A 55373-nucleotide genomic window follows, 5' to 3' on the forward strand; every position below is an offset into this window, starting at 1 on the left:
TGGGTTACCAGATCGGTTTCCCCTGGTCGCTGGGTGTGGGCATCAACTTCAGCTACACCACGCCGAACATCCTGCTCGATGACGTGAACCCGTTCACGTTCCCGAACGTCGGTGGCGGCATCATCACGCCGAACCTGTTCCCGGGTGTGTCGATCTCGGCTGACCTGGGCAACGGTCCGGGCATCCAGGAAGTCGCGACCTTCTCGGTGGACGTGTCCGGCCCCGCCGGCGGTGTGGCGGTCTCGAACGCCCATGGCACCGTCACCGGCGCGGCCGGCGGCGTGCTGCTGCGGCCCTTCGCACGCCTGATCGCCAAGACGGGTGACTCGGTGACCACCTACGGCGAACCCTGGAACATGAATTAGGCCTGAAAAGGGTATGAGTAGGAGCGCGCAGCCCGTCTGCTGAGCGCCAACGACGTACTTTGGGGCGGCGTTGACAGACCGAATCGGTCAGTCAACGCCGCCCCGTCGTATTGCCGGGCATTGACAGTGAAGAGCAAGCCCGGGAGTGGGGAAATTGACGGCGTTCGGTCGTGTGTCGATGGCAGTGCTGGTCGTGGTCTCGTCGTTGTTCCTGGCAACGGGCACAGCGAGGGCCGGTGTGGATAATGAGCTGAGCCTGGTCGACGGCCAGGACCGCACGTTGACGGTGCAGCAGTGCGACACCTTTCTCAACGGGGTGTTTCCACTCGACCGTAACCGGCTGACGCGCGAGTGGTTCCACTCGGGCAAGGCCAGGTACAACTGCGCCGGCCAGGGTTGCGATGAGTTCGCCGGGGCGTTGGAGCTGGGCTACCAGATCGGGTTCCCGTGGTCTCTGGGTGTGGGTATCAACTTCAGCTACCAGACGCCGAACATCTTGCTGGACAACGTATCTCCGGCGACCCTGGCCGGTGTTGGCTGGGGCGGGATCATCACGCCGAACCTGTTCCCGGGCGTGACGATCTCCGCGGATCTGGGCAACGGTCCGGGGATTCAGGAAGTCGCGACCTTCTCGGTGAATGTGGCGGGTCCCTCGGGTGCCGTCGCGGTGTCGAACGCGCACGGCACCGTCACCGGTGCGGCCGGCGGCGTGCTGCTGCGGCCCTTCGCGCGGCTGGTCTCCGAGACCGGTGACTCGGTGACGACATACGGCGAACCCTGGAACATGAACTGACCCAAGCGAGTTCGCGCCGACGTACGGGTTAGCCCCCGGCCACCGGCCGGGGAGCCTTGCCGTATCCGCTACTTCTTGTCGAGCAGGTCGCGGATCTGCTTCAGCAGTTCCACTTCCTCCTTGATCGCCTCCTCCTTGGCGGCCCGGAACTTGCTGTACGGCAGCACGACCACGAAGTAGATGACGGCAGCGACCAGGACGAAGTTGATCGTCGCGCTCAGGACGGCATTCCAGTCCATGTAGTTGTCGCCGAGTAGGTGGACGCGCAGGATCCCGTACGAGTGATCGCCGCCGGCGCCGATGCTGGAGATCAGCGGCTGGATCACCTGGTCGGTGAACGCCTTCACCAGCGTGGTGAACGCGGCACCGATGACCACCGCGACCGCCAGATCGACGATGTTCCCCTGCGCGAGGAAATCTTTGAAGCCCTTCAGCATGACTGCCCTCCCTGTGATGCGGCTTGTACCCACGAACGGTAAGACTGACCTGGGCTTCGCGCAGTGGTCGGCGGCCTCACGATCGCAACAGATGCGATCCGGTGACGAAATCGAAATCGGCCGACGGGCAAATTTCCCGTCAGTGCAGGGTGACGGTGATGGCCCGGTGCAGAGCCGCCCCGGCGACGGCGTTGGCGCTGTGCCGCGGCAGGGCGACGAGTACGACGCGTTCGTCGGCACTCGTCGGTGATTTGCGGCGTTCGGACACCAGCACCACCCGGGCATCGGTGGCGACCACCTCGGCCGACGATTGATCCTCTGCCGCGCCGGTGTTCTCCGGTCCGGCCAACACGTCGACGACGTCGCCCGCGCGCAGCAGGTCCGGGAGCGCGGCGTCGGCCAGATGCAGTGGCACCATGCGCGCGTCGGGTCCGGCGGTCGCCACCGTGAGTCGGGAACCGAGTAGCCGGACATCGGTGATGACCTCGCCGCGTCGCGCGGGGGCGGCCAGAGTCGAGCCGACGGCGGCGCTCGATTCGCGCAGCGCGCCATCGGGAATGCCTGGCGCGGAACGGGATTCGATGACGACGTCGTCGGCTGTCAAGGCCGAGCCGGGGGACAGGTCGTGCTTGGCCACGACGACGGCGACCTGTCCGTCCTCAGGGTCGGGGCGAAATTCGATGACGGCCGCGAGGACCACCAGCATTCCTGCGGCGACGCGGCGCGCGGCGGTGGTCCTGGCCCAATCGGGCCGCAGCTTCTGTGTCAGTCGGCCGAGCAACGGCGCGTCGAGCGAATCCCCCATGCCGTAACGGTAGGGATTCCGCGCGGGAAACACAGGCCGGAAGGCTTCCGGCCTGTGGATAACTCAGCTGGACGCGGCGGCGGCCGGTGCGGCCGACGTTGTGCTGCTCGACGAGGACGAGGAGGACGAGTCAGACGAGCTCGAGCTCGACTCGCTCTTGGCCGGTGCGGCTGCGGTGCTCGAGCTCTTCGAATCGCGGTTGTCGGTGCGGTAGAAGCCGCTGCCCTTGAACACCACGCCGACGGAGCCGAACAGCTTGCGCAGCCGGCCGTGGCACTTGGGGCATTCGGTCAGCGCGTCATCGCTGAATGCCTGCACCGCGTCGAACCGGTTGTCGCACTCGGTACACGCGTAGGAATAGGTCGGCACGTAAACCTCCGAGGTCGTCAAACTTGTTAGCACTCTACCGGCTTAAGTGCCAAAACAGCTATTCGGTCCCGGGCATTCCCTGGCGGCACGCCCGCTGGCCTGGTGACAGGGGCAATCGCGTCCGGGGCGGCGGCGGGACACATAGCATTGTGCGCATGACTGGCAACATCACCAAGGGCAGCGGCTGCGACAACCCGGACTGCACCTGCGAGAACTGCAACTGTGGATCGGGCTGTACCTGCGGCAAGGACTGATTTTCTCCCGCAGTTTTAAATTCCCAGCGTGACGAGCCCGGCCCGTGGGGTCAGGGCATGCGTCATCGCGATGTCGTGCGGTTCGGCGGGTAGCGCCGGCAGCAGGTCGTCGTCGTACACCACCGCCACGAGCCGTGCGTCCGGCGCGGCCAACGACAGCGAACGGTCGTAGAAGCCGGCGCCGCGGCCGAGCCGCACGCCCGCGCGGTCGACCCCGAGCGCGGGCACCAGGATCACACCGGCCTGCCGGATCGCGTCGGGCGGCAGATGCGGCGTTGCCGGTTCGAGCAGCCCGTAGGACGCTTCCGTGAGGTGCCCGGAGCGGTACCAGCCCCAGCTCAGTGGGGCGTCGGGGCGGGTCACCGGCAACAGCACCCGGGCGCCGGCATCGACCAGGGCGTCCAGCATCGCGGGCGAGCCCGGTTCGGTGCCGATCGGCACATACGCGCACACCACGACGCCGGGGGACACCAATTCGGACGCCCATCGCGCGAGGGCTTCGGCGTCCGCCAGCCGCTGCTCTGGGGTCAGCGCGCGACGTCGTCGAAGGATTGTGCTGCGCAGCTCGCGCTTTCCGACCTCGGGGCTCACGGTTACCACCGTGACACATTTGCTCGCGTGGTGTTGTACACCTGTCCAGGTAATGGCCACTTCGACGTTGCCGCCGACCGCGCAAAGTCCAACCTTGGTAGGGCAGATCAAGGCATTGCCGTTATCGTGTGAACAATGACGACACAGACTTCAGTGCCGATGCCGCGCACCGCGGTGGTCCCGGCGGCTGGTCTGGGCACGCGTTTCCTGCCTGCCACCAAGACCGTGCCCAAGGAGTTGCTGCCGGTCGTCGACACCCCCGGTATCGAGCTCGTTGCTGCGGAAGCTGCCGACGCCGGCGGCGAGCGACTGGTCATCGTGACGTCGGAGGGTAAGGACGGCGTCGTTGCGCATTTCGTCGAGGACCTCATCCTCGAAGGAACCCTCGAGGCCCGCGGCAAGCACGTGATGCTCGAGAAGGTGCGGCGCGCGCCCGCCTTGATCAAGGTGGAGTCGGTCGTGCAGGCCGAGCCGCTGGGTCTCGGTCACGCCGTCAGCTGCGTCGAGCCGGTGCTGCTGCCCGACGAGGACGCCATCGCGGTCCTGCTGCCCGACGACCTGGTGCTGCCGACCGGTGTGCTGGAGACCATGGCGAAGGTGCGCGCCAAGCGCGGTGGCTCGGTGTTGTGTGCCATCGAGGTGCCCGAGGACGAGATCAGCGCCTACGGCGTCTTCGACGTCGAGACGGTGCCCGACGCCGCCAACCCGAATGTGCTGCGCGTCAAGGGCATGGTGGAGAAGCCGAAGGCCGAGGACGCCCCGTCGCCGTTTGCCGCGGCCGGCCGGTACATCTTGGACCGCGCCATTTTCGACGCGCTGCGGCGTGTGCAGAAGGGTGTCGGCGGCGAGATCCAGTTGACGGATGCCATCGCGCTCCTCATCGAGGACGGCCACCCCGTGCATGTGGTGGTGCACCGCGGGTCCCGACACGACCTGGGAAATCCGGGCGGCTACCTTAAAGCTGCGGTTGACTTTGCGTTGGAACGCGACGACTACGGCCCGGAATTGCGGCGTTGGTTGGTCGAGCGATTGGGTCTTGCCGAGCGCTGAGCGCCTGACACCGGCGGTACGGTTGGCCCGCACGTGCGCGAGCATGTGGTCAGCCACGGTGTACGACGTAGGCAGAAAGGCGAGCTGTGCGTTCGGTTGAGGACCAGCAGGCCCGGGTTGCGGCTGCGGCGGTGGCGCCGCGCCCGGTGCGGGTGGCGATAGCCGAAGCGCAGGGCCTGATGTGCGCCGAAGAGGTGGTCACCGAACGCCCGCTGCCCGGTTTCGATCAAGCCGCCATCGACGGCTACGCCGTGCGCAGCGTCGACGTGATGGGCGCGGATTCCGGCGGCGACGCCGACGTCACCCTGCCCGTGGTCTCGACCATCGCCGCCGGTGAACGCACTCCCACCCGACTGCAGCCGCGTCAGGCCGCACGGGTGCAGACCGGTGCGCCGATGCCCACACTGGCCGATGCCGTGCTGCCGCTGCGCTGGACCGACGGCGGCGATGCGCGGGTCCGAGTCCTGCGCGGTGTGCGGTCCGGCGCCTACGTCCGTCGTACCGGGGACGACGTGCAGCCCGGCGACGTCGCGGTGCGTGCCGGCACGATCATCGGGCCGGCCCAGGTCGGACTGCTTGCGGCGGTGGGCCGCGAACGCGTGCTGGTCCACCCGCGGCCCCGGCTGACGATCATTTCCGTCGGCGGTGAGCTCGTCGACATCTCCCGGACACCCGGCAACGGCCAGGTCTATGACGTCAACTCCTACGCGCTGGCGGCTGCCGGCCGTGACGCCGGCGCCGAGGTGAACCGCGTCGGCATCGTGGATGCCGATCCCAAGACCCTGCGCGATGTGGTCGAGGGCCAGCTGAGCCGGTCGGAAGCCGTGGTGATCGCGGGCGCTGTCGGCGGCGCGGCGGCCGAGGGCGTGCGCGCGGTGCTCGCCGAGCTGGGGGAGATGGAGGTCGCGCGAATCGCGATGCATCCCGGATCGGTGCAGGGTTTCGGCACGCTCGGGCGCGACGGCGTCCCGGTCTTCCTGCTGCCGGCGAACCCGGTGAGTGCGCTGGTGGTCTTCGAGGTGATGGTCCGTCCGTTGATCCGGATGTCGCTGGGCAAGCGGCAGCCGATGCGGCGTGTGGTGCCCGCCCGGACGTTGTCGCCCATCTCATCGGTGGTGGGGCGCAAGGGATTTCTGCGCGGCCAGTTGATGCGTGATCAGGACACCGGCGAATATCTGGTGCAGGCGCTGGGCGGAGCGCCCGGCGCGTCGCATCTGCTGGCCACCCTTGCCGAGGCGAACTGCCTGGTGATCGTGCCCACCGAGGCAGAGCAGATTCGCACGGGCGAATCGGTCGATGTGGCCTTTCTTGCACAGCGCGGCTGATTCGTGAACCTGTTGCGTTCGAGTGCGATGCATCCGGGCTGGCCGCTGTCGGTCGGCCCGATCCGCGTGCAGGCCGGGGTGGTGCGGTTGCGTCCGGTGCGGTTGCGCGACGGTCCGGTGTGGAGCCGGATGCGGCTGACGGACCGCGCCCACCTGGAGCCTTGGGAGCCGGTCGGTGAGGTGGATTGGACTGCGCGCCATGCTGTTTCGTCATGGCCGGCGCTGTGCTCGGGATTGCGGTCGGAGGCCCGGCGCGGGCGCATGCTGCCGTACGTCATCGAGTTGGACGGTGAGTTCTGTGGTCAGCTGACCATCGGCAACGTGACGCACGGAGCGCTGCGGTCGGCGTGGATCGGCTACTGGGTGGCCCGTCAGTTCACCAGCGGCGGCATCGCGACGGCCGCGCTGGCGCTGGGCGTCGACCATGCCTTCGGTCCGGTCGGACTGCACCGGATCGAGGCGACCGTCCGCCCGGAGAATGGTCCGAGCCGGTCGGTGCTGGCGCGGGTGGGGTTCCGCGAGGAGGGCCTGCTGCAGCGGTATCTGGAAGTCGACGGGGCCTGGCGGGACCACCTGCTGGTTGCGGTGACCGTGGAGGAGATGACGCAGTCGGCGTCATCGGCGCTGGTCAGAGATGGTCGCGCCACCTGGGTCTGAGTGATTTGTGCACGGTTTTCCGCGGCAGGCGCGGGAAATCGTGCACAAATCGCAAATAGGACTGTGTTGCAGATGTGACATCTGTGACTGATGTGCTTGTAAGTAGCGAATTACAGGTGTGTAATTGACCTTGGCGCGTCGGCTTCGGATGCGCTGGTCACGGACCTAATCTGATGGGGAAAGGAGCCGGCGACATGCCAAGCATCCCCCAATCCCTACTGTGGATATCCCTCGTCGTGTTGTGGTTGTTCGTGTTGGTGCCGATGTTGATCAGCAAGCGCGAGAACGTCCGCCGGACGAGCGATGTCGCATTGGCGACCCGCGTGCTCAACACGAACGGCAACAGCCGGCTGCGACGCCGCAGTGGACCTGCTGCGGGGCACTACAGCGACCCGCACTGGAAGCAGGACGACGACCTCAGCGCGTTCGAAGAGGACTTCGCGCGCAGTGATGCGACCACCGATTCGATCCCGGTCGCCGACCCTGAGGCTGATGCGCCGCGTTCGGTGGTGCTCGCGGACCAGGTCGTCGTCGAGGAATCGGAGTACCTCGACGTCGAGGTCGTCGAGATGGACTCCGGTGCGTTGCCGATCGGCGCCTCCGGGCGCATGAAAGCCGTTCCCGAGCCCGAAACCCACGAGCAGCCAACGCTTTTCGACGATGTTGCGACGCCCACCATGGCGATCCGGACCGTCTCCGAGGCCGACTTCGCGCCGGAGGAAGCGCTCACCGACGAGATCGCGGCGGCCGAGCCCGAGGCCGAGGCAGAGCCGGAGGCAGAGCCGACCACCGACGTGCACGAGGCGATCGCGGCTGACGAGGAGCCGGCCGAGGAAACGACCGAGCCCGCGGCCGAAGCCGAGGACGGCACCGACCACGACTACGAGTACGTCGACGACACCTCGGGCGTCGAGGCGGCATCCGAGGCCGAGCCGAAGCTGGCCGATTCGATGTCCAAGGCGCGCCGCGTCCGCTACGAATCGAAGGCCGCCGTCGCGGCCGCCGAACGCAAGTACCGCTTCCGCAGCCGCATGCTGTCCGGCATGGCGCTGGCGATCCTGTTCACCGGCATCGCCGCCTTCTCGCTGTCGTCGAGCCTGTGGTGGGTCTGCGGCACCGTCAGCGTCATCTCGGTGCTGTACCTCGCGTACCTGCGCCGGCAGACCCGTATCGAGGAGCAGCTGCGGCGCCGTCGTGCCCAGCGGATGATGCGGTCCCGGCATGGCGTGGAGAACACGCAGGACGAGGAGTTCGATGTCGTCCCTTCTAGGCTGCGGCGGCCAGGCGCCGTAGTGCTGGACATCGACGACGAGGATCCGATCTTCGAGCACCTGGAATATGCCCGGATGGCACGCGACTATGACCTGCCCCGAGCGGCGGGACAGTAACCGGTTTTCATGTGACGGACTGGTACTGGTAGCCTTTGCTTCCGGTACAAGGGGCTATAGCGCAGTTGGTAGCGCGTCTCGTTCGCATCGAGAAGGTCAGGGGTTCGATTCCCCTTAGCTCCACAGGGATTGAGCTGATCTGTCAGGTCAGTGCGAGCGCTCCGTCGGGGGAGCGTATGCGGCGGTCGGGGATTTCGAGGGGGAATCTGCGTGGTCGACGATCAAGCCGGCGCCGACGAGGCTGCGCTGAATCCACGGACGTCCCGTCGCCGGCTGGTTGGCGCGCTCATCGTCGCGGCGGTGGCTGCCGGCGTCGCCGTTGCCGGCACGCAGACACGCTGGTTCGGGCTCAGTCCAGATCCCCGCGAGACTGTCGCCATAGACCGCTGTGAGGGCGCCGTACGGCACGATTTGGCGGTTCCTGAGCAGGCCCACTTCGACGGCGTCAAGGCGCGGGTGGACAGCGTCACCGAAGATGACCACATTCGTCTCGGATTCGACGCCGCAAAAGTCGTTGCCATGTGGGGGGTATCGGGTTCGGTGACCTCGCCGGGACGGTCGGGCCAGCCGGCCACGATGGAGTTCACTTGTCGCGCAGCATTTTACGATGACCGACCGGTCGCTGCCGCTGTCAACTACGGGAGCGCGGACCTCCCCGGTCAGCTCGGGAAGCGCAGCTGACAGAGTCGACCGCGGGCACGCGATTGGCGTCGGGACCGGTCGAAAACCCGGGTAGTGTCGGTTATCGACAAGAATGCCCTTGGGGAAGGTTGTTCGTATGGCGGGGAACGCGGTAGCGGTCGATCTCGGCGAATTGGACCGGTTCATCGGCCAACTTGCGGCGTTCTCGGCCGAGATCGACGCGAAGGTCGACAGCCTGGAGAGCCACATCGGCAACCTGCACGCGCAATGGCATGGCACTGCAGCCGAGGCGCATGCAAAGGCTCACGCCGAATGGACGCAAGGCGCCCAATTGATGTCCGACGGTATACGTCGCCTCCGAGAGGCTTCAGCCGGCGCACACAGTGCATTCACCACGACAGTGCAAGCCAACAAGGCGTTGTTCTCATGAGTGGGGAGCTGCGCGTCAACCCGGCGGATTTGACACTGACGGCGCAGGCCGCCGATACCACTGCCGATGAGATGTTCGAGCGGTATCACGCGATGGCTGCCGAAGTTGTCGGTCTGCTCGACGGCAGGTGGAAAGGCGCGGCCGCTGATGCGTGCCGGTCCGCGTGGGACGAATGGAGTGACGGATTCCGCCTCGTTCTCATGGGTCTTCGTGATGAGGCCGACGTCTTGCGCGCCGGCGCCAATGAGTACACGGCTGCCGACTCCCGCGGCGCGGCCGGTGTGTCGTCGGCCGGCCAGGCCATCTGACCTGCGGTGCTTCAGCGACTCGCCACAGCCGGCTGTGACAAACCGTTGAGCGAGGACAGTTCCCGACTGAATCCTGTTGCGGTGTCAGAGTCCGTCTGGGTGACGTTGTTGGCCGCCGAAACGATCTTGTTTCCATTGGCGGTCAAGTCGTCGATGAAGCTGTTCATCTGATTGTGCAGCTTGTTCGCATATTCAACGAGTCGAGGTCCAGCCGCAAATCCGGGGTTACCACTTGCCGCTGCTTCTTGTGAAGTGAAGTAATTGTTCGTTTGTGCCTTTGCCGTGCCGGCCAATTCACCGAGGCGCTGACCGCTTGCCTTCACTTCGCCGGGTTCGATGTTGATGTCGTCGCTCATCGCATTCCTTATGCTGCCGAGTGGTGGGGCTACCAGGTCCTCTTGGGCTGCACGATCTCGATCTTCTGCTGGCCGTACCCCTGCTCGAATTCGGGAAGGCGGCCATTGAGTGGGTAGTTTTTGGCTGAATCCGAGTGTTGCGTATACAGAACTTCGCCGTCCGGCAGGACTCCGGTCACCACGGCGGCGTGGTGTGTTTCACCGGCGTGGTGACCTTGGCCGTCCTGCGTCATCGTGTAGTAGACGACGTCGCCGGGTCTGGCTTGGTCGGGCGAGACGACTTGACCGCCATGACCGAGGAAGAAGTCGCGATTGTTCTGTGCTGCTGCCCACGTCGGGGTGTGTGTCATGCCGGGAGGCAGAATGTCCTTGTGCCCCATGGTGCCGTCGCTCCAACCGTCGCGATCGAAATGGCGAGGCAGGAACCATGATTCCTTCTGCTTCATGCCGCCGCCGTAACTGAGCGAATCCGAGACGAAATTCGTGCAGTTGTCCGAGAACGAGTCGAGGTCGGCGTTGTTGTAATTCGCGATCGCGTATCGCACCGTACCGACGGAACTGTAGCCACGGTCCGGTCGGTCCATTTGCTTCTTGACATCGTCCGGAATGCAGTTCAAGTCATACAGTTCGACAGGACACGCGCGCTGGAGGTCATACTGCTCCTGCGGAGTGAGCTGATTCCACCATTGTTTGACTTCGTCCGGCGACAACCCATCCGGTAGCGTGTCTCGGATTTCTTCCAAGGCCTTCAATGTATTGCCGGCCTGGATTCCTTGCGCCTTGCCGACATCGCTCGGGTCGTTGTCATTACTGACATCGGATAGCGCACCCGCGCAGAGCCCGTCAGCTTGGGTGGCTGCTTCGACGGCATCGGCAATCAATCGGTGTGCTTCGGCCAATACCGCCGTTTTCGTTGCGAATTCGTCTTCTGACATCGACGGCGGTGCGGTGATGTCACCCGTTTCCGGATTGACGACGAACCCGGCGCCTTCTGCCATCCGCACGCCGTTTTCGAGTTCATTCTGGGCGATGGTGACGGCGTGGCTGAGCGTGTCCAGCGGATCGACGGTGGCCCTTGCGAGGATGGAAGCTGTTTCAGCACGGACCGCCAGTGCGGTCAGCGCGTCCTTTGCGAGTGCGCCGACATGATCCGGCCAATGTTCGTCGAGTGGTTGAACTCCGTTGCGGTGTATGTCCTGATTGACGCGCTCGCATTGAGAAGCGGCGCTGCGCATGTCATGGGCGGCTGTTGTCCACAGCGCAGGTTGCGCATGGCGCAATTGCGCAAAATTCACCATCGCTGATCCCACTTCCCCCAGTGCAGGCGGGACGAAGTCCACGCCTCAATCGATGCTAAGCCAGCCGGCGGGGCACTCCCGACGCCAAAAGCGCGCCGAACAATCGCGCGAGACGCTGACGGCTCCGCGAATCCGTTCTCTCACGACGAGACACATTCGTGCGCATGTTTCACCGAATTGTCCAGCTCCCAGAGGGGCGCGGGGCTGGGCGTGCACGCCAGTTCCGTTTCGGGCCTTGCAGTTTCGCTGCCGGACGTTGACCCCTCTTCCGGCAGTGCCGACCCTGAGAACCATGACCTCGGGAAAGGTGCGCCGAATCGTGAACTTTCGGCATCGGGCCGTCGGCGGCGCCACGACCATGTTCTCGCCGCTCATCGCGGCGGGACGGCTGAACGTGTCCGCGGCAATCGACGCCCGAAGGCGCGGGTATGACGGGTGGACCGGTGCGGTCAACACCGACTACGACCCGTTGGACCCTGTCGTTGCCGCACAACCCTATGCGGCCTACGACGCCTTACACCGCAGCGGTCGCGTCCACTACAACCCTCGGCGCGCGACCTGGATTCTGCACAGGCTCGACGATGTCCGCGCAGCCCTGCGCGACACCGATCAGGTGACGAGCAGTCATGGCGTGACCCGCGTGCGGATGGTCGCCGATCTCGTTGTGGTCACCGATGGCGAGCAGCACAGCCGCCTCAGAAAACAAGTCCAGCCGGCGTTCACCAAAGGCGCTCTGGACAGCTGGCGCAGCATCATCGGCCAGATGGCGGCCGAACTCGTCGACGACATGATCACTGCGGGCGAGTGCGATGCCGTACAGCGGCTGACGATCCCGATGCCGCTTCGGGTGATCGCCGCCATTCTTGGTGTGCCCGAAAGCGATATCGCCGACTTTCGCCGGTGGTCTGACGACGCCACCCAGATCATCAACTTCACTCCCACGGCCAAAGGCGTCGCGAACGCAGCGCGGTCGCTGCGAGCCGCATTCGCGCTACGTCGCTATTTCATGCGCCATCTCGCGGACGGTCATCTCAAGGACTCGGATACCGTCCTGGGGCGCCTGGTGGCACACAGCACCGACGGCGCGTTGACCGACAGCCAGTTGTTCTACATCGCGATCCTGCTGCTGATCGCCGGGAACGAGACCACGACCAACCTTCTCGGCGGCATGCTGCACACCTACGCCCACGACCCCGAGCAATACCAGCGGATCTGCGCCGACCCCGGCCTCATCCCGCAGGCCATCGAAGAACACGTCCGGTACACCAGTCCCATTCAGAATCTCTACCGCTACACCCGCGCTGACTATCAGGTCGGCGATGTCACCATCCCTTCGGGCTCTCGTGTGCTGCTGTCATTCGGTGCGGCCAACCGCGACCCACTCGCCTTCGACGAGCCCAACAACTTCCGAGTGGACCGAAACCCCCGTTCTCACGTCGGTTTTGGCTACGGCCCGCACTTGTGCCTCGGAGCGCCGCTCGCACGCATGGAGGCGCAGGCCGTCCTTCGTGAACTGGTCGACCGCGTGTCCGGAATCTCGATGGCCGGGACGACGACATGGTCGACCAACAGCTCGCTGCGCGGTCCCACCCGCCTACCGGTCGTTCTCCACCCGAAGCGTGCGTCATGACCGGTGGACGCACGCGATCCGGACGGTGCGCACTGGCCGCGGGCTCGGCGCTCATCGTGTCCGGTATCGCGCACCTCGTGTGGCCGCAGGCATTCGAATCGGTCAACCGGATGGCCTTCGCCGACCACATCCAACGGCACGTGCTGATCAACGGCACCATCGAGGCCGGCCTGGGATTGTTGTTGCTGACGGCCCGAACCCGTCGGGCCGCCGTGGTCGCCACAGCCGGCTATCTGACCTATTTCAACACCAGCCTGCTGTACCGGCAGAAGTTCGATTCGACTTAGCCTCAGGATATTTGGGTCGCTCCGGGCGTCGGCGATTCGCCGAGACCCAGTGTCAGCGAGGGGCCCGCAAACCGCTTCACCAATTCGTATTCGGTTTGCTTGTCCTTGAGCGGCCAATACCACAGTGCGAACGTGATGCGGATCAGCCATTGTGCGGCCAGCGGATCATGGCGTCCGATCATCTCTTCGGCCAGTTTGGCGACGAGCGGTGATGCGGTGACGGCCCCTGCGTCGTGATCGGGCCGGATGTCTCCCATGATCAGCTTTCCCAACGGCTCGGCACGCATACATTCCAACGCGACGGCAATGGCCGTGACGGTGCGTTCGGTGCCTTCCATGCCCGCGATGGCCTGCCGGATGGAGCTGACGATACGGTCGGCGAAAAGCGCTATGAGGCGCTCGAGGATGGCCGCCTTTCCGCCGGCCCGGCGGTAGATGGTCGCGGGCGAACAATGCAGCTTTGCGGCCAGTGCATCGATCGTGAACGCTTCGAATCCGTTGCGCGAGACGAGTTCCGACGCGGCCGACAGGATGCGGTCCAGTGCCTCGGTGTTGCGGTCAGCTCCGAGTACCCAGTCCTGTCGTGACATATGGGCGAGTCTCCATCACGGCGGATACAAAGGTGATCAGTTCTCGCAACTTCCGACGAATCCGACGTCTCGTCGCGCTTCTCCAGTGAGCGCTGAGGGAACTCCATACGATGGTCACTGTCGTGTCACTACCCGGACGAAGGAGCTTTCCCGTCATGAGTGAGAACGAACTCAGCAAGTCCCCGACACCCGATCCGGCTGAGGACAACGCCTTCTTTCCCTCGGCGTATTCGTTGAGTCAATACACCTCGGACAGAACAGATTTCGGTGGCGTCAAACATGCCGGCGCCTATGCCGGCGGGCGGTGGAAAATCCTGATGATCGCCACCGACGAGCGGTATCTGCTGATGGACAACGGCACCATGTTCTCCACCGGCAACCACCCCGTGGAGATGCTGCTGCCGCTGCATCACCTGATGGCCGCGGGCTTCGACGTCGACGTCGCCACCATCACCGGAAACCCGGCGAAGCTGGAGCTGTGGGCGATGCCGGGCAAGGACGACGCCGTGCAGCAGACCTACGCCGACCTCAAGCCCAAACTCAAGGAGCCGCTGAGCCTTCGTGAGGTGATCGCCGACAGGCTCGGGCCCGATTCCGACTATCTGGCGGTATTCATCCCGGGTGGCCACGGCGCCGAGGTCGGTATCCCGTTCAGCCCCGAGGTCGGTCAGGTGCTCAACTGGGCACTCGAGAACGACAAGTTCGTCATCACGCTGTGTCACGGGCCTGCCAGCCTGCTGGCGGCCGCGATCGGCACGACGGAGTCGCCGTTCAAGGGCTACAGCATCTGCGTTTTTCCCGATGCGCTCGACAAGGGGCCCAACAAGGAGATGGGCTACATACCCGGCGGGCTGCGGCTCTTCATCGGGGAGGCGCTGGAGGGTCAGGGTCTCAAGGTTGTCAATGACCAGATGACCGGTCAGGTCCATCAGGACCGGCGCCTGCTCACCGGCGATAGTCCGCTGGCTTCGAACAACCTCGGTCTGCTCGCCGCGGACGCACTCACTGAAGCGGTGTCGGCGTAACGGCTGGTCGGTCGGCAGGCGTCAGGTCGGTGCGTGCTCGCGCAGTACCGCCAACCGTTCGCGGTACTCCGTCTCGGTGATCTCACCGTGCGCGTATCGCGCGGCGAGTATCTGTCGAGCGTCGGGTTCGGCAGGGCCGGAGTAGCCGAACCGCCGGTCTCCACCAGCGACACGGACCAGCGCGACGATGCCGCCGAGCACCAGTGCCCAGAACAGGAACATCCCGATTGCCATGCCGGCGTAACCCCATCCGCCCATGTCGTTGCCGTACCAGAACATCATGATGTGCTGCTCCTTCCGCTGCTGTGAACCATCGTCCCGCCGCGGACCAGCCTGCCGCTGGTGTCAAAAGGACAGCGATGGTGGGACTTTCGGCACCGGCGGCCGGCCCGGACGCGCCATCAGGCCATCGTCAGGGCCAAGACGACTCCGAAAACCACGGCGGGCGGCGTCATCCCGGCCACAAAGCGAAGTCCGAACCGGCGACCGCCGGCGGTGAACGCCAGCACGGTCTTCACGATCAGGTTCGAGCCCAGTGCGGCCGCCACCGCGAGCAGCGCGGTATCGACGGAGATATCGCCCTTGGCGGCCAGGCTGGCGGCGGCCACCGCCCCGGCGTGCGCGTCGGCCAGGCCCGCGGCGAACGCGGCAAGCACGGTGCCGCCGGAGCCGAGCACATCAGCGCCCCAACGCCCGACAAGCAGTGCCAGGGTGAGTACCGCGGCGAGGACCAACGCCGGGCGCAGCGCGAAGGGACGGCTTGCGGCTTTCGCGCCGGCGTCCGGCTCTGATGACGGGTTGTCCTCAGCGAGAGCGGCTCCGCGGTACACGACGGCGGCGATCACCACCAGCACCGCCGCGCCGGCCGCCACGGGCGGCCACAGGCGCTGGAGCACTTGGGCATCCACCACTGCGATCACGATGAGCAGTTGGACGAAGGTGGCCAGGCTGGCCAGCAGGGCGCTGGCCAGGGGCGCGCGCACGCTCGGTGTCGTGCGGCTGAGCCGCGCCATGGACGCCGTTGTCGCGGTCGCCGAGACGAACCCACCGGCGATGCCGGTGATCAGCAGTCCACGTTCCGGGCCGAGCGCTCGAACGCCGATGTAGCCCACCCATCCGATGCCGGTGAGCAGTACGACGAGGAGCCAGACCTTCTCCGGATTGAGGACGCCGTACGGTCCGAGGCCACGATCCGGCAGCAGCGGCAGGATCACGAATGCGACGACCAGAAACTTGATCGCGTCTTCCAACTCGACCTCGGTCATGATGTCGCGGGCGAATCGGTGGATGCGGTTCTTCGAGACGAGCAGCCCTGCGACGACGACCGCGAGGGCCACCGCGAGTGCCGGCCGGGAGTAGGCAAGGGCGCCAAGGAGATACGCGACGAGCGCCGCCGTCGCGGTGGTGGTCCCGGGGTCTTCCGCACTGGTTCGGAAGTAGGCCAGCGCGATCAGCGCGCCGACGCCGAGAAATCCGACGACGATGACCCATTGGCCGAAACCCGCCGCGACCGCACCGGCCAAAGACAGCAGCGCGAACGAGCGCGAGCCGGCAGGCAGTTTGCGCGCGTGGCTACGTTCGCGCTCCAGGCCGAGCAGCAGCCCGATGGCGAGCGCTACGAGGAAGGGTTCGATCTGCTGCCAGCTCACGTCGGCTCCTCGGGTTAACGCGCCGACGGGAACTGTGGCGTGCGCTTCTCGCGCAATGCGGTGTAGCCCTCGACCACATCCGGCCCGAGGAACGTCAGCATCTCGTAGGCCGCGGACTGATCGAAGATCGGGCCGGCGTTGCGGAGCCAGTTGTTGAGCGCGCGCTTGGTCAACCGGATCGCCTGCTGGGCGCCGGTGGCCAGTACGTCGGCCACCCGGAGCGCCTCGTCCAGAACCTGTTCGCGGGGAAGGGCTTTGGCGACCATGCCGATGCGCTCGGCCTCGACGCCGTCGATCATCTCGCCCGTCATCAGGTAGTACTTCGCCTTCGCGGTTCCGGCGAGCAACGGCCAGATGATCGCAGCGTGATCGCCCGCGGCCACCCCGAGCTTGACGTGGCCGTCGCCGATCCGGGCGTCCTCGGCGATGATCGCCACATCGGCCAGCAGCGCGGCCACGGCGCCCGCGCCGACCGCGACGCCGTTGATGGCCGACACGATCGGTTTATCGCAATTGATCATGTTGTAGACCAGGTCGCTCATCTCGCCGAGCATGTGCGAGACGCGGTCGTAGTCGCCGGCCATGCGTTCGACCATGGCCAGATCACCACCGGCGCTGAATGCCTTTCCGGCGCCGGTGATCACGGCCACCCGGGTTTCCGGATCGGCGGCGACGTCCTTCCAGATGCTGGCCAGCTCGGCGTGCATGCCCTCGTCGGCGGCGTTGTACTTCTCCGGCCGGTTGAGGGTGATCAGCAGGACGCCGTTGTCGCGGCGCGCCAGGGACAGCTGCTGGTAGTCGGTGAATGCCATCGCGCGAAGCCTTTCTGCCGCGTGCGGGTGCATGAACTGCTGCGCCCGACGGCAACCCACGTTACGGTCTCTCGACCGCCGCCGGGGTCAGCCCACGCGGACGTCGGCCTCGGGCGGCTGGGCGGCGCGGGACCAGGCCAGTGGGTTCAGGTTGCGGTACGGATCGCCGGCCCGGACTTCCTGCAGGTCGGCCAAGATCTGTTCCAGCGCTTCCTGAGTCGTCGCCTTGACCGTCTCGACCCACCGGGCGTGGTCGGTCGTGCCGGTCGGCGCGGCGGTCTTGATCGGCTCGCCGAATTCCAGGTACATGCGCTGCGGGCGGGGGATCAGCGTCGGGCCGATGCCGCGAACCAGCGGCATCGCCATGTCGGACCGTCCGCCCAGCCGCTCGCCGATGGACTGGCTCAGCCGGCCGAGGGTGCTGTCGCGCTCGAAGAGGGGCTCGTAGACGTCGTCACTGCCGACCAGTCCGACCGGCACGATCGGATAGCCGCTCTCGATGGCCACTCGGGCGAAACCGCTTCGCCCGTCCCATTTCAGCTGGTACTCCTCGCCCTTGAACTTCGGCATCTCGCGTCCGCCGCCCGGGAAGACCAGCACGGTCTCGTTGTGCCGCATCAGTTCTCGCGCGGTGTCGGGATGGCCGACCACGCCGCCGTACGCGGCGACCAGATCACCGCCGAAGCCCTTGGCCTGTGCCAGGCCCCGCTCCGCGAGCGGGCGCACCTGCACGCCGAGCTCGCGGCGGGTGTAGTACGGCATCAGCAGAATCTCGGCGAAGCCGAACGCGGTGTGGTTGCCCACCAGCAGGAAACGGCCGTCGCGCGGCAGCCGGTCAAGGCCGGTGACGTATGGCCGATACAGGTCGATCAGTGGCTCGAGGGCATCGCCTGTGGCGTCCAACACATTTCGCAATGTGCGGACGCGTTGCGGCGGGTCCATGATGGCAGTGATCTCGTCGTCGGTGACGGTCGGCCGGCCCTGTGGCGGTCCGAATCCCATCGGTGCTCCCGTCGGTGTCGTGGTATTGACACCAAGGTACCGAGAGATTTAATAGATCAGCTAATAAAAATCTGTGAACTTCGTATGGCGGAGCGCTCCTTCGGTGTCGTGGCACCCCAGATGCCGTAGGGCTCGTTGGCTTCCATGGCATGGCCGAGGCAGTCGCGCAGTACCGGGCAGTGGTGGCAGATCTGTTTGGCGTGCTCTTCGTGGGCGACCCGCCGGGCGCCGCGATCGTCGTCGCCGGTGTAGAAGACCTCGGCCGGCAGTCCGCGGCAGCGGGCGTGCAACTGCCAGTCCCAGGCCGCGGTGGTGGCGGCACCCCGGCTGTGGGACCCGGGACGCGGCCGGTGCCGGGTGGTGCGAGACGGTGATACGAATGATTCTGTGTGGCAAGGGGATACCCGCGCCAAGGTCATCGACCGTACTTTCGGTTGAACTTCTCGACACGGCCCGCGGTGTCCAGGATCTGCCGCTTGCCGGTCCATACCGGGTGTGAGTCCGAGGTGACGTCGACGACGATCAGCGGGTACGTGCGGACGCCGTCGGCAGTCTGCCATTCGATGGTGCGCGAACTGGTGGCGGTGGATCGGGTCAGGAACGTGCGACCGGTGGTGGCGTCCCGGAAGACGACGGGGTGGTAGTCGGGGTGAATGCCGGCCTTCATGGAAACCCTCCGTCAACTAGATGAAAATTGTTTTCATTAAGACGTCGCCGACGATACCCGACGCCCGCAGCCTTGTCGAAAATCGTTTTCACTGATGCGGGGTGTCAACGGCCCCACGCGGCATGCCGTCCGCCGGTAACGTTTTCCCCGTGCCGGAATCGACCACAGATGAGCTCGCCTCGTTGGGGTTCTTCGCCAAGTGCCGTCGAGAGGACCTTGACCGGCTCGCACCCCTCCTGCGTCCGCTGACCGCCGAAGCCGGCGAGGTGCTGCTGACGCAGGGCGAGCCGGCGTCGTCGTTCATGCTGATCAGCTCCGGCAGTGTCCAGGTGACGCACACCGCGGCGGACGGCGAGCTCATCGTCCACCACATCGGTGCCGGCCTGATCGTCGGTGAGATCGCGCTCCTGCGGGGTGGTACCCGCAACGCGACCGTGCTCGTCACCGAACGGCTCACCGGATGGGTCGGCGGACACGACGCCCTGCTCGCCATGCTCGACGTGCCCTGTATGGCAGAGCGCCTCGTGCGGACCGCCCGGCAGCGGCTCGCCGAGTTCATCACGCCGCTGCCGGTGACGCTGCGCGACGGCAGCCGCATGTACCTGCGGCCCGTGTTGCCGGGCGACAACCCGCGCGTGCGCAAGGGGCCGGTCCATTTCTCGACCGAGACCATCTACCGCAGATTCCAGACCGCGTACGAACCCAGCCCGGCGCTGATGGCCTATCTGTTCGAGGTCGACTACGTGGACCATTTCGTGTGGGTGCTCACCGACGGCGCGGACGGACCCGACGGGCCCATGGTCGCTGACGCCAGATTCGTTCGGCTGCACGAGAATCCGACGGTCGCCGAGGTGGCTTTCATGGTGGGCGACGATTACCAGGGCAAGGGCATCGGCACCTTCCTGATGGATGCACTGGTGCCGGCCGCCCGAGGCTCGGGCATCGAGCGGTTCGCGGCGCGAGTGCTCTCCGACAACTTTCCGATGCGCAAGATTCTCGAGCACTACGGCGCCACCTGGGAGCGCGACGACCGCAACATGATCGTCACTGAGTTCGATGTGCCGGCGCCGAAGCAATTGGCGTTGTCGCACAAGCAGTATCGCGACATCTACACGCTGGCGCAGCACGTGATCAAGGCGGTCGGCTGATGGCGGATTCGCTGTACACCCGGCGCCCGCTGCTGAACAAGGACACCGCGGTGTGCATCTCGCTGGCTGCCCGGCCCAGCAACATCGGCACGCGCTTCCACAACTACCTCTACAACGAACTGGGCCTGGATTTCGTCTACAAGGCCTTCACCACGACCGACATCACTGCGGCGATCGGTGGCGTCCGGGCCCTGGGCATCCGCGGCTGCTCGGTGTCCATGCCGTTCAAAGAGGACGTCATCGCGCTCGTCGACGAGCTGGAAGAGTCGGCGCGCGTGATCAATTCGGTCAACACGATCGTCAACGACGCGGGCCGGCTCACGGCCTGCAACACCGACTACCTGGCCATCGCCCGGCTCATCGACGAGCACGGCCTGGATTCCGCCGCGTCGCTGCTCATCCGCGGCAGCGGCGGCATGGCCAGCGCGGTGGCGGCGGCGTTCCGGGACAAGGGATTCGAGGCGGGCACCATCGTCGCCCGCAACGCGGAGACCGGCGGCCGGCTGGCCGACCGGTTGGGCTACCGCTACGCGGCGGATGCGTCAGGCGGCGCGGACATCGTCGTCAACGTCACCCCGATCGGGATGGCGGGTGGCGCCGAAGCCGACGACCTGTCCTTCACGCCCGATGTTGTCACCAAGGCGCACACCGTGTTCGACGTGGTGGCCCTGCCGTCGGAGACTCCGCTGGTGCGTGCGGCGCGCGCGGCCGGGATCCCGGTGATCACCGGTGCCGAGGTCATCGCGCTGCAGGCCGCCGAACAGTTCGAGCGGTACACCGGGGTGCGGCCGACCGCCGAGCAGGTGGCTGCGGCATCGGCGTTCTCCCGCGCCTGACGTCGGGCGGTTCAGGGCACGGTGATCTTCATCGTCTTGTCGATCGACGACGTCGCGTCCATCAGCGGCCCGATCGTCTCCTTGGTGCCGCTGGCATTGATCTGCAGCACGATCACGCCGTCCTTGGTCGGGATGGCCGCGGTCTTCTGGGCCATCAGCCGGTCCTTGCCGTCCTGGTTGTACATGCCGCCGACCTGACACGCCTTGAAACCGGCGAGCATGGCCTCGCAGTTGGTGCCGGCGTCCTGCCAGTTGTGCAGGTTCTGCAGCTCGCCGGGTGCGTACTGCAACACCTCGTCGGCATTGGCGCCGGGCAACTTCGAGATCAGCACGATGATGGTCGGCGGGTCGGCCTTCATCGCCGGGTCGTCGAATTTGCTTGCGCTCCAAGCCCATTTCGGCGTCAGCGGACCGGCATCCACCCAGCCCTGGGGGAGCGGCATGGTCAGTGTCGGGGCACCGGGATCGCCGGGATGCAGCTGCTGCTCGGTGATGTTCTTCTCGTGCAGGTAGTCCCGGATGGTCTTCTTCGGAACCGCCGGTGCGCTCGGTGCCGCAGAAGTCGGAGCTGCCGCCGCGCTGCTGCTCGAGGCACTGCTGGACGTCGACGACGGCGCCGGCTTCGAGTCCGAGTTGCAGGCACTCGCGCCCAGCGCAGTCACAGTCACGGCCAGCGCGACGCCGGCAACCCTCATCGGCAACATTTCCGTCTCCTGTCGTCGGTTGCAGACTACGGGGCGGACGAAGCCGGTGGCACAAGCTTCCGGTGCAACGCCGTGTCCGCAAAAGTCGCATCGGCGTGGCGCCGGACATCGGCCGGGGTCGGTGCGTTCGCCGTGCTATCAACAGCAAATGCGCGCACTCGCGTGGTCGGCGGCGGTTCTGCTGTGTGCCGCGTGCGGGTCGACGACCCCGCCCACGCGGCCGACCACCCCGGCGGCCGCGAAACCCGCCGACCCGGCGGCGATCGGCCGGATGCGCCAACACCTGCCCGGGGACCTGCAGGGCTACGAGTTCGGTGCGTTGCCGGCACCCGCCGCGCCGACGACCTTCTGGGGCATGTCCGCCGGGTCGGCTGCCAACCCGGCGGACTGCGCGGCGCTGGTGGCCGCACCGGCCGACGGCGTTCGCGGCTGGTCGGCATCGGGACCCGGCGGCATCGTGTACGTGACCGCGGCGCCGGCCGTCGCCCCGGCGCCCGAGCTCGTCGGCAACTGCCACGCCTGGACATTGAGCACCGGCCGTGCCCGCGCGGCCGTCGACGTCGTCGACGCGCCCAAGGTCGACGGCGCCCGCACGCTGGGCCTCACGGCGCATATCACCACCAGTGTCGAGAACGGGGCGCAAACCCATTCGCAGGCAACGACTCTGATCGCGTACGTCGACACGCTGGCGGTTTCGGTCACCATGGTGACCGACCCGGGGGCCGTCGCGCCGCCGTTGCCCGGCGAGCTCCCGGCGACGTTGTTGGACGCGGCGGTGCGGTCGGTGCGGGGCATCCCGGCCGACGACGGGTTGGCCCGGTAGATTCGCCACAATGCGCAGAACGGTGCTCGCGGTGCTCTCCGCCGGTCTGGTGGCGGCATGCACGTCCCACTCCCAGGTGGTGGTCGCTGACCCCGACATCACCAAAATCCTTGATCTGAAGGGCACTTTCGGGCCGGACTACCAGGTCAAGACGGTCGCGCCGACAGGCATCGACCCGCGCGCGTTCGCCCCGCAGACGCTGCCGCCAGGCCTGAAATTCGAGCCGCCCGACTGCGCGAAATTCGCCTCCGGCATGGCCGTCTCCCCTGGTGCGAAGGGCAACATGACCGCCGTCACCGCCGAAGGGCAGGGCAACCGGTTCGTCATCCTGGCGGTGGAGACCTCCGAGCCGATCGCGGCGGCCGATCCGGGCGACGGCTGCAAGAAGGTCGCGTTCTCCGGCGCCGGGGTGCGGGGCCTGGTCGAAGAGGTGCCGGCGCCGCCCATCGATCAGGTGAAGACGCTGGGCACCCACCGCATTCTCGAGACGGTGGCGGGCGGCAAACCCGCTGCCGGTCAGCTGTACAACTACGTCGCCGGTTTCGGCAGGTTCCTGGTGATCGTCACCGCCAACTCGCTCGTCATCCCGGACAAGCCTGTCGTGCCGGTGAATACGCAGAAGGCGACGGAGCTGTTGACCAAGTCGGTCGCCACGGTCCGCGGGCAGTAACTACCGCACGTTCCGCGGCCGGAACTGGATGCTGATGCGCGGCCCGGTGGGACGGGCGGTCTTGGGCACCGCGTGCTCCCAGGTGCGCTGGCAGGACCCGCCCATCACCAGCAGGTCGCCGTGGACCTGTGGCAGCCGGACACTGGTGCGCTTGCCGTCGGCGCCCGCGTTGCGCGGGCGCAGCGCGAAAACCCTTGTCGCGCCGAGACTCAGTACCGCGACCATGGTGTCCTCGGTGCGGCTGCGGCCGATGGTGTCGCCGTGCCAGGCCACGCTGTCGTTGCCGTCGCGGTACAGGCACAGGCCCACGCTGGTGAACGGCTCGCCGAGTTCGTGGGCGTAGGCGTCGTTGAGCCGCACCCGCAGCCGCGCCAGCCCGGGATGCGGCGCCCGTTCCTGCGCGAGGTCGTGGAAGCTGACCAGACGCGGTACGTCGAGAACCTTGTCGTACATCTGGCGTTGCTCGGCGCGCCAGGGGATGGCGGTCAGCAGCTCGTCGAAAAGTGTGTCGGCGCCCGTCAGCCAGCCGGCGCGGACGTCGACCCAGGCGCCGTCGCCGAGCCAGCGCCGTTCGGCATGGTCGAACAGCGAACCCTGAACCGCCAAGGACACCCCGCGATCCTATCGCACAGGCGTTCGATGTGTCCTAGCGCCACGAGGGCAGCACGATCTCCATGTTCCAGGTGGACGGGGAGATCGGGAGACCCGTCAGGATCGGGTACATCCAGGCGAAGTTGGTGATCACCAACGCCACGTAGAAGCACACGACCAGCAGCCCGAGTGTTCGTCGTTCCGGTTCCGTCGATCTCGGATACAGGATGTCGCCGAGGATCAGCGTGATCAGGATGATCAGGAACGGCGCCATGGGCGTCGCGTAGAAGAAGTACATCTGCCGGTCGATATCGGCGAACCACGGCAGGTATCCCGCGGCGTAGCCGGTGAGCGCGGCGGCGTACCGCCAGTCGCGTTTGACGAACGTCCGCCACACCGCCCAGCCCAGCACCGGCACGGCGATGAACCACATCGCCGGCGTGCCGGCCAGCATGACGGCCTTGACGCACGACTGCGCGCCGCAGCCCGGCACGTTGTTGTTGTCGATGGCGTACAGCACCGGCCGCAGCGACATCGGCCACGTCCACGGCTTGGATTCCCACGGGTGGTGATTGCCCGCGGCGTTGGTCAGCCCGGAATGGAAGCGGTAGACGTCGTGCGTGTAGTACCAGAGCGAGCGCAGCGTCGCGAACGGTCCGTCGCCGATGTTCCGGCCTTCCATGTGCCGGTCGATCGCGGTTTCCGACGCGAACCACGGCGCGTACGACGCCAGGTACACGCCGACCGGGATCAGCGTCAACGCCCACATCCCCGGCGCGACATCGCGGCGCAGCGTCCCCAGCCAGGGCCGCTGCACGCGGTACGCGCGCCGCGCCGCGACGTCGAACGCGACCGTCAGCAGGCCGAAGAACACCATGTAATAGAGGCCCGACCACTTCACCGCCAGGGCGAGCCCCAGCAGCACGCCGGCGCCGAACCGCCACCACCGCACGCCGAGCCGCGGGCCCCACGGCGTCTCGTTGATCCGGCCTTCGGTCATCGCGACGTGCATCCGGGCGCGCACCTGGTCGCGGTCGACGATGAGCGCGCCGAACGCCGCCACGATGAACACGGCCTGATAGACGTCGAGCAGCGCCGTGCGGGCCGAGACGAAGCTGACGCCGTCGGCGATGATCAGCAGCCCGGCGATACCGCCCAGCAGCGTCGAGCGCGTCATGCGCCGCACGATCCGCGCCACCAGCAGCACCAGGATGACGCCGCACACCGCGCCGGAGAACCGCCAGCCGACGCCGTTGTACCCGAAGATCCATTCGCCGATGGCCATCAGCTGTTTGGCGACGGGCGGGTGCACGACCAGGCCATAGCCGGGGTTGTCCTCGACGCCGTTGTTGTGCAGCACCTGCCAGGCCTGCGGCGCGTAGTGCTTCTCGTCGAAGATCGGGGTGCCCGCGTCGGTCGGCGAGCCGAGGTTCAGGAACCGGGTGATGACGGCCAGCGCGGTGATCACCGCGGTCATGGTCCAGCCGCGCAGCCGGTCGGTAGGGCCGAAATCGGCGGCAGGCGTCAGCGGCGCCGGACTGATCACGGGGACCTCGCGCTCGGCGTCGGCGGCGTCGAGGGCGGGGGCGGTCACGTCAGCGAGCTTAGGCTGTCCGGTGTGACATCAGCACTTGGTCCGCTCGTTGACGCTGGTCGGCTGCTGCTCGCGGCCACTCCATTGGGCCAGCCCGGCGACGCTTCGGCCCGCCTCATCGAGGCGCTCGGCACCGCGGACGTGATCGCCGCCGAGGACACCCGACGGGTGCGTGCCCTGGCCGCGTCGCTGGATGTCCGGCCCGTCGGGCGCGTCGTCAGTTTCTTCGACCAGAACGAGGCGTCGCGGGTGGCGGGGCTCGTCGAATCGATTGCCGCGGGGGAGACCGTGCTGGTCGTCAGTGACGCCGGTATGCCGTTGATCAGCGATCCCGGCTACCGGTTGGTGGCGGCGTGCGCCGAGGCCGGGCTGCCGGTGTCGTGTCTGCCGGGCCCGTCGGCGGTGACGACCGCGCTGGCGGTCTCCGGGCTGGCGTCGGACCGGTTCTGCTTCGAAGGCTTCGCACCGCGCAAGGGCCGGGCGGCGTGGCTGGCCGGCTTCGCGACCGAGCGGCGGACGTCTGTCTTCTTCGAGTCACCGCGCCGGCTGGCCGAGACCCTGGCCGAGGCCGTGACGGTGTTGGGCCCGGACCGGCGCGCGGTCGTGTGCCGTGAGCTGACCAAGACCCACGAGGAGATTCGCCGGGGCACCCTCGCGGAACTGGCCGAATGGGCCGCCGACGGCGTGCTCGGTGAGATCACCGTGGTGCTCGCGGGGGCGACGCCGGTGGCGGACATCGACAGTTTGGTCGCGCTGGTACAGGAATTGGTCGACGACGGCGCGCGCGTCAAAGACGCCTGCGCGCAAGTGATCGCCGAGAACCCCGGATCGCCGTCTCGCCGCGAGCTCTACGACGCGGTCCTGAAATCTCGTGAGACATAAAACTATTGAAAAAGGCTCTGCTGACGTTTTCTGTGGGTCGACTGTCCAGCCGGTGCGGGCCTGGGATGCGCCACGCGGGCGATTGCCTGCGATGCTTCGCAGGCGATTACGAAATTCGCCGCTAATCTCCGCGTGAACCGACCCGACTCGCTTAGGTCGCGCTAAAGTCTCGGATCCCAGTCACCAGGTGACTGGGATCCGAGACCTAAGAGAGTCGGGTCGCTAGATCAGTGTCGATCGACCCAATTTTGCGTAGGGTACCGCCCGCTTGCAGCGGACTTCTCGCGAGATAGAGAGAGACTGACGGTGGCGGCGGCTTTGTGGAGGCACTCTTCCCATTCGCGGTCCGGGTCCGAGTCGGCGGTGATGCCGCCGCCCACGCCCAGGACCGCGGCACCGTCGGTGTCGAATTCCACGGTGCGGATCGCGACGTTCAGTTCGGTTCCGGCCAGTGGCGACGCCAAACCGACCGTCCCGCAATAGATTCCGCGGTCGTAGGGTTCCCATTCGGCGAGCAGTTCGCGGGCGCGGCACTTCGGGGTGCCGGTCACCGAGGCGGGTGGGAAGGTGGCGTCCAGCACCGCCGCCATCGGGGTATCGACGGGCACCTGCGCGGCCACCGTCGACACGAGATGCCAGACGCCCGGCGCGGGTTCGACTGCCAGCAGTTGCGGTACCCGGACCGACCCGGTCGTCGCGACGCGGCTCAGATCATTGCGCACGAGGTCGACGATCATGATGTTCTCGGCGACGTCCTTGGCCGACGACGCCAGCTCCGACGGCGGATGATCAAGGGGGAGCGTGCCTTTGATGGGGCTGGAGGTGACGATCTCGCCGCGCCGGCTCAGAAACAGCTCGGGGGACAGCGATGCGACAGCGCCCCACTCGCCCGCGATGAACGCGGCCCGGGCGGGCGCGGTCCGCGCCACCGCGTCGACGAAGAAGTCGACGGGCGCGCCGGACAGCCGTCCGGTGAAGCGGGTACAGACGCAGGCCTGGTACACCTCGCCGGCCGTGATCGCGTCCAGGCAGGACAGCACGCCGGCGCGGTGGCTGGCGCGGTCCGGCGCACGCCAGTCGATGGCATACGGCGCGGGCGCCGCCGGTTTCAGGTTCGCCAGCCAGTCGGGAAGCGTTGCCCCGGAGAGGCTTTCGTACCACCAGTGCCCGTCGGCGTCCTGCCGCAGCACCGAGTCCGACCAGCCCCCGGCGGCCGCCGGGATCCGGTGACCCCCGTCCGGGTACGACAAGTAGCCGAACCAGCCGCCGCCGATCGCCTCACCGGAACCCGTTGGCGCGTCGAAGACTTCGGTGGCGGTCACCGGTTCGATGGCGACGCTCGGTGCGATGACGGCCGTCGCGCCGAACCAGTCGCCCAGCAGCGCGGCGGGCGGTGGCAGGCCGCGCTGGGCGGCGGCGTCGGCGACAGCCTTCAACACCCCCGGGGCGTCGCCCAGGTCGGCCAACCGCTCGACTCGCACGCCCCACAGCTTCGCCTATGACCGCGAGCAGTCCCCCAGCGGGGGTGCCCCCAGCAAAACTGTCGATCTGCTGCGGAAAAGGACAGTTTTGCGACAGCTCGCGGGACTACTCGTGGGACACGGATCAGCGCTGGATCTCCCGCTCCACCAGCACCCCACCGAGCTTGTCGGGGTTGCGGATGGCGTAGAAGTGGCTGATCTTGCCGTCCTCGATCTCGATCAGGATGACGCTGTCGAGCTTCTCGCCGAGGTAGAGCACCATCGCCGGGGCGTTGTTGTACGTCGCGAGGTCGAAGCGGGCCTCGGGGAAGTCGCCGATTCCGCGCATGAGGCCGAGCAGCAGTCGCCCGACCCGGTCCGGGCCGTACACCGGCCGCCGGGCGGCACTGACCTTGCCGTCGCTGTCCGCGGTCCACGTGACGTTCGGGGCCAGCAGCGTCATCAGGCCGTCCAGATCGCCGGTCGCGGCCGCCGTCAGGAACTGGGTGGTCACCTCGGCGGACTTGGCGGTGTCGGGCGTGTACCGCTTGCGCCGGGCCTGGACATGCTCGCGGGCCCGGTGGGCGACCTGGCGCACCGCCGCGGTGGATTTGCCTACGGCGCCGGCGATTTCGTCGTAGTCGAACCCGAACACCTCGCGCAGCACGAACACGGCCCGTTCATCGGGGCCCAGCGATTCCAGGACCACCAGCATCGCCATCGAAACCGACTCGGCGAGAACGACATCCGATGACGCGTCGCGCTCGTCGAGCAGCAGGGGCTCGGGTAGCCACGGGCCGACATACTCCTCCCGGCGCCGCGCGCCGGCCCGCAAGGCATTCAACGCCTGCCGGGTGACCAGCTGCGCCAGGTACGACTTGGTGTCGCGCACGGTGTCGAGATCGACGTCGGCCCAGCGTAGGTAGCTGTCCTGCAGCACGTCGTCGGATTCCGTTGCCGAACCCAGGATTTCGTAGGCGATGGTGAAGAGCAACGGCCGCAGGTGGGTGAACCGCTCGGCGTGTTCACCCCCTGCTGCCCCGGTGGTGCCGGTCATGCGTTGACTGCCTCCGCCAGCTGTTCGGCACGCTTGCCGCCCGTCATCAGGAAGACCGAGCTGGGCTTGCGGGCGGTCCGGCGGATGCCCCACAGCGTGCCCTTGCAGATGGCTTCCTTCAGCTTCGCCGCAACGCGTCCGCCGATGTAGTAGCGGGTCGGCGAATCGTCCTTGTGGGCGATCTGGATGGTCGCCGTGTGGCGGCCCAGGCTGACGCACGATCCGACGAAGACGGGGTCGAGTGGCTTGGGCTCGGTGCCGGCGATGCGGCTCAGCACTGTAGCCACGGCCGTCGCGGTGAGCGGGCTCGAGGCCTGGCAGCTCATCCGCAGCGGCTGTCCCGACGGCGCGGCGGCGTCACCGGTGGCCACGATCCGCGGATCATCGATGCTGGTGAGGCTTTCGTCGGTGAGCAGCCGGCCCATTTCGTCGGTGCGCAGTCCGCTGGCGGCCGCCAGTTGCGGGGTGCCGAAGCCGGCAGTCCACACCGTCACGGCGCTGCTGATGAAGCGCCCGTCGGCGAGGGTCACCCGGTTGGCGGTGACGGAGCTGACGTCGCCTTCGATGACCGTCACGCCCAGCTTGGCCAGGGCCTTGGCCACCGAGCGGCGGGCGGGGGCGCTCATCGACGGCGCCAGCTTGCTGCCGACCAGCACGACGTTGCGGCCCGCCTCGGCGAACTCGGAAGCGGCCTCGATGCCGGTCAGTCCGGCGCCGACGACCACCATCTGCGCCGACAGCGGCACGTCCTGCAACCGGGCCACCAGTCGCTCGGCCTGTTCGAATTCAGCGAGGGGGTAAGCGAATTCAGCGGCCCCGGGCACCGACGCCGGGACGGTGCCGGTGCTGCCGACGGCGTAGATCAGGTAGTCGTAGTCGAGCCTGTCGCCGGACGCCAGCTCGACGGCGCGGGCCGCGGCGTCGATACGGGTGGCGGTGTCGACCACCAGGCGCACGTCGTCGGCGAGGAGCGTGTCGTAGCCGACGGTGGCGTTGTAGTTCCCGGCCGCGTGCTGGTGCAGGCGGATGCGCTCGACGAACTTGGGCCGCGGGTTCACCAGGGTGACGGCCACATCGTCGCGCATAAGAACGTGATTGGCCGCCAGCGCGCCGGCGTAGCCGCCGCCGATGACGACGACGCGGTTGGGGTTCTGGTTTCCGGTCATCACTGCATCTCCTTCGGGTTGGTTATGCCCTCAAGACACCGGCGGCGCCGAAAGTGTGACAAACGTACCCACAGATGTGGCCCAGATCACTCGACTCTAGTGCGGACCCTGCGACCGGCAGGGATCAATGCCCAGGTCAGACGACTCCGAGGGCCGACATCGCGTCGGCGACCCGGATGAACCCGGCGATGTTGGCCCCGGCCATGTAGTTGCCCGGCTGGCCGTACTCGTCGGCGGTGCTCAGGCAGCGGTCGTGGATGCGGCCCATGATCTCGGCCAGCCGCTGCTCGGTCTCCTCGAACGTCCAGGAGTCGCGCGACGCGTTCTGCTGCATCTCCAGCGCGCTGGTGGCGACGCCGCCGGCGTTGGCGGCCTTGCCGGGCGCGAAGGCGACCTTGGCCTCGGCGAACAACTTGACCGCTTCCGGGGTGCACGGCATGTTGGCGCCCTCGGCGACGACCTGGCAGCCGGACGCGATCAGTGCCTTCGCGTCGTCGCCGTCCAACTCGTTCTGCGTGGCGCACGGCAGCGCGATGTCGCACGGCAACTGCCAGATCGATTCGTTCTCGACGAACCGCGCAGCGCCGCCGCGCATTTCGGCGTACTCGGAGATTCGGCCGCGGCGCACTTCCTTGAGCTCCTTGAGCAGCTCGAGGTCGACGCCCTTCTCGTCCACGATGTACCCGCTGGAGTCCGAACAGCCGACGACGGTGCCGCCCAGCGCCTGCACCTTCTCGATGGCGTAGATCGCGACGTTGCCGGACCCGGACACCACGACCTGCTTGCCGTCGAAGGATTGCCCAGTGCTGCGCAGGATTTCGTCGACGAAGAACACCGTGCCGTAGCCGGTGGCCTCGGTGCGGACCTGCGAGCCACCCCACGTGAGGCCCTTGCCGGTCAGGACGCCGGACTCGTAGCGGTTGGTGATGCGCTTGTACTGGCCGAACAGGTAGCCGATCTCACGGCCGCCGACGCCGATGTCGCCGGCGGGGACGTCGGTGTACTCGCCGATGTGCCGGTACAGCTCGGTCATGAACGACTGACAGAAGCGCATCACTTCGTTCTTGGAGCGGCCCTTCGGGTCGAAGTCCGACCCGCCCTTGCCGCCGCCGATGGGCAGGCCGGTCAGCGAGTTCTTGAAAATCTGCTCGAAACCAAGGAATTTCACGATGCCCAGGTACACCGACGGGTGAAACCGCAGGCCGCCCTTGAACGGGCCCAGCGCAGAGTTGAACTCGACGCGGAAGCCACGGTTGATCTGTTCGGCGCCGGTGTCGTCGATCCACGGCACGCGGAAGATGATCTGCCGCTCGGGCTCGAACAGCCGTCGGATGATGGCGGTGTCGGAGTACTCGGGGTGCTTGTCGACGACCGGGCCCAGGCTCGTCAGAACCTCGTAGACGGCTTGGTGGAATTCGATCTCGCCGGCGTTGCGGCGGGTGACTTCCTCGTAGACGTCGTGCAGCCGCTCGTGTAAGCCGTCCTGCGCCATATCTTTTCGTTACTCCTTGGTCTCCGCCTGATAGCGGGGAAATACGCCTTCGGGTGTCGGTAGCACCGTGCCCGGTGCCAGCCGGGTACCCAGGGCACGGAAATCCCGTGCCGAGGCGTCCTGCCCGAGAAGGTCGAGCAGCTTCCCGCCGGACTCCGGCATCACCGGCTGCACCAGCAGCGCGGCGATCCGGACCGCCTCCAGCGTCGTGTATAGCACTGTGCCGAAGCGGGTCTGGTCCGACTCAGCGGGAGACTTGCGCAGCACCCACGGTTCTTCGGCCGAGAAGTAGCGGTTGGCGGCACCCAGCATCTGCCAGATGGCCTCGAGGGCCAGATGCATTGCCGGCACGTCGTAGTGCGCCCGTACCTGTTCGAGCAGCGCGTCGGCCTGCTTGAGCAACTCCAGGTCGGCGGCGGTGAATTCGCCTGGCTCCGGGACGATTCCGCCGAGGTTCTTGTTCACCATCGACAGCGAGCGCTGTGCCAGGTTGCCCAGTTCGTTGGCCAGGTCGGCGTTGATGCGGCCGATGATGGCTTCCTCGCTGTAGCTGCCGTCCTGGCCGAAGGACACCTCGCGCAGGAAGAAGTAGCGCACCTGATCCAGGCCGAAGGCGTCGATCAGCGCGATGGGATCCACCACGTTGCCCACCGACTTGCTCATCTTCTCGCCCTTGACGTTGATGAAGCCGTGCGCGAAAACCCGCTCCGGAAGGGCGATTCCGGCCGACAGCAGGAACGCCGGCCAGTAGACGGTGTGGAAGCGGATGATGTCCTTGCCGATCATGTGCAGATTCGCGGGCCAGTACTTCTGAAAGGCCTGCGACGCTTCGTCCGGAAAACCCACGCCCGTCAGGTAATTCGTCAACGCGTCGACCCACACGTACATGACGTGCTCGGGGTGGTCGGGGACCGGGACGCCCCAGTCGAACGTGGTCCGCGAGATCGACAGGTCCTTGAGCCCGCCCGAGACGAAGCTGACGATCTCGTTGCGCCGCACGTCCGGTCCGATGAACTCGGGGTGCGCTTCGTAGTGCGCCAGCAGGCGGTCGGTGTAGGCCGACAGCTTGAAGAAGTAGGTCTGCTCCTCGGTCCACGTGACGGGCGTGCCGGTCTCGATGGCGAACCGGCCGCCGTCACGGACCTCGGTCTCGTCCTCGGCGAAGAAGCGCTCGTCGCGGATCGAGTACCAGCCGGCGTACGTGCCGAGGTAGATGTCCCCGGCCTCGTTCATCCGGCGCCAGATTTCCTTGGACGCCTCGTAGTGGTCGGCGTCCGACGTCCGGATGAACCGGTCGAAGGAGATGTTGAGCTTCTCCTGCAGCGCCTGGAACACGTCGGAGTTGCGCGTGGCCAGCTCCGCGGCGGTGATGCCTTCGGCCGCCGCGGCCTCGGCCATCTTCTGCCCGTGCACGTCGGTACCGGTCAGGTAGCGGACGTCGAAACCGTCGAGCCGCTTGAACCGGGCGATCGCGTCGGTGGCGATGTACTCGTACGCGTGCCCGATGTGCGGTGCGCCGTTCGGGTACGCGATGGCGGTGGTGATGTAAAAAGGCTCACTCATTTGGTCTCACTTTAGGGTGTCGCTGTGAGCGCCAAACGAGAGAAGCCGCCCGCCCCGGAACCACTGCCCGGGCTGATCGACGCCCACACCCACCTGGATGCGTGTGGCGCGACCGACGCCGAGAGCATCCGCGTGATCCTGGACCGCGCCGCGGCCGTCGGCGTCGAGAAGGTCGTGACGATCGCCGACGATCTCGAGGCCGCCGAGTGGGCGGTGGGGGCCGCGCATGCCGATCCGCGCGTGTACGCCGCCGTCGCGCTGCATCCGACGCGTGCCAACGCCCTCGATGACGAGGCCAAACGCACCCTCGAACGCCTGGCCAGCGATCCGCGCGTGGTCGCGGTGGGGGAGACCGGCATCGACATGTACTGGCCCGGCAAGCTCGACGGTTGCGCCGACGAAGCGACGCAGCGCGAGGCCTTCGCCTGGCACATCGACCTGGCCAAACGTGTCGGCAAGCCGCTGATGATCCACAACCGGGACGGTGACGCCGAGGTCCTCGACATGCTCAGGTCCGAGGGTGCGCCGGAGACGGTGATCTTCCACTGCTTCTCGTCGGATGCCGCGATGGCCCGGACGTGCGCCGACCACGGCTGGCTCATGAGCCTGTCCGGCACCGTCAGCTTCCGGAACGCGCATGCGCTGCGTGCGGCGGCGGCGATCATCCCGGCGGAGCTCCTGCTCGTCGAGACGGACGCGCCGTTCCTGACGCCGCACCCGTTCCGCGGCGCGCCCAACGAGTCGTACTGCCTGCCGTACACGGTCCGCGCACTGGCCGAGATCAGAAATTCTTCAGCGGCCGAAATTGCCGCGGTGACCTCGGAAAACGCTTCGAAAAGCTATGGACTGTATCATTAGTTCAAGTTGCCGCCTCCCGGGGACGTTCGTTACCGTTCTGTGATCAACCCGGTCGAGGTGGCTTTTATGTGGTCACCGCGGCCGCTGCTCGGGGCCGCCCCGGGCTCGATAGACACGGGATTGACGCCTTGAACGTTCTGAACAAGTTGCATGATGCGCGCTCGCCGATGCTGCGTGGCGTGACCGGGGCCTTCCTCGCCACGCTGACCGTCGCCGGAGGGTTCGCCGTCGCGAACCACAAGACCGTCACCCTCACCATCGACGGCGCACCGATGACGGTGCAGACCATGAAGACCCGCATCGGCGACGTCCTCTCCGAGAACGGCTTCTCCGTCGGCGAGCGCGACGACCTGTTCCCCGCGGCCGACCAGGACGTGCACGACGCCGAGAACATCGTGCTGCGCCGCAGCCGCCCGCTCGAGATCTCGATGGACGGCCAGAACACGCGTCAGGTGTGGACCACCGCGGCCACCGTTCAGGACGCCCTCAAGCAGCTGTCCATGACCGACACCGCGCCCGTCGCGGCCGACCGCGCCACCCGCGTGCCGCTCGCCGGCATGTCGTTGCCCGTGGTCAGCGCCCGCAACGTGACCATCGTCGACGGCGGTGTGCCGCGTCAGGTGCACCTGGCCGCGGCCAATGTGGCCGGCCTGCTGGCCGCCGCCGGCGTGCCGCTGGAGCAGCGCGACACCGTCGTCCCCGCGGCGTCCACGCCGGTGACCGAGGGCATGCAGATCGACGTGACCCGGATCCGGCTGCAGCAGGTGACCATGGAGTCGCCGCTGGCTCCGGCCATGAACCAGGTTCCGGACCCGGCGCTGAACATGAGCCGCAAGGTGGTCGACGATCCGGGCCAGCCCGGGACCCAGAACGTGACGTTCGCCGTTGCCACGGTCAACGGTGTCGAGACCGGGCGGTTGCCGGTCTCCAATCAGGTGCTGACCCCGGCGCGCGACGGCGTCATCCGCATCGGCGCCAAGCCCGGCACCGAAGTGCCGCCGGTGACGCAGGGGGCCGCCTGGGATGCGCTGGCGCGTTGTGAGTCCACCGGCAACTGGGCCATCAATACGGGTAACGGTTTTTACGGCGGAGTCCAATTTGATCAGAACACCTGGGAGCGGCAGGGCGGTCTGCGTTATGCTGCGAGAGCTGATCTTGCGACACGTGAAGAGCAGATCGCGATTGCTGAAGTGACGCGAGCCCGCCAAGGTTGGGGTGCCTGGCCAGTTTGTAGCGGGAGAATTGGGGCACGATGACGATCCGGCTACTCGGTCGAACCGAAATCCGGCATCTGGCAAAAGAGCTTGATTTCCGGCCGCGTAAGGCCTTCGGACAGAACTTCGTGCATGACGCCAACACGGTGCGCCGCATCGTGTCGGCCTCCGGGGTGAACCGGCAGTCCCACGTCTTGGAGGTCGGCCCGGGCCTTGGCTCGCTGACGCTGGCACTGCTGGACCGCGGCGCGAAGGTGACGGCCGTCGAGATCGACCCGGTGCTGGCCCGCCAGCTGCCGACCACGGTCGCCGAGCATTCCCACAGCGAGATCGGACGGTTGACCGTCCTGAACCGCGACGTGCTCGACCTCATGCCGTCGGACCTGGACGAGCAGCCGACCGCGCTGGTCGCCAACCTGCCGTACAACGTCGCGGTGCCGGCCATCCTGCACCTGCTCTCGGAATTCCCGACCATCCGCACCGTCATGGTGATGGTCCAGGCCGAGGTCGCCGAGCGGCTCGCCGCCGACCCGGGCACCAAGGACTACGGGGTGCCCAGCGCCAAGGTGCGGTTCTTCGGCAACGTCCGGCGCTACGGCATGGTGTCGCCGACGGTGTTCTGGCCGATCCCGCGCGTCTACTCGGGCCTGGTCCGGATCGACCGGCACGAGACGTCGCCGTGGCCGACCGATGACAGCTTCCGCTCGCAGGTGTTCGACCTGATCGACATCGCGTTCGCGCAGCGGCGCAAGACGTCGCGCAACGCGTTCGCCGAGTGGGCAGGTTCGGGCAATGCCTCGGCCGAGCGTCTGCTGGCCGCGAGCATCGATCCGGCCCGCCGTGGCGAGACGCTGGCGATCGCCGACTTCGTGCGGCTGCTGCAGCGTTCGGGTGAGCTGGATCGCGAGCAGCGCGCCGCCACACCGGAGCCTGAGCAGCAGGTCGACGCCACCCACTGACGCTGTCGGGCAGGCTTTTCCGTACTTGGTGTTGTGGCCATCGCCGCGGGCGTTAGTGTCGTGACGTGTCTACGTCGGATGGAAACACTGCTTCTGAGTGGGTACCCACAGGGTCGGTGACCGTCCGCGTGCCGGGCAAGGTGAACCTGTACCTCGGTGTCGGGGACTGCCGCGATGACGGCTATCACGAGCTCACCACGGTGTTCCACGCCGTCTCCCTGTTCGACGAGGTGACGGTCCGCAACGCCGACCTGCTGTCGCTGGAGATGTTCGGCGACGGCGCCGAAGGTCTGCCGACCGACCACCGCAACCTCGCCTGGCGGGCCGCCGAACTCATGGCCGAGCACGTCGGCCGCGCGCCCGACGTCGCCATCTCGATCGACAAGTCCATCCCGGTGGCCGGTGGTATGGCCGGCGGCAGCGCCGACGCGGCCGCCGTGCTGGTCGCGATGAACAACCTCTGGGAGCTCGGTGTACCCCGCCGGGACCTGCATGCGCTGGCCGCCCGGCTCGGCAGCGACGTCCCGTTCGCACTGCACGGCGGCACCGCGTTGGGCACCGGACGCGGCGAGCAGTTGGCCACTGTGTTGGCGCGGAGCACCTTCCACTGGGTGCTGGCGTTTGCCGAGGGTGGGCTGTCCACGCCGAAGGTCTTCGCCGAGCTGGACAATCTGCGGGCAGACGGACGCAAGGGCGGCCCGCCGGCGCTGGACGATCCCGAGCCGTTGCTGACCGCGCTGGCCTCCGGGGACCCGCGAGAGCTGGCGCCGCTGCTGGGCAACGATCTACAGCCCGCGGCGGTCAGCCTGGACACCGGGCTGCGGCGCACACTGCGCGCGGGCGTCGAAGCCGGCGCCCTGGCGGGCATCGTGTCCGGTTCCGGGCCCACCTGTGCGTTCCTGTGCGCCTCCGCCGAGGACGCCATCGAGGTCGGCACCCAGCTTTCCGGCGCCGGGGTGTGCCGGACGGTACGCGTGGCCAGCGGCCCGGTGCACGGCGCCAGAGTGGTGCCGGCGCCCAGCAAGCAGGCCTGATCCCGGTGTGACTCAGCACTCAATTCGGCCAACAGTTTGTTAGCTACTTAAGAGTCTCTTAAGATGATCGATGGTGTATGCCAGCGGCCAGGCGTGGAACGCAATGGTTTCTCTCACCGGCGGTGTCGGTGAGGGTTCGACGCACGCCAGGGCAGCGTCGCCCGGGCACTCGGAGCCATCGTTTCGAGATATAACCGCGGCCGAATTGTGCGTGCGCGCCTCTACGAGTGCGCCTGGCACCGGACGGACTATGGAACGACGGGCAGTGGCGCCTGACCTCAGGAGGTTGTCGTGAGCCGATTTACCGACAAGATGTACTACAACGCTCGTACATCGCAGCGGGGCATGGTCACCGGTGAGCCGCACGAGCCAGTGCGCCACACCTGGGGTGAGGTCCACGAGCGGGCGCGCCGCATCGCGGGCGGCTTGGCGGCTGCCGGCATCGGCCATGGCGACAAGATCGGCGTGCTGGCCGGCTTCCCGGTCGAGATCGCCCCGACCGTGCAGGGCATCTGGATGCGCGGCGGCAGCCTCACCATGCTGCACCAGCCGACACCCCGTACCGATCTGGCCGTCTGGGCTGAAGACACCATGAACGTCATCAGCATGATCGAGGCCAAGGCCGTCATCGTCTCCGAGCCGTTCCTGGTCGCCATCCCCGTGCTGGAGGAGAAGGGCCTGCAGGTCCTCAAGGTCGGCGACCTGCTCGCCGCCGAGCCCATCGACCCCGTCGAGACCGGCGAAGACGACCTCGCGCTGATGCAGCTGACCTCGGGTTCGACCGGCTCGCCGAAGGCCGTGCAGATCACGCACCGCAACATCTACTCCAACGCCGAGGCCATGTTCATCGGCGCCGAGTACGACGTCGACAAGGACGTCATGGTCAGCTGGCTGCCGTGCTTCCACGACATGGGCATGGTCGGCTTCCTCACCATCCCGATGTACTTCGGTGCCGAGCTGGTCAAGGTCACGCCGATGGACTTCCTGCGCGACACCCTGCTGTGGGCCAAGCTCATCGACAAGTACAAGGGCACCATGACGGCGGCCCCGAACTTCGCCTACGCGCTGTTCGCCAAGCGGCTGCGCCGCCAGGCCAAACCGGGCGAATATGACCTCTCCACGCTGCGGTTCGCGCTGTCCGGCGCCGAGCCCGTCGACCCCGCCGACGTCGAGGACCTCATCGACGCCGGCAAGCCGTTCGGTCTGAAGGCCTCGGCCATCCTGCCGGCCTACGGCATGGCCGAGACCTGCCTCGCCGTGTCGTTCTCGCCGTGCAACGCGGGCCTGGTCGTCGACGAGGTCGACGCCGACCTGCTGGCCGCCCTGCGGCGCGCGGTACCCGCGTCGAAGGGCAACACGCGCCGCTTGGCCTCGCTGGGCCCGCTCCTGCGTGACCTCGAGGCCCGCGTCGTCGACGAGGACGGCAACGTCCTGCCCGAGCGCGGCGTCGGCGTCATCCAGCTGCGCGGTGAATCGGTGACCCCCGGCTACATCACCATGGCCGGCTTCCTGCCGACGCAGGACGAGAACGGTTGGTACGACACCGGTGACCTCGGGTACATCACCGAGGAGCAGAACGTCGTCGTGTGTGGCCGCGTGAAGGACGTCATCATCATGGCGGGCCGCAACATCTACCCGACGGACATTGAACGCGCGGCGGGCCGGGTGGAAGGCGTACGCCCGGGCTGTGCCGTCGCGGTGCGCCTGGACGCCGGTCATTCGCGTGAAACCTTCGCTGTGGCAGTCGAATCCAACGCCTGGCAGGACCCGGTGGAAGTGCGCCGCATCGAGCACCAGGTGGCACACGAGGTCGTGACCGAGGTCGACGTGCGGCCGCGCAACGTGGTCGTGCTGGGCCCCGGCACCATTCCGAAGACCCCGTCCGGCAAGCTGCGCCGCGCCAACTCGGTGGAACTCGTCACCGGCTAGGTTCCGTGCAGACGTGAAAGCCCCCTGATTTCCCCGGAAATCAGGGGTTTTTACGTTTTTCGCGCGGGTCTGATCGCTCGCTACGCTGAGCGAAAGCTGTGAACCCCGGGTAATCTCGCTGAATTATTGACGAGAGGACCGGCGTATTCATGGGGCGTGTAGTTGCGGCTCTGGCGGCAGTGCTCAGCGCGGGTGCCGTCGCCGCAATACCCGCGTGCGCCGACGGCTCGGCGGGCGTGCTCGGGAAGCCGAACAACATTGCCGCGGCGGTCGGTTCGGGCGTGCGCGGCGGCGTCATCGTCGGCTTCACCGCAAGCGGGCCTGACGTCGGCGCTGCCGCTACGGCGGTCATCGCGGCGTGTCACCGGGCCGGCGCCGACCAGTGCACGAGCGACGAGGTCACCAACGACCGGTTGTGCATCGTCAATGTGCACGCCCCCGCGAGCGGCGTCGTTGCCGGTGGCGCCGGGCCGACCCTCGAGGACGCCCGCCGCGACGCGTTCAACCGGGCGGCGGCCAACAACACCCCTCTTGCTGCGGACTCACCCACATTGGCCTCGTCCTGCCCGTGAACTGAGGCGCTCATGCAGCGGTCGTGACGAATTCCGTTGCCTGGGAAAGTTCCTCGGCCATTCGGTGACGTCGCTCACCGTAGTTTTCAAGATCGGCAGGTCACCGCATTTCGGCTGCTCACGGACATGTGAGTTTGCCATGAGTTCATGGCACGGTCACATGGCCGAAACATATAGTCGAACTAACATGCGGGGCCAAAAGGCAGCTGAGAGACAGACGGCCTTCCCCGAAAGTGAGAAGGTGACATGACTCATCAAGGCAAGCGCACGATGGCAGCTCTGCTGGTGGGCCTGGCCTCGGTCAGCGGCATCATGGCGCCCGTCGCTGGTGCTCGCCCGACCTGTCAGGACTCCGGCAGCACGTCGACGTGTGAGACCAACGGCAGCGTGGCGATCAAGGCGACCCCGGGCATCCGTAGTCAGGACAACACCCAGAGCTCGCGCGTGGGCGCGCAGGGCCGCCGTAACTGCTACACCGATGCCGTTGACCGGCAACACATCTGCGGATAGGTTTCCGCGACCAATCGCGAAAACCCCCAAATTCGGTGGAATTTGGGGGTTTTCGTGGCTTCGGGCCAAGAATGGCTACCAGGCGTGGACGGTGTTCTGCGCCGCCTCGACGCCGTGCTGCAGCAGCAATTCCGTTGCGTCGGCAGCTTGTTCGAGGATGGTGCCCAACTCGGGCCGTTCCCTCGAGTTGAAGTTCTCCAGCACGAACGCCGCGGGGTCCTGACGCCCCGGCGGGCGGCCGACGCCGATACGGACGCGTTGAAAGTCCTTGGTGCCCAAGGCTGAAGCGACGGACTTGAGGCCGTTGTGGCCGCCCTCGCCGCCACCGAACTTCAGCCGGATGCGGCCGAAGTCGATGTCCAGCTCGTCGTGGAGCACCACGACATCAGCCGGTGCGATCGAATAGAACTTCGCCAAAGGCCCCACGTGCCTACCGGATTCGTTCATGTAGGTGCGCGGCTTGGCGAGCACCACGGACCGGCCTCCAAGCCGGCCCGTGGTGACTTCAGCTCCGGATTTCTTGTGCACCTTGAACCCTGCGCCGATGCGCTCGGCCAGGATGTCGGCAACCAGAAATCCAACGTTGTGCCGCGTTGTTTCGTAGCGCGGCCCAGGATTGCCCAGGCCGACCACCAGCAGTGGCTCGGCCAAAGCGAATTACTCCGACTCGGCAGCGGCCTCTGCGGCCGCCTCGCCCTCGGCAGCAGCCTCGCCCGAAGCGGCCTCTTCGCCGGAGCCCTCGGCCTCGAGGTCCTCGGCGGTCGGCGCCGCGACGACGTTGATGACCAGCACCTCGGGGTCGGTCACCAGCGTGACGCCCGCGGGCAGTTCGACCTGGCCGGCGAGGATCTGAGTACCGGCCTCGATGCCCTCGACCGACACGGTCAGCGACTCGGGGATCGACTGGACGTCGGCCTCGATCTGGATGGTGTTGGTGTCCTGGGCCACCAGGGTGCCGGACTGGGCGTCACCCTCGACGACGATGCTCACGTCGACGGTGACCTTCTCGCCACGCTTCACGACGATCAGGTCGGCGTGCTGGATGTTGCGCTTGATCGGGTGAACGACGACCTGCTTGGTCAGCGCGAGCTGCTCCTTGCCGGCGATGTCGAGGGTCAGCACCGCGTTGGTGCCCGAGTTACGCAGCACGGCAGCGTACTCGCGGGCGTTGATCTCGAGGTGCTGCGGCTCGGTGCCGTGGCCGTACAGGACGACCGGCACACGGCCTTCGCGACGGGCCAGACGCGAGGCGCCCTTGCCGGTCCGGGTGCGGACCTCAGCGGTCAGATTGTTCGAGGTGGGGGCCGCGTTCTTGGCCATGTGAATCGCTCCTGATGCCGTATCTACTGGGTGGCACGGCCAGGGCTGGGATATCAGCGCACATCAGTGCTGTGAAGTTCCCGTCGATAACGGTGGTCCTGGTGGACCTACCCTCGCCGTGATCGTCAGTCAGACTAGCGGAAACGCCCCTTACAGCGGAAATTCAGTGGCAGTGAGCTGGGCAGACAGGTCCCAGAGCGCCGTCGCGGTGCGCGCCGAGCGGGCGGCCGGCTTGATCAGCTGGGTGGGGCCGGTCGGTCCGCGGAAGCCGAATTTCGGGCCCACGAACGTGTTCCCGGGCAGGTCCTGCGACGCCGCGAACAGCGTCTGGCGGGCACCGAACGACGCATCGGTGGCGATCTTGTTGGCGGCGAGCCAGAACTTGTCGCCGAACTCGTTGCCGGTGTGGCCCTGCAGGTTGGTGGCCGAGTAGCCCGGGTGTGCGGTCAGCGCCCGTACCGGAGAGCCGGCCACCGACAGCCGGCGCTGCAGGTCCTTGGTGAACAGCAGGTTCGCCAGCTTCGACTGCCCGTATGCCAGCCAGGCCGAGTACGGCCGCGACTTCCAGTTGAGGTCCTTGAGGCTGATGTAGCCCAGCAGGTGCAGCTCCGACGACACCGTCACGACGCGGTCGGTGATCTTGGGCAGCAGCAGGTTGGTCAGGGCGAAATGGCCCAAGTGGTTGGTGCCGATCTGGCTCTCGAAGCCGTCCTCGGTCAGCGAGAAGGGCACCGCCATGATGCCGGCGTTGTTGATCAGGACGTCGACCTTGTCGACGCCGGCCGCGAACTCGCGCACCGAGGCCAGACTCTGCAGATCCAGCGGACGAACCTCGACGTCGCCGGTCATGCCCGCGGCCGCGGCGTCGCCCTTGGCGGTGTTGCGGCAGGCCAGGATGACCTTGGCGCCCACGCGGGCCAGTTCACGGGCGGTGATCTCGCCGAGGCCACTGTTGGCGCCGGTGACGATGACGGTGCGGCCGGCGAAAGAAGGAAGGTCGGCGGCGGTCCATTCGCTCATGACGGCGAGCTTAGTGCGGCGCCGCTACTTCGGTCCGACCGAGAATCCCTTGATGATCGCCTCGATGTCGCCGGCCTGTTCCTTGGCCTGCTCGGCGTACGTCGTGACGGTCAGCTGGATCAGGTAGTGGATGCCCGGCCGCGGCGGCGACGGCTGGGCGATCACGATCCGGTTGTACGACTGCATCCGGCGGTTGTGCAGGTCGTAGCTGCCCTCGATCATCGCCGACGGATAGCCCTGGAAGTCCTCGCTGGAGCTGTAGAGCTTCTTGAAGTTCTCCGACAGCAGCGCGTCGGCGTCGGAGTGCTTGAGAGCGTCCTTGACGTCGAAGTCGCCCGACAACTGGAACACCATCAGCATCGCCAGGGGATAGGTGTCGTTCTTGGCGATCGTCACGGTGCCGGGCGAGTAGTTGAGGTTCTTGTAGCCCGTCCAGCCCGGTGGCCGCGGCAGCGTCACCTTGAGATCGGTGAGCTGGTCGGGGACCACCTGCTTGCTCTGCACCCCGAGCTTGTTCAGGTAGTCGGGGAACGGGATCAGGCTGGCCTTGTCCACCGGAGTCGTGCTGGTGGTCGGCGTCGTCGACCAGATCGACTTGTAGTCAGGCGTTTTCGCCTCGCACGCGGTGAGTGCCAGAGCGATGGACGCCGACGCCACGGCCACCCGCAGCAGGGTCACAGAATCTCGCGGACCGCGTCGATCGGGCGGGCCAGCCGCGTGCCCTTGTCGGTGACGACGAACGGCCGCTCGATCAGGATCGGGTGTTCGGCCATGGCGTCGAGCAGCTGCTCGTCGGTGGCGTCGGCGAGATTGAGTTCGGTGTAGAGGGCTTCGCGCTTGCGTACCGCGGTGCGGACGTCGATGCCCGCATCCGTGATCATCGCTGCGATCTCGGCCCGGGTCGGCGGCGTCTTCAGATACTGCACGACCTCGGGCTCAATGCCGTTCTCCCGCAACAGATCCAGCGTCTTGCGGGAGGTCGAGCACTTCGGGTTGTGGAAAATCCGGGCCATTTAGGCGGATCCGTCGAAAAGGCCGGTAACCGAGCCGTTTTCGAACACCGCGCGGATGGTCGACGCCAGCAGCGGCGCGATCGACAGCACGGTCAGGGCGTCGAACTGTTTGTCCGGCGTGATGGGCAGCGTGTTGGTGACGATGACCTCGCGGGCACCGCAGTCGGCGAGGCGCTGGGCCGCCGGGTCGGACAGCACGCCGTGGGTCGCGGCGATGATGACGTCCTTGGCGCCGTCCTCGCGCAGCAGCTTGACCGCGCCGGCGATGGTGCCACCGGTGTCGATCATGTCGTCGGTCAGGATGCAGGTCTTGCCCTTGACCTCACCGACGACGCGGTTGGCCTTGACCTGGTTGGGGACCAGCGGATCGCGGGTCTTGTGGATGAAGGCCAGGGGTACGCCGCCCAGAGAGTCGGCCCACTTCTCGGCGACGCGCACGCGGCCGGAGTCGGGGGAGACGACGACGAGGTCGGAATCGGAGTACTTGTCACCGATGTAGCCGCACAGCAGCGACTGGCCGCGCATGTGGTCGACGGGGCCGTCGAAGAAGCCCTGAATCTGGTCGGTGTGCAGGTCGACCGAGACGATGCGGTCGGCACCGGCGGTCTTGAGCAGGTCGGCGACCAGGCGGGCCGAGATGGGCTCGCGGCCGCGGTGCTTCTTGTCCTGGCGCGCGTACGGGTAGAACGGCAGGATCGCGGTGATCCGCTTGGCCGACCCGCGCTTGAGCGCGTCGATCATGATGAGCTGTTCCATCAGCCAGTGGTTCAGCGGCGCGGGGTGGCTCTGCAGCACGAAGGCGTCACTGCCACGCACCGACTCGTCGAAGCGGACGAAGATCTCGCCGTTCGCGAAGTCCCGGGACGTCTGCGGGGTGACCTCGATGCCGAGCTCTTTGGCGACCTGTTCGGCCAGTTCGGGGTGCGCGCGCCCCGAGAAGAGCATCAGATTTTTGCGGTTGTCGGTCCAGTCCGTGGCCACTGTGTGCTGCTTTCGCGGTGGGGGATCGATACGCGGTAATGGTACTTGCCGGTAACCCGGAACTGTTGCCGGGTTACCAGAACACCAACAACAAACGTCGAGCTCAGCTCTCGCCGCGCGCTTTCCTGGCGGCGGCGGCGGCCTTCGAGTCGGGGCGTTTCCGCTCGACCCAGCCCTCGATGTTGCGCTGCTCACCCTTCGAAACGGCCAGCGCACCAGGAGGTACGTCCTCGCGGACCACGGTGCCGGCGCCGGTGTAGGCGCCGTCGCCGACGCTCACGGGTGCGACGAACATGGTGTCCGAGCCGGTACGCACGTGGGATCCGATGGTGGTGCGGTTCTTGGTCTCGCCGTCGTAGTTGACGAAGACGCTGGACGCGCCGATGTTGCTGTACTCGCCGATGTCGGCGTCGCCGACGTAGGTCAGGTGCGGCACCTTGGTGCCGGTGCCGATCTTCGAGTTCTTGACCTCGACGAACGCGCCCAGTTTGCCGTCGGCGCCCAGTTCGGTGCCCGGCCGCAGGTAGGTGAAGGGTCCGACGGTGGCGCCGGCGCCGATGACGGCCAGCTGCCCGTGGGTGCGGATCACCTCGGCGCCGTCGCCGACCTCCATGTCGGTCAGTGTGGTGTCGGGGCCGATGACGCAGTTCGCGCCGATGTCGGTGGCGCCCAGCAGCTGGGTGCACTGTTTGACGACGGTGTCGCGGCCGATGCTGACGTCGACGTCGATCCAGGTGGTGGCCGGGTCGATGATCGTGACGCCGGCACGCTGGTGCCCGGCGATGATGCGGCGGTTCAGCTCGGCGGCCACCTCGGACAGCTGCACGCGGTCGTTGACACCGGAGACCTGCGCGCTGTCGTCGACGTGGTGGGCCCGGACGATCTGGCCGTCGCCGCGGACGATCGCGATGGCGTCGGTGAGGTAGAGCTCCTGCTGGGCGTTGTCCGAGCGCAGCCGGCTCAGCGCCGAGCGCAGGGCCGCCGCGTCGAACGCGTAGACCCCGGAGTTCACCTCGCGGATGGCGCGCTGGGATTCGGTGGCGTCGGCCTGCTCGACGATGCCTAGGAGCTCGAGGCCCTCGTGGTCGCGCAGGATGCGGCCGTACCCCGTCGGGTTGGTGACGGTCGTGGTCAGCACCGTGGCGGCCGCGGTGGCGGCGGCGTGGGTGTCGACGAGGCCCTCGATGGTGTCGGCGTCGAGCAGCGGCACGTCACCCGCGGTGACGACGACCGTGCCGGCGAAGTCGTCGGGCAGTGCCGACAGGCCGCAGCTGACGGCGTGCCCGGTGCCGAGCTGTTCGTCCTGGATGGCCACGGTGACGGTCCGGCCGAGCCGGCCCGAGATTTCATGCACATGGGCGGTGACGCGCTCGCGTTCCTTGCCGACGACCACCACGAGGTGCGTCGGATTGACCTTGGCCACGGCATGCAGCGCGTGCGCCAGCATGCTGCGGCCGGCCAGCGTATGCAGGACCTTCGGGATGTCGGAGCGCATCCGGGTGCCCGACCCGGCTGCCAGGACGATGACAGCGGCTTCGCCTCGAGTCACGTACGCCTCTCTCTACGCGATGTCGCGCTTTGACCGCTCAGCGCTCCACCAATGGTCGCTCGGCACGTCTTGCTCCGTCGCCAGGACTCGAACCTGAACTATCTGAACCAAAATCAGAGGTGCTGCCGATTACACCACGACGGATTACTCGCCAGAGACTCTAATGCAAGCGGATAGGCTGGCGACCATGGCAGCGGCGGAGAACGGAGCGCGCAGCCCTCGTGCGCGCATGACCGGCAGTGAACGCCGTCAGCAGCTCATCGAGATCGCGAAGTCGCTGTTCGCCGAGCGGGGTTACGACGGCACCTCCATCGAGGAGATCGCGCAGCGCGCCAACGTCTCCAAGCCCGTGGTCTACGAGCATTTCGGCGGTAAGGAAGGCCTCTACGCCGTCGTCGTCGACCGGGAGATGTCCGCGCTGCTCGACGGCATCACGTCGTCCCTGACCAACAACCGGTCGCGAGTGCGGGTTGAGCGGGTGGCGCTGGCGCTGCTGACGTACGTCGAGGAGCACACCGACGGTTTCCGCATCCTGATCAGGGATTCGCCGGCGGCTATTACATCGGGCACCTACTCGACGCTGCTCAACGACGCGGTCAACCAGGTCAGCTCGATCCTGGCCGGCGACTTCTCCCGTCGCGGGCTCGACCCGGAGCTGGCCCCGCTCTATGCGCAGGCGCTCGTCGGCTCGGTGTCGATGTCCGCGCAGTGGTGGCTGGACACCCGCGAACCGAAGAAGGAAGTCGTCGCGGCGCACCTGGTCAATCTGATGTGGAACGGCCTGACGCATCTCGAGTCCGACCCGGAGCTGCACGAGAACTGAGTCGTAGCTCGCCCAACATGAGCTTGTGTGCGAGATTCGGCGCAGAGTTGGCACACAAGCTCATGTTCGGCTGAAGCTGTTACCCGCAGTCGCGCAGCAGCAGGTCCGCGGTGGTCTCCCGGCGGATCAGCGGCCGCACCCGCCTATCGCACACGGCGATGACCGGCGGCCGGGTCGTCATGGTGAAGTTCGACGCCATGCTGTGGTGGTAGGCGCCGGTGCACGCGGTGGCGAGCAGATCGCCGGGGTGGACGTCGTCGGGCAGGTCGAGATCGTCGGCGATGAGGGAGCCGTCGCGGCCGACGACGGTGGACCCGCGCGTGGGTCCGAGCGGATGCCGGTTGGCAAGGGCGACAGTGTAATTCGCGACGGGCGCGGAATGCGGATGGCTGCCGTCGACGGTGACGACGGCGCGGCCGTCGGTGCGGGCCGACACCGATTGCACGCGGTGCAGTGTCACGCCGGCGCGGCCGCTGATCGCCCGGCCGGGTTCGACGACGAGCCGCGGCCGCGGGAACCGGTTGGCGGCGCAGGCGGCGTCGAGGGCGTCTTCGAGGAAATCGGCCAGTGCCGGCACGTCGAGTTCGGGTTCCCCGGTCCGGTAGGCGATGGCGTGGCCGCCGCCGATGTTCAGTTCGGTGAGCACCACGCCGTGGGCGGCGCGCACATCGGTCATGGTGTCGACGAGGCCGCGCACGGCTTCGACGTAGACCTCCGGTTCGGCGATCTGCGTGCCGAGATTGCAGTACAGCCCGGCCAGCGGCAGTTGCGGCGTGGCCAGTGCGCGACGGACGGTCGGCAGCACGTCGACACCAGGGCGGACCTGCAGCAGCACCGCCTGCCGCCGGCGCGCGACGCCGGCCAGATAGGCCATCTCGATGGGGCAGTCCAGCACGATGCGGCCGACGCCGGCGCCCGCTGCGGTCGCCAGCTCGTCGACCGACTTGCCGCTGCCGTGGACGACGATGCGCGCCGGGTCCATGCCGCCGGCGAGGGCCGTGGCCAGCTCGGCCGTCGAACACACCGCCATGCCGAGGCCGGCCTCGTGCACCCAGCCGGCAACGGTCCTGGTCAGCAGGGACTGGGCGGCGTAGACGACCTCGACGCCGCGCAGCGTGGTGCGGTAGTGCTGGGCCCGCTTGCGGAAGTCGGCCTCATCCAGAACGTATGCGGGCGTGCCGAACTCGTCGGCGACGTCGGTGAGCGCGACCGACCCGACGCAGAGTCGTCCCAGCGCGTCGACCTGGGTGGTCGACGGCCAGATGGTGGTGTCGATGCGCGGACGCATGGCGCCCCGCAGGGACGGCAGGATGTCGAGCAGTGTCATGGATCCACCCTGCGCCCGGAATCGCCCGCTGAGCGCCCCGTTGACGATCCCTTGACGGGACGGTGCCCAATATTGACGAAGTCCTGCGAACTACAATCGGAGGCATCATGACCTCCCCGGGGCAGCAATCGATCCAAACCCCGTTGGCGGGGCTCGTCCAACTCGCACTCACCGATCCTGGCCTGCAGGAATTGACGCGGCAGGCCGCCGAGGGTGTCGCTGAGCAGGCTCTGGTGGGCCCGGTCAGCGCGCGGCTCCCGGTCGCGGCCGCGCTGGCCGCCGCCGGCCCGGTGCTCGTCGTCACGGCCACCGGTCGCGAGGCCGACGACCTCGCCGCCGAACTGCGGGCCGTCCACGGCGACGCCGTGGCGCTGTTCCCGTCGTGGGAGACGCTGCCGCACGAGCGGCTCTCGCCCGGCGTGGACACCGTGGGTGCCCGGCTGACGGTGCTGCGCCGGCTGGCGCGGCCCGACGACGCCCGCCTCGGCCCGCCGCTGCGCGTGGTGGTCACGACGGCCCGGTCACTGCTGCAGCCGCTGGCCGGCGGCGTGACCGACGCCGAACCCGTGACGCTGACCATCGGCGGTGAAGCGGACTTCGACGACACCGTGGCGCGGCTGGTCGAACTGGCCTACACGCGCGTCGACATGGTGGGCAAGCGCGGCGAATTCGCCGTCCGCGGAGGCATTCTCGACGTCTTCACGCCGACCGCCGAGCACCCCGTGCGTGTCGAGTTCTGGGGCGACGAGGTCACCGAGATGCGGATGTTCTCGGTGGCCGACCAGCGGTCCATCCCCGAGATCGCCGTCGACACCGTGATCGCGATGCCCTGCCGTGAACTGCTGCTGACCGCGGACGTCCGCGACCGCGCCGCCGAGATCGGCGCGGATCTGCCCAGTAGCGACAACCAGGTCACCGGCAGCATCGCGGACATGATGGCCAAGCTCGCCGAAGGCATTCCGGTCGACGGCATGGAGGCGCTGCTGCCGGTGTTGCGCCCCGGCGAGCTGGCGCTGCTCACCGATCGGCTCCCGGCCGGTGCGCCGCTGCTGATCTGCGATCCGGAGAAGGTGCGCACCCGCGCCGCCGATCTGATCAAGACCGGCCGCGAGTTCCTGGAGGCCTCGTGGTCGGTGGCCGCCGTGGGCGGTGACGCACCGATCGACATTGAGCAACTTGGTGGTTCGGGTTTCCGGGACTTCGCGGAGATCCGCGAGGCGGCGGCCGCCGGCGGCCATCCGTGGTGGACGCTGAGCCAGTTGGCCAACGAGTCGGCGCAGGAGCTCGACATCCGGCCGGCGCCGTCGGCGCGCAGTCAGCAGAGCCTCGAAGAGATCTTCGCGATGCTGCGGGCACACATCGCCACCGGCGGGCTCGCCGCGGTGGTGACCCCGGGCACCGGTACCGCGCACCGCGTCGTCGAGCAGCTCGGTGAATCCGATGTCGCCGCAACGATGTTGGAGCCCGGCGAGGTGCCGAAGCCCGGTGTCGTCGGCGTGCTCAAGGGCCCGCTGCACGACGGTCTGGTGCTGTCCGGCGTCAACCTCGTGATCATCACCGAGACCGACCTGACGGGTAACCGGGCCGGGGCCACCGAGGGCAAAAGGCTTGCCGCCAAACGGCGTAACGTCGTCGATCCGCTGGCGTTGACGGCCGGCGACCTGGTGGTGCACGACCAGCACGGCATCGGCAAGTTCGTCGAGATGACCGAGCGCGTGGTCGGTGGCGCGCGGCGTGAGTATCTGGTCCTGGAGTACGCATCGGCCAAACGTGGCGGCGGGTCCGACCGGCTGTACGTGCCGATGGATTCGCTGGACCAGCTGTCCCGATACGTCGGCGGCACCGAGCCCACGCTGAGCCGGCTCGGCGGCAGCGACTGGACCAACACGAAGACCAAGGCGCGCAAGGCCGTTCGTGAGATCGCTGGTGAGCTGGTCTCGCTGTATGCCAAGCGGCAGTCCGCGCCGGGGCATGCCTTCGCCCCGGACACCCCGTGGCAGGCCGAGATGGAAGACGCGTTCGGCTTCACCGAGACCATGGACCAGTTGACCGCCATCACCGAGGTCAAGGCCGACATGGAGAAACCGGTTCCGATGGACCGGGTCATCTGCGGTGACGTCGGCTACGGCAAGACCGAGATCGCGGTGCGCGCGGCGTTCAAGGCCGTGCAGGACGGCAAGCAGGTCGCGGTCCTGGTGCCGACGACGCTGCTGGCAGACCAGCACCTGCAGACCTTCACCGCGCGCATGGCCGGCTTCCCGGTGACGGTCAAGGGCCTGTCCCGCTTCACCGATCCGGCTGAATCCCGTTTGGTGATCGAGGGTTTGAAGGACGGCTCGGTCGACGTGGTGATCGGCACGCACCGGTTGCTGGCGACGGGCGTCACGTGGAAAGACCTGGGTCTGGTGATCGTCGACGAGGAGCAGCGGTTCGGCGTCGAGCACAAGGAGCACATCAAGTCGATGCGCACCCACGTCGACGTGTTGACCATGAGCGCGACCCCGATCCCGCGCACCCTGGAGATGAGCCTGGCCGGCATCCGGGAGATGTCGACGATTCTGACGCCGCCCGAGGAACGCTTCCCGGTGCTGACTTACGTTGGGCCGCATGACGATAAGCAGGTCGCCGCGGCCCTGCGGCGCGAGCTGTTGCGTGATGGGCAGGCGTTCTACATCCACAACCGGGTGAAGTCGATCGACAGCGCCGCCGCCCGGGTGCGCCAGCTGGTGCCGGAGGCGCGCGTCGTGGTGGCACACGGGCAGATGCCCGAGGAGTTGCTGGAGAAGACCGTCGAGGGCTTCTGGAACCGCGACTACGACATCCTGGTCTGCACCACGATCGTCGAGACGGGCCTTGATATCTCGAACGCCAACACGCTGATCGTGGAGCGCGCCGACACCTTCGGTCTGTCGCAGCTGCACCAGCTGCGTGGCCGGGTGGGCCGCAGCCGCGAGCGCGGCTACGCGTATTTCCTGTACCCGCCTGAGGTTCCGCTCACCGAGACCGCGCACGACCGGCTGGCCACCATCGCGCAGAACAACGATCTGGGCGCCGGCATGGCCGTGGCGATGAAGGACCTCGAGATTCGCGGGGCGGGCAACGTCCTGGGTGTCGAGCAGTCCGGACACGTCGCGGGCGTCGGCTTCGACTTGTATGTCCGGCTGGTCGGCGAGGCCGTGGAGGCCTACCGCGCCGCGGTCGATGGGAAAACCATTGCGGCGGTGGAGGAGCCGAAGGAGGTGCGGGTCGACCTGCCGATCGATGCGCACCTGCCGCCGGACTACATCGGCAGCGACCGGCTACGGCTCGAGGCCTACCGCCGGTTGGCCGCGGCGTCCGACCACGCGGCGGTGGCGTCCGTCGTCGAGGAGTTGGTGGACCGCTACGGACCGCTGCCCGAACCCGCGCAGCGGCTCGTCGCGGTGGCGCGTCTGCGGCTGCTGTGCCGCGAGTACGGCGTCACCGAGGTGAGCGCGATCTCGGACTCGACCATCCGCTTGACGCCCCTGACGCTCATGGACTCCGGGCAGCTGCGGCTCAAGCGGATGTATCCCGGCGCGACGTACCGGGCCACCACGTCGACGGTGCAGATCCCGATCCCGCGGGCCGGCGCCGGGGTCGGCGCACCCCGCATCCGTGACCTGGAGTTGGCCCGCGCGGTAGCCGGTCTGCTGCTGGTGCTCGACGGGAAAGCGGCAGGTGAAGTTGATATAACCGACCTGGGAGGTAGTGCGGTGGGAGAGGCGGATCGCGCATGACGGTCGTCCTGGTCGATCCGCGCCGCCCCTCGCTGATGCCGATCGACGCGCTGGGGCTGCTCACCGGCGACGTGCAGTACACCGAGGAACTGCCGATCAAGGTGCCATGGTCGTTGCCGTCGGGCCGGCCGGCCTACGGTGACGCCGACAATCCGGCACCGGTGCTGCTGTCCTCCGACCCGGAACATCCGCAGGTGCGGGCCCGGCTCGCGGCCGGCGAGAAGCTGATCGCCGCGGACGGTGCGCAACCGGGCGAGCGGCTCATCGACGCCGTCACGATGATGGACAAGCTGCGCACCAACGGTCCGTGGGAGAGCGAGCAGACGCACGACTCGCTGCGCCGGTACCTGCTGGAGGAGACCTACGAGCTGTTCGACGCGGTGCGGGGCGGCAACGCCGACGACGTCCGCGAGGAACTCGGAGATGTCTTGCTGCAGGTGCTGTTTCACGCGCGCATCGCCGAAGACGCGCCGCTGCACCCGTTCGGCATCGACGACGTGGCTGACACCCTGATTCGCAAGCTGGGCAATCGTGTGCCGGCAGTGCTTGCCGGGCAAGAGATTTCGCTGGAAGACCAGATCGCCCAGTGGGAAGAGCGCAAGGCTTTGGAAATGCGGGCGAAGGCGTCGCCCCGCATTTCGTGCATGGACGAGGTGCCGACGGCGCTGCCGGCGCTGGCCCTGGCGCAGAAGCTGATCGAACGGGCCGGCACTGCCGGTTTGCCGTCCGATCTGCTTCCGGCCGGACTCACCTCGGTGACCCTGGCGCCCGACTTCGACGCCGAAAGTGCCTTGCGCACAGTGGCTCTGGAATTCATCGATACCGTGCGCGAGACCGAGCGCCGCATCGTCGCCGCCCGCCGCGGCGACGAAGTGGCGGTGGAGTTGGACGCGGCACCGCTGGGTGCCGTGTCAGAGGATGAGTGGCGGGAGCACTGGCCGGCTCAGGCCGACTGAGTCGCGGCCTCGTCGATCAGGTCGGCCACGGCCACTGCCTGCGAAGCCAGCGACGCGTGGCTGGCGTTCAGTTCGATGATCTTGCGCGGGTTGATCCGCTCCGCCATGCGGCGTTCGTTGTCGGGGTGGATCATACGGTCCTGCGTCGAGACTTGGTACCACGACGGCTTGACCCGCCAGGCCGGTGCGGTCACCGTGTCGCCGAAAGTCGATGCCAGCGGGGCCTTTTGGGTCACGGCCATGACGAGGGCGTCATCGTCGGACAGGTCCTGACAGAAGCTCTCGTGGAACTTGTCCTGGAGGACCCACAGGTAGCCGTCTGAATCGGGTGCGAGGTTGGCTGCCGCCGCGGGCGGCATCTCTTGCGTGATTCCGCCCGGGCTCTCGCCGGCGTCCGGTGCGAAGGCCGCGATATAGACCAGGGCCGTCACATTGGGCAGGTCGCCGGCTTCGGTGATGACGGCGCCACCGTACGAGTGCCCGACCAGAACGACGGGTCCGTCGACCTGACTGACCATCTTGCGGGTGCGTTCAGCGTCGTCGGCCAGCGACGTCAGCGGGTTCTCCACCGCGCGCAGCGACGAGTAGCCGCGCCGGTTCAGTTCGACGATCACGTTGGCCCAGTGGGCCGCGCCGCCCCAGAATCCGTGGACGAGGACGACTGTTGGTTTTTCGGTCATGCGGTGACAGTATTTGGACGATGAGGCAAGTTCAATGACCGATACGGCGTCAAACTTTGCCGATTCACCGGCATCTGGAGCGGATGCGTTCTCCGAGATCCTCGACACCGTACGGCTGCGCGGTCAGGACGTCGTTCGTTATGCACCCCGTTCCGTGCCGTTCACCATCGCGATGCCCGGGCAACGACTGCTGCATATCGTCGAGCACGGCGACGTCCGGCTCCGGGTGAGCGATGGCGGTCCGGCGATCACCCTGCACGACGGTGACCTCGTGCTGCTGGCCCGGGGTGACCGGCACCAGCTGCAGGCGGGCCCGAGTGTGCCGGTCCGTGAAACCGTCGATGCCGACCGCTACACCGACGAAGGCGAACTCCCGCAACAGGATTCGCCGCGCTGGGTGACCGGGACGTTCGCGGTCGACGACGCCGTCGCTGATCCGCTGTTGTCGGTGCTGCCCCCGGCCATCGTGGTGTCCGGTGGCGGCGTCGATCGGGAGTGGCTGGAGGTCAGCCTGCGGCTGCTGGTGGCAGAGGTCGCGGCGCCGCGGCCCGGCTCGGCGGTGATGATCTCGCGCATCCTGGACCTGCTGTTCATCCACACCCTGCGGGCCTGGTCGCGCGACGCCGCCGCGCCGTCGGGCTGGCTGACTGCGGCGCTGGATCCGGTACTGGGCCAAGTGCTTTCGGCTGTTCACCAGGACCTGGCGCGGCCGTGGTCGGTCGCCGAACTCGCCCAGATGGCCAACCTGTCACGGACCGCGTTCGCCGAGCGGTTCACCCGCCTGCTGGGGTGTCCGCCCGCCGGCTACCTCATCGACCGCAGGCTCGACCGGGCGGCGCAGTTGTTGCGGACCGATACCGCGTCGGTCGCCGCCATCGCGGCGGCAGTGGGTTACACCTCCGAGGCGGGCTTCAGCCGGGCGTTCAGCCGACGGTTCGGGGCCCCGCCGCTGCGCTGGCGCAACACCGTCGGCCGCGCGGACTGACTCGTGAACTTGGGATCGGTAGCCGGCCGGCCCCGGTGTGATTGCTCCAACGACGCCGACAACGAGCGTCCGAGCAACCTGAGGAAGGAATCACCATGAAGCTCCCCGCCGCCATCGAACAGCACGTCAACCGCTTCGACCGTCAGCAGAGCCTGATCATCGCGATCAGCACCGGCCTGTTGGCCTTCTGGTCGGGCTACCGCGTCGCCTGGTCGCTGTACCTGACCATGACCTACGACTTCCTGTTCGGCTCGCTGGTCTTCCAGATCGCACTGTGGGGCGTCATCGGTGCCGCGGCAGCGCTCGCGTCGTCCGCGTTCTACAACCGCTACCGCACCGCCGACCAGCCCGGCGCTCAGCCGAGCAGCGTCGACCCCCAGTAGTCCGACGAACCATCACGCACACCCGGCGGGCAGGCGAAGATGCCGCTGCCGGTGTGCGTGATGTATTCGTTCAGGGCGTCGTTGTCGGACAACTTGGTCTGCATCGGGATGAACGACTCGGCCGGGTTGCGGACGAACGCGATGAAGAACAGACCCGCATCCAGGTGGCCGAAACCGTCTGAGCCGTCGGTGAAGTTGTAGCCGCGGCGCAGAATCTGGGCGCCGTTGTTGGCTTCGGGGGAGGCCAGCCGCACGTGCGAGTCGACGTCGATCAGTGGGGCGCCGTCGGCGCCCTTGCTCTCGAAGTCGAGCGGGGTGAACTCGTCGGTGTACCCGTTCGGGGCACCGCTGCCCTTCTGGCGGCCGATCACCCGCTCCTGCTCGGCCAGTACCGTGCGGTCCCACGATTCGATGAGCATCCGGATGCGCCGGCTGATCAGATACGACCCGCCCGTCATCCAGGCCGGTCCGTCGCCATTCGCGACCCAGACGTGCTTGTCGATGGCCGACGTGTCCTCGGCCTTGAGATTGTTGGTTCCGTCCTTGAACCCGAACAGGTTTCGCGGTGTGGACTGGTTCCGCGTGGTCGACGACGTGCGGCCGAACCCGAGCTGCGAGTACCGCACCGCGACGGTGCCGAAGCCGACGCGCGCCAGGTTGCGGATGGCGTGTACGGCGACCTGCGGATCATTGGCGCAGGCCTGCACGACGATGTCGCCGCCACAGCGGGCCGGGTCCAGCTTCTCGTTGCGGAACTTGGGCAGGTCCACCAGATGCGCCGGTCGC

Annotated in this window: 60 protein-coding genes and 2 tRNA genes (1 of these 62 only partly in view); 30 read left to right on the forward strand and 32 right to left on the reverse strand. The window is 67.4% G+C overall.

Annotated features, from left to right (window positions below; translation table 11 throughout):
• Both H289_RS29475 and mspA read left to right on the forward strand, forming a co-directional pair.
• On the forward strand, positions 1-365 hold a 365-nt coding region (locus H289_RS29475; RefSeq protein WP_020099052.1), incomplete at its 5' end, for an MspA family porin.
• A 154-nt stretch (positions 366-519) separates the two neighbouring features.
• The gene (mspA, locus tag H289_RS0101860) at positions 520-1158 is read left to right on the forward strand and encodes a porin MspA (RefSeq protein ID WP_029104680.1); all 639 of its coding nucleotides are present in this window, start codon (positions 520-522) and stop codon (positions 1156-1158) included.
• 68 nt (positions 1159-1226) lie between these two features.
• On the opposite strand, the gene mscL is transcribed toward mspA, so the two are convergent.
• The 4 genes from mscL to H289_RS0101880 form a co-directional block, all read right to left on the reverse strand.
• Entirely contained in the window at positions 1227-1595 is a 369-nt protein-coding gene (gene mscL / locus H289_RS0101865; protein ID WP_020099054.1) for a large-conductance mechanosensitive channel protein MscL, read from the reverse strand.
• A gap of 139 nt (positions 1596-1734) precedes the next feature.
• Positions 1735-2400 carry an SAF domain-containing protein gene (locus H289_RS0101870; protein WP_020099055.1) on the reverse strand — a complete coding sequence of 222 codons (666 nt, stop codon included), beginning with the start codon at positions 2398-2400 and terminating at the stop codon, positions 1735-1737.
• Positions 2401-2463: 63 nt separating this feature from the next.
• Entirely contained in the window at positions 2464-2769 is a 306-nt protein-coding gene (locus H289_RS0101875; protein WP_020099056.1) for an FmdB family zinc ribbon protein, read from the reverse strand.
• Positions 2770-3038: 269 nt separating this feature from the next.
• On the reverse strand, positions 3039-3614 hold the full coding sequence (locus tag H289_RS0101880) for a 5-formyltetrahydrofolate cyclo-ligase (RefSeq protein WP_020099057.1): 576 nt from the start codon (positions 3612-3614) through the stop codon (positions 3039-3041).
• 159 nt (positions 3615-3773) lie between these two features.
• Between H289_RS0101880 and H289_RS0101885 the strand changes: the two genes are divergently transcribed.
• The 8 genes from H289_RS0101885 to H289_RS29480 all read left to right on the forward strand — a co-directional run bounded on the left by H289_RS0101885 (position 3774) and on the right by H289_RS29480 (position 9414).
• Entirely contained in the window at positions 3774-4664 is an 891-nt protein-coding gene (locus H289_RS0101885; RefSeq protein ID WP_020099058.1) for a UTP--glucose-1-phosphate uridylyltransferase, read from the forward strand.
• Positions 4665-4750: 86 nt separating this feature from the next.
• Entirely contained in the window at positions 4751-5989 is a 1239-nt protein-coding gene (gene glp / locus H289_RS0101890) for a molybdotransferase-like divisome protein Glp (RefSeq protein ID WP_029104682.1), read from the forward strand.
• 3 nt (positions 5990-5992) lie between these two features.
• A complete protein-coding gene (locus tag H289_RS0101895) occupies positions 5993-6646 on the forward strand; it encodes a GNAT family N-acetyltransferase (protein ID WP_020099060.1) in 654 nt (217 codons plus the stop codon).
• Between the two features lie 194 nt (positions 6647-6840).
• Positions 6841-8034: a divisome protein SepX/GlpR gene (sepX, locus tag H289_RS0101900; protein ID WP_029104683.1), complete on the forward strand. Its 1194-nt coding sequence runs from the start codon at positions 6841-6843 to the stop codon at positions 8032-8034.
• A 50-nt stretch (positions 8035-8084) separates the two neighbouring features.
• Positions 8085-8157, forward strand: a tRNA-Ala gene (locus H289_RS0101905).
• An 87-nt stretch (positions 8158-8244) separates the two neighbouring features.
• A complete protein-coding gene (locus tag H289_RS0101910; protein ID WP_020099062.1) occupies positions 8245-8715 on the forward strand; it encodes a hypothetical protein in 471 nt (156 codons plus the stop codon).
• A 97-nt stretch (positions 8716-8812) separates the two neighbouring features.
• On the forward strand, positions 8813-9106 hold the full coding sequence (locus tag H289_RS0101915) for a WXG100 family type VII secretion target (RefSeq protein ID WP_020099063.1): 294 nt from the start codon (positions 8813-8815) through the stop codon (positions 9104-9106).
• Entirely contained in the window at positions 9103-9414 is a 312-nt protein-coding gene (locus H289_RS29480) for a WXG100 family type VII secretion target (RefSeq protein ID WP_020099064.1), read from the forward strand. The genes H289_RS0101915 and H289_RS29480 overlap by 4 nt, the downstream gene beginning before the upstream one ends.
• An 11-nt stretch (positions 9415-9425) precedes the next feature.
• Here H289_RS29480 and H289_RS0101925 read toward each other — a convergent pair whose 3' ends face one another.
• Positions 9426-9770 carry a hypothetical protein gene (locus H289_RS0101925; RefSeq protein WP_020099065.1) on the reverse strand — a complete coding sequence of 115 codons (345 nt, stop codon included), beginning with the start codon at positions 9768-9770 and terminating at the stop codon, positions 9426-9428.
• Positions 9771-9799: 29 nt separating this feature from the next.
• Positions 9800-11110, reverse strand: a complete 1311-nt coding sequence (locus H289_RS0101930) for an amidase domain-containing protein (protein WP_231387945.1) — start codon at positions 11108-11110, stop codon at positions 9800-9802.
• A gap of 250 nt (positions 11111-11360) precedes the next feature.
• Between H289_RS0101930 and H289_RS0101935 the strand changes: the two genes are divergently transcribed.
• Positions 11361-12698 carry a cytochrome P450 gene (locus H289_RS0101935; protein ID WP_020099067.1) on the forward strand — a complete coding sequence of 446 codons (1338 nt, stop codon included), beginning with the start codon at positions 11361-11363 and terminating at the stop codon, positions 12696-12698.
• Positions 12695-12985: a DoxX-related protein gene (locus H289_RS0101940; protein WP_020099068.1), complete on the forward strand. Its 291-nt coding sequence runs from the start codon at positions 12695-12697 to the stop codon at positions 12983-12985. The genes H289_RS0101935 and H289_RS0101940 overlap by 4 nt, the downstream gene beginning before the upstream one ends.
• 2 nt (positions 12986-12987) lie before the next feature.
• On the opposite strand, the gene H289_RS0101945 is transcribed toward H289_RS0101940, so the two are convergent.
• Positions 12988-13575, reverse strand: coding sequence for a TetR/AcrR family transcriptional regulator (locus H289_RS0101945; protein WP_020099069.1), 588 nt, complete (start codon positions 13573-13575; stop codon positions 12988-12990).
• A 155-nt stretch (positions 13576-13730) separates the two neighbouring features.
• Between H289_RS0101945 and hchA the strand changes: the two genes are divergently transcribed.
• Complete coding sequence (gene hchA, locus H289_RS0101950) at positions 13731-14600, forward strand: glyoxalase III HchA (RefSeq protein ID WP_020099070.1); 870 nt, start codon at positions 13731-13733, stop codon at positions 14598-14600.
• 21 nt (positions 14601-14621) lie between these two features.
• On the opposite strand, the gene H289_RS0101955 is transcribed toward hchA, so the two are convergent.
• The 6 genes from H289_RS0101955 to H289_RS0101980 form a co-directional block, all read right to left on the reverse strand.
• Positions 14622-14882, reverse strand: a complete 261-nt coding sequence (locus H289_RS0101955) for an SHOCT domain-containing protein (protein WP_020099071.1) — start codon at positions 14880-14882, stop codon at positions 14622-14624.
• Positions 14883-15001: 119 nt separating this feature from the next.
• Positions 15002-16249 carry an MgtC/SapB family protein gene (locus H289_RS0101960; protein ID WP_020099072.1) on the reverse strand — a complete coding sequence of 416 codons (1248 nt, stop codon included), beginning with the start codon at positions 16247-16249 and terminating at the stop codon, positions 15002-15004.
• Between the two features lie 14 nt (positions 16250-16263).
• Positions 16264-17061: an enoyl-CoA hydratase/isomerase family protein gene (locus tag H289_RS0101965; RefSeq protein ID WP_020099073.1), complete on the reverse strand. Its 798-nt coding sequence runs from the start codon at positions 17059-17061 to the stop codon at positions 16264-16266.
• 87 nt (positions 17062-17148) lie between these two features.
• Positions 17149-18063, reverse strand: coding sequence for a lysophospholipid acyltransferase family protein (locus H289_RS0101970; RefSeq protein ID WP_020099074.1), 915 nt, complete (start codon positions 18061-18063; stop codon positions 17149-17151).
• A 56-nt stretch (positions 18064-18119) separates the two neighbouring features.
• Complete coding sequence (locus H289_RS32740) at positions 18120-18551, reverse strand: WhiB family transcriptional regulator (protein WP_318639502.1); 432 nt, start codon at positions 18549-18551, stop codon at positions 18120-18122.
• A complete protein-coding gene (locus H289_RS0101980) occupies positions 18479-18730 on the reverse strand; it encodes a type B 50S ribosomal protein L31 (protein WP_020099076.1) in 252 nt (83 codons plus the stop codon). Before H289_RS0101980 ends, H289_RS32740 begins: the two co-directional genes overlap by 73 nt.
• Positions 18731-18852: 122 nt before the next feature.
• Between H289_RS0101980 and pat the strand changes: the two genes are divergently transcribed.
• Positions 18853-19878 carry an acetyltransferase Pat gene (pat, locus tag H289_RS0101985; RefSeq protein WP_020099077.1) on the forward strand — a complete coding sequence of 342 codons (1026 nt, stop codon included), beginning with the start codon at positions 18853-18855 and terminating at the stop codon, positions 19876-19878.
• Positions 19878-20714, forward strand: coding sequence for a shikimate 5-dehydrogenase (locus H289_RS0101990; RefSeq protein ID WP_020099078.1), 837 nt, complete (start codon positions 19878-19880; stop codon positions 20712-20714). Before pat ends, H289_RS0101990 begins: the two co-directional genes overlap by 1 nt.
• 11 nt (positions 20715-20725) lie before the next feature.
• Here the strand turns inward: H289_RS0101990 and H289_RS0101995 are convergent, their stop codons facing one another.
• Positions 20726-21418: an LpqN/LpqT family lipoprotein gene (locus tag H289_RS0101995; protein ID WP_020099079.1), complete on the reverse strand. Its 693-nt coding sequence runs from the start codon at positions 21416-21418 to the stop codon at positions 20726-20728.
• Positions 21419-21566: 148 nt separating this feature from the next.
• On the opposite strand from H289_RS0101995, the gene H289_RS0102000 reads away from it, so the two are divergent.
• Positions 21567-22241 carry a DUF5642 family protein gene (locus H289_RS0102000; protein WP_020099080.1) on the forward strand — a complete coding sequence of 225 codons (675 nt, stop codon included), beginning with the start codon at positions 21567-21569 and terminating at the stop codon, positions 22239-22241.
• A 10-nt stretch (positions 22242-22251) separates the two neighbouring features.
• The gene (locus H289_RS0102005) at positions 22252-22911 is read left to right on the forward strand and encodes a DUF5642 family protein (RefSeq protein ID WP_020099081.1); all 660 of its coding nucleotides are present in this window, start codon (positions 22252-22254) and stop codon (positions 22909-22911) included.
• Here H289_RS0102005 and H289_RS0102010 read toward each other — a convergent pair whose 3' ends face one another.
• Positions 22912-23523, reverse strand: a complete 612-nt coding sequence (locus H289_RS0102010) for an alpha-ketoglutarate-dependent dioxygenase AlkB (protein ID WP_020099082.1) — start codon at positions 23521-23523, stop codon at positions 22912-22914.
• Positions 23524-23557: 34 nt separating this feature from the next.
• A complete protein-coding gene (locus H289_RS33285; protein ID WP_020099083.1) occupies positions 23558-25096 on the reverse strand; it encodes a dolichyl-phosphate-mannose--protein mannosyltransferase in 1539 nt (512 codons plus the stop codon).
• A 24-nt stretch (positions 25097-25120) separates the two neighbouring features.
• On the opposite strand from H289_RS33285, the gene rsmI reads away from it, so the two are divergent.
• Complete coding sequence (rsmI, locus tag H289_RS33290; RefSeq protein WP_036419934.1) at positions 25121-25978, forward strand: 16S rRNA (cytidine(1402)-2'-O)-methyltransferase; 858 nt, start codon at positions 25121-25123, stop codon at positions 25976-25978.
• A 227-nt stretch (positions 25979-26205) separates the two neighbouring features.
• Here the strand turns inward: rsmI and H289_RS0102025 are convergent, their stop codons facing one another.
• The 5 genes from H289_RS0102025 to metG form a co-directional block, all read right to left on the reverse strand.
• On the reverse strand, positions 26206-27459 hold the full coding sequence (locus tag H289_RS0102025) for an aminodeoxychorismate synthase component I (RefSeq protein ID WP_020099085.1): 1254 nt from the start codon (positions 27457-27459) through the stop codon (positions 26206-26208).
• Between the two features lie 124 nt (positions 27460-27583).
• The gene (locus tag H289_RS0102030) at positions 27584-28495 is read right to left on the reverse strand and encodes an RNA polymerase sigma-70 factor (protein WP_020099086.1); all 912 of its coding nucleotides are present in this window, start codon (positions 28493-28495) and stop codon (positions 27584-27586) included.
• Positions 28492-29661 (reverse strand): NAD(P)/FAD-dependent oxidoreductase, encoded by a 1170-nt coding sequence (locus tag H289_RS0102035; protein ID WP_020099087.1) that lies wholly within the window; start codon positions 29659-29661, stop codon positions 28492-28494. Before H289_RS0102035 ends, H289_RS0102030 begins: the two co-directional genes overlap by 4 nt.
• Before the next feature lie 136 nt (positions 29662-29797).
• On the reverse strand, positions 29798-31153 hold the full coding sequence (gene gdhA, locus H289_RS0102040; RefSeq protein ID WP_020099088.1) for an NADP-specific glutamate dehydrogenase: 1356 nt from the start codon (positions 31151-31153) through the stop codon (positions 29798-29800).
• Positions 31154-31162: 9 nt separating this feature from the next.
• Positions 31163-32716, reverse strand: coding sequence for a methionine--tRNA ligase (gene metG / locus H289_RS0102045; protein WP_020099089.1), 1554 nt, complete (start codon positions 32714-32716; stop codon positions 31163-31165).
• A 24-nt stretch (positions 32717-32740) separates the two neighbouring features.
• Between metG and H289_RS0102050 the strand changes: the two genes are divergently transcribed.
• From H289_RS0102050 to H289_RS29485, 7 genes are all read left to right on the forward strand, one after another.
• A complete protein-coding gene (locus tag H289_RS0102050; protein WP_020099090.1) occupies positions 32741-33574 on the forward strand; it encodes a TatD family hydrolase in 834 nt (277 codons plus the stop codon).
• Between the two features lie 128 nt (positions 33575-33702).
• The gene (locus H289_RS0102055) at positions 33703-34830 is read left to right on the forward strand and encodes a resuscitation-promoting factor (protein WP_020099091.1); all 1128 of its coding nucleotides are present in this window, start codon (positions 33703-33705) and stop codon (positions 34828-34830) included.
• A complete protein-coding gene (gene rsmA / locus H289_RS0102060; RefSeq protein ID WP_020099092.1) occupies positions 34827-35747 on the forward strand; it encodes a 16S rRNA (adenine(1518)-N(6)/adenine(1519)-N(6))-dimethyltransferase RsmA in 921 nt (306 codons plus the stop codon). Before H289_RS0102055 ends, rsmA begins: the two co-directional genes overlap by 4 nt.
• Positions 35748-35812: 65 nt before the next feature.
• The gene (locus H289_RS0102065) at positions 35813-36781 is read left to right on the forward strand and encodes a 4-(cytidine 5'-diphospho)-2-C-methyl-D-erythritol kinase (RefSeq protein WP_029104689.1); all 969 of its coding nucleotides are present in this window, start codon (positions 35813-35815) and stop codon (positions 36779-36781) included.
• A gap of 291 nt (positions 36782-37072) precedes the next feature.
• Positions 37073-38710 (forward strand): fatty acyl-AMP ligase, encoded by a 1638-nt coding sequence (locus H289_RS0102070; protein WP_029104690.1) that lies wholly within the window; start codon positions 37073-37075, stop codon positions 38708-38710.
• 149 nt (positions 38711-38859) lie between these two features.
• Positions 38860-39282, forward strand: coding sequence for a hypothetical protein (locus H289_RS0102075; protein WP_029104691.1), 423 nt, complete (start codon positions 38860-38862; stop codon positions 39280-39282).
• A gap of 246 nt (positions 39283-39528) precedes the next feature.
• Complete coding sequence (locus tag H289_RS29485; RefSeq protein WP_020099096.1) at positions 39529-39792, forward strand: hypothetical protein; 264 nt, start codon at positions 39529-39531, stop codon at positions 39790-39792.
• A 75-nt stretch (positions 39793-39867) separates the two neighbouring features.
• Here the strand turns inward: H289_RS29485 and pth are convergent, their stop codons facing one another.
• The 8 genes from pth to H289_RS0102120 form a co-directional block, all read right to left on the reverse strand.
• Positions 39868-40443, reverse strand: coding sequence for an aminoacyl-tRNA hydrolase (gene pth, locus H289_RS0102085; RefSeq protein ID WP_020099097.1), 576 nt, complete (start codon positions 40441-40443; stop codon positions 39868-39870).
• A gap of 6 nt (positions 40444-40449) precedes the next feature.
• On the reverse strand, positions 40450-41112 hold the full coding sequence (locus H289_RS0102090; RefSeq protein WP_020099098.1) for a 50S ribosomal protein L25/general stress protein Ctc: 663 nt from the start codon (positions 41110-41112) through the stop codon (positions 40450-40452).
• A gap of 150 nt (positions 41113-41262) precedes the next feature.
• Positions 41263-42132, reverse strand: a complete 870-nt coding sequence (locus tag H289_RS0102095; RefSeq protein WP_020099099.1) for an oxidoreductase — start codon at positions 42130-42132, stop codon at positions 41263-41265.
• A gap of 24 nt (positions 42133-42156) precedes the next feature.
• Positions 42157-42810 carry an LpqN/LpqT family lipoprotein gene (locus tag H289_RS0102100; RefSeq protein ID WP_020099100.1) on the reverse strand — a complete coding sequence of 218 codons (654 nt, stop codon included), beginning with the start codon at positions 42808-42810 and terminating at the stop codon, positions 42157-42159.
• On the reverse strand, positions 42807-43145 hold the full coding sequence (gene arsC, locus H289_RS0102105; RefSeq protein WP_020099101.1) for an arsenate reductase (glutaredoxin): 339 nt from the start codon (positions 43143-43145) through the stop codon (positions 42807-42809). The genes H289_RS0102100 and arsC overlap by 4 nt, the downstream gene beginning before the upstream one ends.
• On the reverse strand, positions 43146-44126 hold the full coding sequence (locus H289_RS0102110; RefSeq protein WP_020099102.1) for a ribose-phosphate diphosphokinase: 981 nt from the start codon (positions 44124-44126) through the stop codon (positions 43146-43148).
• A 103-nt stretch (positions 44127-44229) separates the two neighbouring features.
• The gene (gene glmU / locus H289_RS0102115) at positions 44230-45675 is read right to left on the reverse strand and encodes a bifunctional UDP-N-acetylglucosamine diphosphorylase/glucosamine-1-phosphate N-acetyltransferase GlmU (protein ID WP_036419936.1); all 1446 of its coding nucleotides are present in this window, start codon (positions 45673-45675) and stop codon (positions 44230-44232) included.
• 72 nt (positions 45676-45747) lie between these two features.
• Positions 45748-45819: transfer RNA gene (locus H289_RS0102120), tRNA-Gln, on the reverse strand.
• A gap of 85 nt (positions 45820-45904) precedes the next feature.
• Here H289_RS0102120 and H289_RS0102125 point away from each other — a divergent pair.
• Positions 45905-46498: a TetR/AcrR family transcriptional regulator gene (locus tag H289_RS0102125; RefSeq protein WP_020099104.1), complete on the forward strand. Its 594-nt coding sequence runs from the start codon at positions 45905-45907 to the stop codon at positions 46496-46498.
• Between the two features lie 79 nt (positions 46499-46577).
• On the opposite strand, the gene H289_RS0102130 is transcribed toward H289_RS0102125, so the two are convergent.
• Positions 46578-47825: a diaminopimelate decarboxylase family protein gene (locus H289_RS0102130; RefSeq protein WP_020099105.1), complete on the reverse strand. Its 1248-nt coding sequence runs from the start codon at positions 47823-47825 to the stop codon at positions 46578-46580.
• 107 nt (positions 47826-47932) lie between these two features.
• Here H289_RS0102130 and mfd point away from each other — a divergent pair, with 107 nt between their 5' ends.
• Both mfd and H289_RS0102140 read left to right on the forward strand, forming a co-directional pair.
• Entirely contained in the window at positions 47933-51583 is a 3651-nt protein-coding gene (mfd, locus tag H289_RS0102135) for a transcription-repair coupling factor (RefSeq protein WP_020099106.1), read from the forward strand.
• Positions 51580-52539 (forward strand): nucleoside triphosphate pyrophosphohydrolase, encoded by a 960-nt coding sequence (locus H289_RS0102140; protein ID WP_020099107.1) that lies wholly within the window; start codon positions 51580-51582, stop codon positions 52537-52539. The genes mfd and H289_RS0102140 overlap by 4 nt, the downstream gene beginning before the upstream one ends.
• Here the strand turns inward: H289_RS0102140 and H289_RS0102145 are convergent.
• Positions 52527-53219, reverse strand: a complete 693-nt coding sequence (locus H289_RS0102145; RefSeq protein WP_020099108.1) for an alpha/beta hydrolase — start codon at positions 53217-53219, stop codon at positions 52527-52529. The genes H289_RS0102140 and H289_RS0102145 overlap by 13 nt on opposite strands.
• 34 nt (positions 53220-53253) lie before the next feature.
• Here H289_RS0102145 and H289_RS0102150 point away from each other — a divergent pair, with 34 nt between their 5' ends.
• Positions 53254-54204, forward strand: coding sequence for an AraC family transcriptional regulator (locus tag H289_RS0102150; RefSeq protein ID WP_020099109.1), 951 nt, complete (start codon positions 53254-53256; stop codon positions 54202-54204).
• A gap of 95 nt (positions 54205-54299) precedes the next feature.
• A complete protein-coding gene (locus tag H289_RS29490) occupies positions 54300-54587 on the forward strand; it encodes a hypothetical protein (RefSeq protein ID WP_020099110.1) in 288 nt (95 codons plus the stop codon).
• On the opposite strand, the gene efeB is transcribed toward H289_RS29490, so the two are convergent.
• On the reverse strand, positions 54560-55373 hold the 3' portion of the coding sequence (gene efeB, locus H289_RS0102160) for an iron uptake transporter deferrochelatase/peroxidase subunit (RefSeq protein ID WP_036420024.1). 458 nt of this gene lie beyond the right edge of the window; only the last 814 of its 1272 coding nucleotides appear in the window; its start codon lies off the right edge, out of view; the stop codon is at positions 54560-54562. The two genes, H289_RS29490 and efeB, sit on opposite strands and share 28 nt — an antisense overlap.

This window comes from Mycobacterium sp. 360MFTsu5.1 (genome assembly GCF_000383495.1).
GTDB lineage: Bacteria > Actinomycetota > Actinomycetes > Mycobacteriales > Mycobacteriaceae > Mycobacterium > Mycobacterium mucogenicum_B.

Bases quoted from the DNA above. Each gene is read 5' to 3' on its own strand.
- mscL (WP_020099054.1), bottom strand. From the start codon at position 1,595: ATGCTGAAGGGCTTCAAAGATTTCCTCGCGCAGGGGAACATCGTCGAT.
- H289_RS0101870 (WP_020099055.1), bottom strand. From the start codon at position 2,400: ATGGGGGATTCGCTCGACGCGCCGTTGCTCGGCCGACTGACACAGAAG.
- H289_RS0101885 (WP_020099058.1), top strand. From the start codon at position 3,774: ATGCCGCGCACCGCGGTGGTCCCGGCGGCTGGTCTGGGCACGCGTTTC.
- sepX (WP_029104683.1), top strand. From the start codon at position 6,841: ATGCCAAGCATCCCCCAATCCCTACTGTGGATATCCCTCGTCGTGTTG.
- H289_RS0101915 (WP_020099063.1), top strand. From the start codon at position 8,813: ATGGCGGGGAACGCGGTAGCGGTCGATCTCGGCGAATTGGACCGGTTC.
- H289_RS29480 (WP_020099064.1), top strand. From the start codon at position 9,103: ATGAGTGGGGAGCTGCGCGTCAACCCGGCGGATTTGACACTGACGGCG.
- H289_RS0101925 (WP_020099065.1), bottom strand. From the start codon at position 9,770: ATGAGCGACGACATCAACATCGAACCCGGCGAAGTGAAGGCAAGCGGT.
- H289_RS0101935 (WP_020099067.1), top strand. From the start codon at position 11,361: ATGACCTCGGGAAAGGTGCGCCGAATCGTGAACTTTCGGCATCGGGCC.
- H289_RS0101940 (WP_020099068.1), top strand. From the start codon at position 12,695: ATGACCGGTGGACGCACGCGATCCGGACGGTGCGCACTGGCCGCGGGC.
- H289_RS0101945 (WP_020099069.1), bottom strand. From the start codon at position 13,575: ATGTCACGACAGGACTGGGTACTCGGAGCTGACCGCAACACCGAGGCA.
- hchA (WP_020099070.1), top strand. From the start codon at position 13,731: ATGAGTGAGAACGAACTCAGCAAGTCCCCGACACCCGATCCGGCTGAG.
- H289_RS0101955 (WP_020099071.1), bottom strand. From the start codon at position 14,882: ATGATGTTCTGGTACGGCAACGACATGGGCGGATGGGGTTACGCCGGC.
- H289_RS0101965 (WP_020099073.1), bottom strand. From the start codon at position 17,061: ATGGCATTCACCGACTACCAGCAGCTGTCCCTGGCGCGCCGCGACAAC.
- H289_RS0101970 (WP_020099074.1), bottom strand. From the start codon at position 18,063: ATGGGATTCGGACCGCCACAGGGCCGGCCGACCGTCACCGACGACGAG.
- H289_RS32740 (WP_318639502.1), bottom strand. From the start codon at position 18,551: ATGGACCGGCAAGCGGCAGATCCTGGACACCGCGGGCCGTGTCGAGAA.
- H289_RS0101980 (WP_020099076.1), bottom strand. From the start codon at position 18,730: ATGAAGGCCGGCATTCACCCCGACTACCACCCCGTCGTCTTCCGGGAC.
- pat (WP_020099077.1), top strand. From the start codon at position 18,853: ATGCCGTCCGCCGGTAACGTTTTCCCCGTGCCGGAATCGACCACAGAT.
- H289_RS0101990 (WP_020099078.1), top strand. From the start codon at position 19,878: ATGGCGGATTCGCTGTACACCCGGCGCCCGCTGCTGAACAAGGACACC.
- H289_RS0101995 (WP_020099079.1), bottom strand. From the start codon at position 21,418: ATGTTGCCGATGAGGGTTGCCGGCGTCGCGCTGGCCGTGACTGTGACT.
- H289_RS0102000 (WP_020099080.1), top strand. From the start codon at position 21,567: ATGCGCGCACTCGCGTGGTCGGCGGCGGTTCTGCTGTGTGCCGCGTGC.
- H289_RS0102005 (WP_020099081.1), top strand. From the start codon at position 22,252: ATGCGCAGAACGGTGCTCGCGGTGCTCTCCGCCGGTCTGGTGGCGGCA.
- H289_RS0102030 (WP_020099086.1), bottom strand. From the start codon at position 28,495: ATGACCGGCACCACCGGGGCAGCAGGGGGTGAACACGCCGAGCGGTTC.
- H289_RS0102035 (WP_020099087.1), bottom strand. From the start codon at position 29,661: ATGACCGGAAACCAGAACCCCAACCGCGTCGTCGTCATCGGCGGCGGC.
- gdhA (WP_020099088.1), bottom strand. From the start codon at position 31,153: ATGGCGCAGGACGGCTTACACGAGCGGCTGCACGACGTCTACGAGGAA.
- metG (WP_020099089.1), bottom strand. From the start codon at position 32,716: ATGAGTGAGCCTTTTTACATCACCACCGCCATCGCGTACCCGAACGGC.
- rsmA (WP_020099092.1), top strand. From the start codon at position 34,827: ATGACGATCCGGCTACTCGGTCGAACCGAAATCCGGCATCTGGCAAAA.
- H289_RS0102075 (WP_029104691.1), top strand. From the start codon at position 38,860: ATGGGGCGTGTAGTTGCGGCTCTGGCGGCAGTGCTCAGCGCGGGTGCC.
- H289_RS29485 (WP_020099096.1), top strand. From the start codon at position 39,529: ATGACTCATCAAGGCAAGCGCACGATGGCAGCTCTGCTGGTGGGCCTG.
- H289_RS0102090 (WP_020099098.1), bottom strand. From the start codon at position 41,112: ATGGCCAAGAACGCGGCCCCCACCTCGAACAATCTGACCGCTGAGGTC.
- H289_RS0102095 (WP_020099099.1), bottom strand. From the start codon at position 42,132: ATGAGCGAATGGACCGCCGCCGACCTTCCTTCTTTCGCCGGCCGCACC.
- arsC (WP_020099101.1), bottom strand. From the start codon at position 43,145: ATGGCCCGGATTTTCCACAACCCGAAGTGCTCGACCTCCCGCAAGACG.
- H289_RS0102125 (WP_020099104.1), top strand. From the start codon at position 45,905: ATGACCGGCAGTGAACGCCGTCAGCAGCTCATCGAGATCGCGAAGTCG.
- H289_RS0102130 (WP_020099105.1), bottom strand. From the start codon at position 47,825: ATGACACTGCTCGACATCCTGCCGTCCCTGCGGGGCGCCATGCGTCCG.
- mfd (WP_020099106.1), top strand. From the start codon at position 47,933: ATGACCTCCCCGGGGCAGCAATCGATCCAAACCCCGTTGGCGGGGCTC.
- H289_RS0102140 (WP_020099107.1), top strand. From the start codon at position 51,580: ATGACGGTCGTCCTGGTCGATCCGCGCCGCCCCTCGCTGATGCCGATC.
- H289_RS0102145 (WP_020099108.1), bottom strand. From the start codon at position 53,219: ATGACCGAAAAACCAACAGTCGTCCTCGTCCACGGATTCTGGGGCGGC.
- H289_RS0102150 (WP_020099109.1), top strand. From the start codon at position 53,254: ATGACCGATACGGCGTCAAACTTTGCCGATTCACCGGCATCTGGAGCG.
- H289_RS29490 (WP_020099110.1), top strand. From the start codon at position 54,300: ATGAAGCTCCCCGCCGCCATCGAACAGCACGTCAACCGCTTCGACCGT.